The 42,686-nt window shown below is 46.9% G+C and carries 44 protein-coding genes; 21 read left to right on the forward strand and 23 right to left on the reverse strand.

The genetic code is table 11. The annotated features are described in order from the left end of the window. The first annotated feature begins 285 nt into the window (after positions 1-285). A complete protein-coding gene (locus ACR0QN_RS09135) occupies positions 286-1,176 on the forward strand; it encodes an AraC family transcriptional regulator (protein WP_432650903.1) in 891 nt (296 codons plus the stop codon). Positions 1,177-1,307: 131 nt separating this feature from the next. Beyond that, complete coding sequence (locus tag ACR0QN_RS09140) at positions 1,308-2,552, forward strand: HD-GYP domain-containing protein (protein ID WP_432650904.1); 1,245 nt, start codon at positions 1,308-1,310, stop codon at positions 2,550-2,552. 227 nt (positions 2,553-2,779) lie between these two features. Here the strand turns inward: ACR0QN_RS09140 and serS are convergent, their stop codons facing one another. The 3 genes from serS to ACR0QN_RS09155 all read right to left on the reverse strand — a co-directional run bounded on the left by serS (position 2,780) and on the right by ACR0QN_RS09155 (position 5,391). Then, entirely contained in the window at positions 2,780-4,069 is a 1,290-nt protein-coding gene (gene serS, locus ACR0QN_RS09145) for a serine--tRNA ligase (protein WP_432650905.1), read from the reverse strand. Positions 4,070-4,231: 162 nt separating this feature from the next. Next, positions 4,232-4,891, reverse strand: a complete 660-nt coding sequence (locus ACR0QN_RS09150) for a hypothetical protein (RefSeq protein WP_432650906.1) — start codon at positions 4,889-4,891, stop codon at positions 4,232-4,234. Then, positions 4,882-5,391 (reverse strand): hypothetical protein, encoded by a 510-nt coding sequence (locus tag ACR0QN_RS09155; RefSeq protein WP_432650907.1) that lies wholly within the window; start codon positions 5,389-5,391, stop codon positions 4,882-4,884. The genes ACR0QN_RS09150 and ACR0QN_RS09155 overlap by 10 nt, the downstream gene beginning before the upstream one ends. 196 nt (positions 5,392-5,587) lie before the next feature. Here ACR0QN_RS09155 and ACR0QN_RS09160 point away from each other — a divergent pair, with 196 nt between their 5' ends. The 4 genes from ACR0QN_RS09160 (at position 5,588) to ACR0QN_RS09175 (ending at position 9,626) form a co-directional block, all read left to right on the forward strand. Continuing rightward, entirely contained in the window at positions 5,588-6,295 is a 708-nt protein-coding gene (locus tag ACR0QN_RS09160) for a pseudouridine synthase (RefSeq protein ID WP_432650908.1), read from the forward strand. Positions 6,296-6,476: 181 nt separating this feature from the next. Further along, complete coding sequence (locus ACR0QN_RS09165; protein ID WP_432650909.1) at positions 6,477-7,619, forward strand: ABC transporter ATP-binding protein; 1,143 nt, start codon at positions 6,477-6,479, stop codon at positions 7,617-7,619. Positions 7,620-7,780: 161 nt separating this feature from the next. Further along, on the forward strand, positions 7,781-8,413 hold the full coding sequence (locus ACR0QN_RS09170) for a TetR/AcrR family transcriptional regulator (RefSeq protein ID WP_432650910.1): 633 nt from the start codon (positions 7,781-7,783) through the stop codon (positions 8,411-8,413). Further along, positions 8,400-9,626, forward strand: a complete 1,227-nt coding sequence (locus ACR0QN_RS09175; protein ID WP_432650911.1) for a cation:proton antiporter — start codon at positions 8,400-8,402, stop codon at positions 9,624-9,626. Before ACR0QN_RS09170 ends, ACR0QN_RS09175 begins: the two co-directional genes overlap by 14 nt. 83 nt (positions 9,627-9,709) lie before the next feature. Here ACR0QN_RS09175 and ACR0QN_RS09180 read toward each other — a convergent pair whose 3' ends face one another. Next, positions 9,710-10,339, reverse strand: a complete 630-nt coding sequence (locus tag ACR0QN_RS09180; RefSeq protein WP_432650912.1) for a hypothetical protein — start codon at positions 10,337-10,339, stop codon at positions 9,710-9,712. A 97-nt stretch (positions 10,340-10,436) separates the two neighbouring features. On the opposite strand from ACR0QN_RS09180, the gene ACR0QN_RS09185 reads away from it, so the two are divergent. Then, the gene (locus ACR0QN_RS09185; protein ID WP_432650913.1) at positions 10,437-11,993 is read left to right on the forward strand and encodes an NAD(P)H-hydrate dehydratase; all 1,557 of its coding nucleotides are present in this window, start codon (positions 10,437-10,439) and stop codon (positions 11,991-11,993) included. 51 nt (positions 11,994-12,044) lie between these two features. Beyond that, positions 12,045-12,824 (forward strand): hypothetical protein, encoded by a 780-nt coding sequence (locus tag ACR0QN_RS09190; protein ID WP_432650914.1) that lies wholly within the window; start codon positions 12,045-12,047, stop codon positions 12,822-12,824. Between the two features lie 66 nt (positions 12,825-12,890). Here the strand turns inward: ACR0QN_RS09190 and gpr are convergent, their stop codons facing one another. Further along, a complete protein-coding gene (gpr, locus tag ACR0QN_RS09195; RefSeq protein ID WP_432650915.1) occupies positions 12,891-13,760 on the reverse strand; it encodes a GPR endopeptidase in 870 nt (289 codons plus the stop codon). A gap of 308 nt (positions 13,761-14,068) precedes the next feature. Between gpr and rpsT the strand changes: the two genes are divergently transcribed. Both rpsT and ACR0QN_RS09205 read left to right on the forward strand, forming a co-directional pair. Continuing rightward, the gene (rpsT, locus tag ACR0QN_RS09200) at positions 14,069-14,311 is read left to right on the forward strand and encodes a 30S ribosomal protein S20 (protein WP_432650916.1); all 243 of its coding nucleotides are present in this window, start codon (positions 14,069-14,071) and stop codon (positions 14,309-14,311) included. Between the two features lie 115 nt (positions 14,312-14,426). Continuing rightward, positions 14,427-15,464, forward strand: a complete 1,038-nt coding sequence (locus ACR0QN_RS09205; protein WP_432650917.1) for a hypothetical protein — start codon at positions 14,427-14,429, stop codon at positions 15,462-15,464. A 59-nt stretch (positions 15,465-15,523) separates the two neighbouring features. Here the strand turns inward: ACR0QN_RS09205 and ACR0QN_RS09210 are convergent, their stop codons facing one another. Then, entirely contained in the window at positions 15,524-16,579 is a 1,056-nt protein-coding gene (locus tag ACR0QN_RS09210) for a hypothetical protein (RefSeq protein ID WP_432650918.1), read from the reverse strand. Position 16,580: 1 nt separating this feature from the next. After that, a complete protein-coding gene (locus ACR0QN_RS09215) occupies positions 16,581-17,057 on the reverse strand; it encodes an RNA polymerase sigma factor (RefSeq protein WP_432650919.1) in 477 nt (158 codons plus the stop codon). Positions 17,058-17,319: 262 nt separating this feature from the next. On the opposite strand from ACR0QN_RS09215, the gene ACR0QN_RS09220 reads away from it, so the two are divergent. The 5 genes from ACR0QN_RS09220 to ACR0QN_RS09240 all read left to right on the forward strand — a co-directional run bounded on the left by ACR0QN_RS09220 (position 17,320) and on the right by ACR0QN_RS09240 (position 19,769). Beyond that, the gene (locus ACR0QN_RS09220; RefSeq protein WP_432650920.1) at positions 17,320-18,093 is read left to right on the forward strand and encodes a winged helix-turn-helix domain-containing protein; all 774 of its coding nucleotides are present in this window, start codon (positions 17,320-17,322) and stop codon (positions 18,091-18,093) included. Between the two features lie 49 nt (positions 18,094-18,142). Next, positions 18,143-18,376, forward strand: coding sequence for a hypothetical protein (locus ACR0QN_RS09225; protein ID WP_432650921.1), 234 nt, complete (start codon positions 18,143-18,145; stop codon positions 18,374-18,376). Positions 18,377-18,412: 36 nt separating this feature from the next. Further along, positions 18,413-18,829, forward strand: coding sequence for an immunoglobulin-like domain-containing protein (locus ACR0QN_RS09230; protein WP_432650922.1), 417 nt, complete (start codon positions 18,413-18,415; stop codon positions 18,827-18,829). A gap of 339 nt (positions 18,830-19,168) precedes the next feature. Continuing rightward, entirely contained in the window at positions 19,169-19,510 is a 342-nt protein-coding gene (locus tag ACR0QN_RS09235) for a phenylpyruvate tautomerase MIF-related protein (RefSeq protein WP_432650923.1), read from the forward strand. Between the two features lie 28 nt (positions 19,511-19,538). After that, positions 19,539-19,769 carry a permease of phosphate ABC transporter gene (locus tag ACR0QN_RS09240; protein WP_432650924.1) on the forward strand — a complete coding sequence of 77 codons (231 nt, stop codon included), beginning with the start codon at positions 19,539-19,541 and terminating at the stop codon, positions 19,767-19,769. Positions 19,770-19,845: 76 nt separating this feature from the next. On the opposite strand, the gene ACR0QN_RS09245 is transcribed toward ACR0QN_RS09240, so the two are convergent. Next, on the reverse strand, positions 19,846-21,240 hold the full coding sequence (locus tag ACR0QN_RS09245) for an ABC transporter substrate-binding protein (protein WP_432650925.1): 1,395 nt from the start codon (positions 21,238-21,240) through the stop codon (positions 19,846-19,848). Positions 21,241-21,546: 306 nt separating this feature from the next. On the opposite strand from ACR0QN_RS09245, the gene ACR0QN_RS09250 reads away from it, so the two are divergent. After that, on the forward strand, positions 21,547-22,050 hold the full coding sequence (locus ACR0QN_RS09250; protein ID WP_432650926.1) for a hypothetical protein: 504 nt from the start codon (positions 21,547-21,549) through the stop codon (positions 22,048-22,050). Between the two features lie 499 nt (positions 22,051-22,549). On the opposite strand, the gene ACR0QN_RS09255 is transcribed toward ACR0QN_RS09250, so the two are convergent. From ACR0QN_RS09255 to ACR0QN_RS09295, 9 genes are all read right to left on the reverse strand, one after another. After that, the gene (locus ACR0QN_RS09255) at positions 22,550-23,701 is read right to left on the reverse strand and encodes an aminotransferase class V-fold PLP-dependent enzyme (protein WP_432650927.1); all 1,152 of its coding nucleotides are present in this window, start codon (positions 23,699-23,701) and stop codon (positions 22,550-22,552) included. A gap of 116 nt (positions 23,702-23,817) precedes the next feature. After that, positions 23,818-24,042: a DUF3343 domain-containing protein gene (locus ACR0QN_RS09260; RefSeq protein WP_432650928.1), complete on the reverse strand. Its 225-nt coding sequence runs from the start codon at positions 24,040-24,042 to the stop codon at positions 23,818-23,820. Positions 24,043-24,391: 349 nt separating this feature from the next. Beyond that, on the reverse strand, positions 24,392-24,562 hold the full coding sequence (locus tag ACR0QN_RS09265; RefSeq protein WP_432650929.1) for a DUF1540 domain-containing protein: 171 nt from the start codon (positions 24,560-24,562) through the stop codon (positions 24,392-24,394). A 132-nt stretch (positions 24,563-24,694) separates the two neighbouring features. Continuing rightward, entirely contained in the window at positions 24,695-25,933 is a 1,239-nt protein-coding gene (locus ACR0QN_RS09270) for a hypothetical protein (RefSeq protein WP_432650930.1), read from the reverse strand. A 24-nt stretch (positions 25,934-25,957) separates the two neighbouring features. Then, a complete protein-coding gene (locus ACR0QN_RS09275) occupies positions 25,958-27,208 on the reverse strand; it encodes a hypothetical protein (RefSeq protein WP_432650931.1) in 1,251 nt (416 codons plus the stop codon). Between the two features lie 182 nt (positions 27,209-27,390). After that, entirely contained in the window at positions 27,391-28,197 is an 807-nt protein-coding gene (locus ACR0QN_RS09280; protein WP_432650932.1) for an alpha/beta hydrolase, read from the reverse strand. 1 nt (position 28,198) lies between these two features. Continuing rightward, positions 28,199-29,356 carry a glycoside hydrolase family 5 protein gene (locus ACR0QN_RS09285; RefSeq protein ID WP_432650933.1) on the reverse strand — a complete coding sequence of 386 codons (1,158 nt, stop codon included), beginning with the start codon at positions 29,354-29,356 and terminating at the stop codon, positions 28,199-28,201. Between the two features lie 27 nt (positions 29,357-29,383). Further along, positions 29,384-30,652: a hypothetical protein gene (locus tag ACR0QN_RS09290; protein WP_432650934.1), complete on the reverse strand. Its 1,269-nt coding sequence runs from the start codon at positions 30,650-30,652 to the stop codon at positions 29,384-29,386. A 24-nt stretch (positions 30,653-30,676) separates the two neighbouring features. After that, positions 30,677-32,053 carry a D-alanyl-D-alanine carboxypeptidase family protein gene (locus tag ACR0QN_RS09295; RefSeq protein ID WP_432650935.1) on the reverse strand — a complete coding sequence of 459 codons (1,377 nt, stop codon included), beginning with the start codon at positions 32,051-32,053 and terminating at the stop codon, positions 30,677-30,679. Between the two features lie 192 nt (positions 32,054-32,245). Here ACR0QN_RS09295 and ACR0QN_RS09300 point away from each other — a divergent pair, with 192 nt between their 5' ends. Both ACR0QN_RS09300 and ACR0QN_RS09305 read left to right on the forward strand, forming a co-directional pair. Then, positions 32,246-32,824 (forward strand): TetR/AcrR family transcriptional regulator, encoded by a 579-nt coding sequence (locus ACR0QN_RS09300; RefSeq protein ID WP_432650936.1) that lies wholly within the window; start codon positions 32,246-32,248, stop codon positions 32,822-32,824. Positions 32,825-32,946: 122 nt separating this feature from the next. Next, a complete protein-coding gene (locus ACR0QN_RS09305) occupies positions 32,947-35,256 on the forward strand; it encodes a PEP/pyruvate-binding domain-containing protein (RefSeq protein WP_432650937.1) in 2,310 nt (769 codons plus the stop codon). Positions 35,257-35,417: 161 nt separating this feature from the next. On the opposite strand, the gene ACR0QN_RS09310 is transcribed toward ACR0QN_RS09305, so the two are convergent. The 4 genes from ACR0QN_RS09310 to rpiB are packed head-to-tail and all read right to left on the reverse strand — an operon-like array spanning position 35,418 to position 38,129. Continuing rightward, a complete protein-coding gene (locus tag ACR0QN_RS09310) occupies positions 35,418-36,005 on the reverse strand; it encodes an inorganic diphosphatase (protein ID WP_432650938.1) in 588 nt (195 codons plus the stop codon). Positions 36,006-36,009: 4 nt separating this feature from the next. Then, positions 36,010-36,996, reverse strand: a complete 987-nt coding sequence (locus ACR0QN_RS09315) for a glycosyltransferase family 2 protein (RefSeq protein WP_432650939.1) — start codon at positions 36,994-36,996, stop codon at positions 36,010-36,012. A gap of 39 nt (positions 36,997-37,035) precedes the next feature. Next, the gene (gene upp / locus ACR0QN_RS09320; RefSeq protein WP_432650940.1) at positions 37,036-37,671 is read right to left on the reverse strand and encodes a uracil phosphoribosyltransferase; all 636 of its coding nucleotides are present in this window, start codon (positions 37,669-37,671) and stop codon (positions 37,036-37,038) included. 20 nt (positions 37,672-37,691) lie between these two features. After that, positions 37,692-38,129, reverse strand: a complete 438-nt coding sequence (gene rpiB / locus ACR0QN_RS09325) for a ribose 5-phosphate isomerase B (protein ID WP_432650941.1) — start codon at positions 38,127-38,129, stop codon at positions 37,692-37,694. Between the two features lie 470 nt (positions 38,130-38,599). Here rpiB and thrB point away from each other — a divergent pair, with 470 nt between their 5' ends. Both thrB and ACR0QN_RS09335 read left to right on the forward strand, forming a co-directional pair. Then, the gene (gene thrB, locus ACR0QN_RS09330) at positions 38,600-39,523 is read left to right on the forward strand and encodes a homoserine kinase (RefSeq protein WP_432650942.1); all 924 of its coding nucleotides are present in this window, start codon (positions 38,600-38,602) and stop codon (positions 39,521-39,523) included. A 327-nt stretch (positions 39,524-39,850) separates the two neighbouring features. Continuing rightward, the gene (locus tag ACR0QN_RS09335; RefSeq protein WP_432650943.1) at positions 39,851-40,258 is read left to right on the forward strand and encodes a bis(5'-nucleosyl)-tetraphosphatase; all 408 of its coding nucleotides are present in this window, start codon (positions 39,851-39,853) and stop codon (positions 40,256-40,258) included. 68 nt (positions 40,259-40,326) lie between these two features. Here the strand turns inward: ACR0QN_RS09335 and ACR0QN_RS09340 are convergent, their stop codons facing one another. Next, positions 40,327-41,553: a homoserine dehydrogenase gene (locus ACR0QN_RS09340; protein WP_432650944.1), complete on the reverse strand. Its 1,227-nt coding sequence runs from the start codon at positions 41,551-41,553 to the stop codon at positions 40,327-40,329. Between the two features lie 111 nt (positions 41,554-41,664). Beyond that, complete coding sequence (locus ACR0QN_RS09345) at positions 41,665-42,138, reverse strand: ACT domain-containing protein (RefSeq protein ID WP_432650945.1); 474 nt, start codon at positions 42,136-42,138, stop codon at positions 41,665-41,667. 244 nt (positions 42,139-42,382) lie between these two features. Here ACR0QN_RS09345 and ACR0QN_RS09350 point away from each other — a divergent pair. After that, a partial coding sequence (locus ACR0QN_RS09350; protein WP_432650946.1) for a hypothetical protein occupies positions 42,383-42,686 on the forward strand: 304 nt, incomplete at its 3' end.

The following is a 42,686-nucleotide window of genomic DNA, read 5'->3' on the forward strand; positions in this document are numbered from 1 at the left end:
ATTCTTTTACCGCTTTCAGCTTTAGTTCTGTTGAATACTTCTTGTTCTTATGACTTCTTCTTGGCATAAAATTACCCCCTTAGTGTAGTCTCGAAATTTTTGTTTTTTCGAGTGTCTACTCTAAGGGGATTATATCATTATGAACACTAAGCGGCTTTTTTGATTGACACAAGAATAAATATAAGGTAAAATAAATTTACCGGATAATATATCGGACAAAACAAGGCAGAAACTGACAGGACAAAAACACTTACATATGTTATCATAACTGCAGGAGGCGAGGAAATGGACTGGACGGAAAGCCTGAGACGGGCAATTGATTTTATGGAGAATGGTCTTACAGAAGACATATCTCCCGAGGACGCAGCAAAATCGGTGAACATCTCACCCTTTTATCTTGAGCGTGGCTTCAAGCTTATGACAGGGTATTCAATGGGCGAATATATCCGCTGCCGCAGACTTTATCTTTCAGCGCTGGATATTCTCGGCGGCAGGGACGAAAAGGTCATTGATATTGCTCTGAAATACGGCTACGACACCCCCGAGAGTTTTACGAAGGCGTTCACACGGTTTCACGGCGTAACTCCGTCGGGTCTGCGGAAAGACCCACACAAGCTGAGAACATTTCTCCCTCTTAAAATTCAAGTGGTGATTCAAGGAGGAAACAGTATGGATATGATAGTTGAAAAAATTAGCGGATTTAAGGTCATCGGTTATGAGCGTTATTTTTCGGAGGATAATTCCTATGCAGAAATTCCAAAGTTCTGGGACGAGATAATGGCAGAAAAGATAGCGCCTCTTTTCAAAAAAGCCCCCGAAACTGCCGAGGAAAAGGCAATAGCAGATAACGGCATAGGCTTGTACGGCGTGTGCATAGACGACATTGGCGGCGGCAAATTCAGATACATCATTGCAGGTGAGTACAAGGGCGGAGATGTACCCGAGGGAATGACGGTGTATGAGTTTCCCGAGACGCAATGGGCAAAGTTTAAGTGTGTAGGTCCTATGCCCGGTGCGCTTCAGTCGGTGAATACAAGGATATTCCGTGAATGGCTCCCCGGAAATCCCGATTTTGACATTGCATTCGGAGCAAATATCGAGTGGTACTCGGAGGGCGACGGAAGTGTTGCTGATTATGAAAGTGCGATATGGGTGCCTGTTAAGAGGAAAAAGTAATATATGATATGATAAAACTCACGTGACAGTCTTGTTCACGTGAGTTTGTTTTATAGGAGCCGGGAAATTTGTTGACGAATATTGTAGAATATGGTATAATTATTCCAACATATTTTTTGGAGATGAGATAGATGAGCAATGCGACCCTGAGCAGAATAATAAAACGAAACGAAGAGGACGCAAACCGCACAGCCGCAAATGTTATGCTGTTGACCTTTGCCATTTTTACTGTTATCTACATTCTGAATGTGGCAGGGATATTTATAATCGACAGACCCGTAATGACTGCGGCTTACTTCATAAGCGCCGTACTCCTGCTGCTTCCGAAGCTTCTGAATAAGCTTTGCGGAACATCGGCAAAGTATCTCAAATATCTGTATGTGATGTTTGCCGACCTTTTCCTGCTTGTGATAACATCGACCCTCACATATCACGTTGTGGTGGTATATGCATTTCCCATAGCCATAGCGGGTCTTTATTTTTCACAGAAGCTTACAAAGCTGTCAACGGCAGGAACCCTAATAGTTACCGCCGCAGGGCAGTTTATCGCATTTTACATAGGTCGGAATAATGACCATAATTTTCAGACCTTAAATAGACTTGTGATATTCGGTGTTCTGCCCAGAATGTTAACGCTTTTAAGCTTTGCGGCACTGCTCCTTCTGCTCACAAAAAGGACATCAAAGCTGCTGAGCGAGGACGCCGATAATTACGAGCAGCTCCTTTCCCACAATCAGGAAATGATATGCGGCTTTGCAACTTTAGTTGAAAACCGTGACGAAAATACGGGCGGTCATATCAAAAGAACCAGCATCTATGCCGAGCTTCTCTCCCGTGAGCTGCAGCGGACGGGACAGTACAGCGATATCATCACCGATGAATTTATCGAGTGTCTTGCAATGGTGGCTCCGCTTCACGATATCGGAAAGATATCCATTCCCGACAGTATCCTCTGCAAGCCGGGAAAGCTCACCGATGAGGAATTTGATATAATGAAGTCACACTCCGCAAAGGGCAGTGAGATACTAAAGGAGATATTCTCGGGTTCAGCCGATGAAAATTATAAACAGATGGCATACGAGGTGGCACGCTATCATCACGAAAAATGGAACGGCAGGGGCTATCCCGAAGGACTATCGGGAACGGATATCCCCCTTTCCGCAAGGATAATGGCTGTGGCAGACGTATTTGACGCTGTATCTGAAAAGCGCTGCTATCGTGACGCAATGCCCCTTGAGGAGTGCTTTAATATCATTTCCGAAGGAAGCGGACGGGACTTTGACCCTGTTCTTGCGGAAACTTTTCTGAATATCCGTGAAACTATTGAGGATGTACGTAAGGCTACTCACAATAAGCCCGATGTATGCGCAAAATAAAATTTAATGTTCCACGTGGGCGGGGGACGCCCCGCAGCGAGGTCGCATCATTAAATCAATAAAGCTGTAAAATCATTCTGCGTCTGTGAGAAACATAGAAAATGTTCCACGTGGAACAATTGAAAAAAATAATCCCCCGAAAATTTCACTTTGGAATTTTCGGGGGTATTTTTATTGTTCCACGTGGAACATTTCATAGAATAAATAAAAAAAGTTGTATGATGTTCTTACTGCTTTACTTCAATAACGGTCTTTCCGCCCATATACGGCTGGAGAGACTTGGGAATTCTGATAGAACCGTCTTCGTTGAGATTATTCTCAAGAAGAGCAATGAGCATTCTTGGAGGAGCCGCAACGGTGTTGTTGAGAGTGTGAGCGAAATATTTCTTTCCGTCAGCGCCCTTGACTCTGATACCAAGACGTCTTGCCTGAGCGTCGCCTAAGTTGGAGCAGCTTCCTACCTCGAAATACTTCTGCTGACGGGGGCTCCACGCCTCAACATCGTAGGATTTGACCTTGAGGTCTGCCAGGTCACCTGAGCAGCACTCGATAGTTCTTACGGGAACGTCCATTGAGCGGAAAAGCTCAACAGTATAGTGCCACATCTTGTGGAACCATTCCATACTCTCCTCGGGCTTGGAGATAACGATCATTTCCTGCTTTTCAAACTGATGAATGCGGTAAACTCCTCTTTCCTCAATGCCGTGAGCGCCCTTTTCCTTTCTGAAGCAGGGGGAATAGCTTGTGAGGGTGTGGGGGAGAGTAGCCTCGTCAACGATGGTGTCGATGTACTTGCCTATCATAGAATGTTCGCTTGTGCCGATAAGATAAAGGTCCTCACCCTCGATCTTATACATCATAGCGTCCATTTCCGCAAAGCTCATAACGCCTGTAACAACGCCGCTTCTTATCATAAAGGGAGGAATGCAGTAGGTAAATCCTTTGTCTATCATAAAATCCCTTGCGTAAGATGTAACAGCGGAGTGGAGACGGGCAATATCGCCCATAAGATAATAGAAACCGTTTCCTGCAACCTTTCTTGCGGCGTCAAGGTCAATGCCCCCCAGCTTTTCCATAATATCGGTGTGGTAGGGAATTTCAAAATCGGGAGTAAAAGGCTCACCGAAACGCTCAAGCTCAACATTCTCGCTGTCGTCCTTGCCTATGGGAACGGAGGGGTCGATAATGTTGGGAATTGTCATCATTATCTTCTTTATCTTCTCGGCAAGCTCGGTCTCCTGAGCTTCAAGCTCGGAAAGACGGTTTCCGAAGGAGGTGACCTGTGCCTTTGCAGCCTCAGCTTCTTCCTTTTTGCCCTGAGCCATAAGAGCGCCTATCTGCTTGGAGATACGGTTCCTGTCGGCTCTCAGCTTGTCAGCCTCCTGCTGAGCGGCTCTTGACTGTGCGTCAAGCTCGATCACCTCGTCAACCAGAGGAAGCTTTGCGTCCTGAAACTTCTTCTTTATATTTTCCTTTACTGCGTCGGGATTTTCCCTGACAAATCTGATATCCAGCATTTCATTTCATTCCTTTGTATTATTTTGTCCCTTTTTTGGACTCGCATATTTATATTATAACATATAAGGGAAAAAAATCAAGGGTAATATTTTATGTGTCACGGTTTTTCAAGGGAAAATTCCGGAATTTTTTTGAAAATGAAATATTATTCCGTGCAGAATTTATCTGTCCCCATAAGGCTTTGCGTCAAGCTTGCCCCTGCACCCCAGCTTTTTTGCCATAAGTCCCATAAACAAGCGCTGAACGGTATGCCCGTACCTGTTGAACCTTTTTATTTCCTTTTCGGGCAGATATTCGGGAGCGGCAAATTCGTCCGAAACGCTTTTCTCAAAATGACCCTTTCCGGAAAAATACCGTCCTATTTTTATAAACGGCTCAAGAAGCTTTCGCCTGTTTTTTTCGTCAAGAAGCCCCAGTCCGAACATATCCCCCTTGATAAGCGTGCCCCCGTAGCGGCAGCCCAGCTTTTCGGGCAGCGTTTCAAGATATTTCTCGCAGCAGCGGCTTTGTGACCCTTCGGGAAAGCCGCCCTGAACAATAAAAGAAATTGTAGTTTTCCCGTCCGTTTTTGGTGGGACAGCCGACAAAAACTCAAGCAGTATCCCGGGAATGTTTTCCACGTAAAGGGGCAGGGCAATGAGGATATTTTCATTCTCCGAAAAAGCCTTTGCCGCACCTTCCCACTGCCTTCTGTCCGAAAGATACCACACTTCCGAGGTGTTCCCCTTTTCCTCAAAGCCCGTTTTAAAGGCATCGATAATTTTTGCGGTGTTGCTTTTTGGCTTTGCCCTTGTCGCTCCGCTTATAATAACTAAATGCATAAGCTCATCTCCTTTGCCTTGTGAGTGGGAAATACGCCTATATTCTCACCGCTGAAATTTAGTGTCACCCTGTCGAACCACAGCTTCAGATATTCTTCGTCCGCCTTTCCGCTGTACAGCAGTCCGAAGCGGAATTTCTTGTCATATCTGGGTACGTGTCTGCATTGTCCGTCAACAAAATGGGTGTACATTGTTGCAAGAGGAAGCAGCCTGTCAATTACATTTTTCATTCGGTGATCTGCAAAATCAAGTGCCGTTCCCGATATAAATACAGTCTCGTCATACCTGAGATAACCTTTTATAAGCTCCTCATAGCCGTCCTTTAATGAGCATATCCCGGGAGTTTTCAGCCAGCAGTTATTGCAGCCGATACAAGGCTTTATGTTCATTTCATATGCGTTAATAACCTTGCATTCTTCCGACTCTCTGCTGAGTATATCAATAGCTTTAATAGCTTCGGGGTCGTCACAGGGAAGCGTGTTTACAATAAGCAGACTCATAATTCCTTCCTCCGTTTCATTATGTAAATCGGTTTGCATTACTTTATCATAATCGGGAAAAATGCTTTTGTCAAGGAGGATAAGTCTTTTTTAATCCAAGTTTAATCTCAGAGTTTGACAAGCATACGTAAATATGCTAAAATATACATCATAAAACGGGTGAATATGCACATAAAAACGGTGAAAGGGCAGGCAGATGAGAATAGATAAATTTGCGGCGGAGCAGACGGGTATCTCCCGTGCGGACGCCAAGGCTATGATTAAAAAAAGACAGATAATCGTGAACGGAGAGCCTGTCAGGTCGGGCGAAGTCCACGTTGACCCGCAAAAAGATGATATTGTCATCGGCGGAAAGCACATAATTTACAGGGAGCATTTATATATTATGCTCAATAAGCCTGCGGGAACGGTATGCGCCGTAAAGGACGAGCTGAGCCCCACCGTCCTTGAGCTTATCCCTCCCGAGCTTCGCAGGAAGGGAATTTTCCCCGCAGGGAGGCTCGATAAGGACACCGAGGGCTTTGTGTTCATCACAGATGACGGCGCACTTGCTCACAGAATGTTATCCCCCAGAAGCCACGTTGAAAAGGAATACGAGGTAACTCTCGAAAAGCCTGCGGAGGAAAGCTACAAGGAGATATTTGCCTCGGGAATGACCATTGACGGGGGAGAAAAATGCCTGCCTGCGGAAATGATCTTTACCGAGGACAGAAAAAAAGTCCGCCTTATCATCTGCGAGGGAAAATATCATCAGGTAAAGCGTATGATGGAGGCGGTGGGCAACAGGGTCGTATTTCTCCGCAGGATACGCATAGGCGGCATACCTCTTGACCCGAATCTGCCCCTCGGAAAGTGCAGAGAAATTTTGCACAAAGAAGCGGCAAATCTTTATGCAAAACAGTAATAAATTACCAACAACAATTTTAAGGACGATTTATTTTCGTCAAACTTAATAAATAACTTTTTATAACTTTGGGTAATAAGAGACTTGAAATTTATGTGAGTAATTTGGTATTATATAGATATAGCCGATATTGTATTGCAAGAATGGTCGGCAGCATTTTGAATAGGGAGGTCCACATTAAATGGCAAGTTTATCACTCAGAGGCATCTATAAGAAATATCCCGGTGGCGTTGTTGCCGTATCAGACGTAAACCTTGAGATCAAAGACAAGGAGTTCATCATCCTCGTAGGTCCTTCAGGCTGCGGAAAATCTACAACACTTCGTATGATCGCAGGTCTTGAGGAAATTTCCGAGGGCGAGCTTTACATCGGCGACCGTCTTGTAAACGACGTTGCTCCTAAGGACAGAGATATTGCGATGGTTTTCCAGAACTACGCTCTGTATCCTCATATGACAGTATTCGAGAATATGGCATTCGGTCTGAAGCTCAGAAAGGTACCTAAGGACGAGATCGCCCGTAAGGTTGAAGAAGCAGCAAGAATTCTCGATATCTCTCACCTGCTCAGCAGAAAGCCCAAGGCTCTTTCCGGTGGTCAGAGACAGCGTGTTGCTCTCGGCCGTGCTATCGTTCGTGAGCCTCAGGTATTCCTTCTCGACGAGCCTCTTTCCAACCTGGACGCTAAGCTCCGTGCTCAGATGAGAACCGAGATCTCCAAGCTCCACCAGAAGCTCGGTACTACATTTATTTACGTAACACATGACCAGACAGAGGCTATGACAATGGGTGACCGTATCGTAGTTATGAAGGATGGTTTCGTTCAGCAGGTAGATTCTCCTCAGAACCTTTATACAAACCCTGTAAACCAGTTCGTTGCAGGATTTATGGGATCTCCTCAGATGAACTTTGTTGACGCTGTTCTCAGAAAGATCGAGGGCAAGTACACAGTAGAGTTCGGCTCCGAGGACACCAAGACCACAAGAGGCAAGAAGTACTACGTTGAAGTTCCCGAGGCTAAGGTTGACGACCTCGCACTTTCCGAGCTCGTTGACAAGGAGATCATTATGGGTATCCGTCCCGAGAACATCCACGACGAGGAAATGTTCCTCTCCGCAGCTAAGACAGGCGTTATCGAGGCTGACGTTGAGATCACCGAAATGATGGGTGCTGAGACATACCTTTACCTCAACTGTGAGGGTATTCCTCTTACCGCTCGTGTTGATCCCAGATCTACCGCTCGTCCTCAGGACACTATCAAGGTTGCTATCGATCCCAACAAGATCCACATCTTTGATAAGGAAACCGAGAAGACTGTTATCAACTGATTTAAAGTATAATAAGCTTTTCAAAACGGGTCTGCATTTTTATGCAGGCTCGTTTTTTATTTCCCGAATTTTCTCACAGCTATTGACATTTCCTGTTTAATTTAATATAATAGACTTGCAGGTCTATTTTTAAAATATTCTTTCGGAGGTATACTACACCTATGAAGCAGGAAGAAAAAACAAAGCTCACAAGAGAAAAAATAATCGCCGCCGGGATATGCGAATTTGGCTCAAAGGGATATAAGCAGGCGTCCATAAACAATATCAGCGGCGCAGGTATCCCTAAGGGGCTTATTTATCACAATTTCCACAGCAAGGACGATCTTTATATCGAATGTCTCAGGATATGCTTTGATGAAATGACCGAAAGGCTTTCCGCAGACGAGAGCGCAGGAGATTACAATGCATATTTCAAGGCAAGAGCGGAGTTTTTCGCCGAAAAGAAAAACGAGGCTGCAATGGTTCTTGAAGCCCTGACAGACCCTCCCGAAAAGCATAGGGATAAGATATGTGAGATACGGCAGGTCTATGATGAGATGAATACAGAGCGCATACGGGCTATTATTGACAAGGGGCAGCTGAGATCGGGCGTTGATACGGACAGCGCCGTCAGATATTTTGCTTTAATGCAGGATATGTATAATCTTTACTGCTGCAGAAAGTCGGCAGCCTGTTTCCGCTCGGATAATCAGTCCCCCGAAGATATGATATTCCTACACGAAAAAAATCTTCCGCAGCTTTTTGAATATATGCTGTACGGCGTTCTGAAAGGAGACGGCTATGATAATACTTAAATGGCTCGGCGCAATAGCAATTGCATTTATTGTGGGAAAGCTTGTCTCAAAGCTGAGACTTCCCTCCATACTTGGCTGGCTTATAACGGGAATTGTTTTAGGTCCTCACGCATTTTCGGTAATATCCGAAGAGCTTATGAATATGAGTGCATATCAGACCCTTATACACATTCTCGAATGTGCGGTGGGTCTTATGATCGGAACAGAACTTGTGTGGAAAAAAATAAAGCGCAGCGGCAGGGCACTTATCGTCACCACCCTTACCCAGTCTTTAGGCACATTTGCCCTTGTTACCCTTGTGTTTTACATCGTCTTTCTGATTATGGGCGTTCCGACTTATCTCGCCTTTATTTTCGGCGGAATTGCCCTTGCAACGGCGCCTGCTCCCGCACTTTCCATCGTAAATGAGTTCAAGACAAACGGACCCGTCACAAAAACTCTTATACCAATGGCAGCGCTTGATGATATCGTGGGAGTGGCGGTATTTTTCACCACCATTTCCATAATAGCCCGTCAGCTGTCGGGGGGAGCAATGCCGATGTATATGATACCCGTTATGATATTCCTGCCCCTCATAATAGGCGCTGCAGTGGGAATACCCACAGGCTTTCTTCTCAGAAAAACATCGGGAAAATTCTCCTCTCTCGCAGTCCTCATTTTAGGAATACTTGTGACCTCGGTCATAGGACTTCTCTGCAACAAATATTTAATGCCCTCACCCGTTCTTAATTTTATGCTTATGGGAATGGCATATTCCGCCGCATTTTCAAATATGATAACGGGCGAAAAACTTGAGGAAATAACAAAGGATTTTAACCCTATACTCGCCGTATCTATGATAATAGTAATACTGAACCTTGGCGCACCTCTTGACTGGCACGCTATATTTAACGCAGGGCTGTTTACATTTATCTACATCGCCGCAAGAGCCGCAGGAAAATATTTCGGAGCAAGTATCGGCGCAAAGATATCCGGCTCGGACGAAAATGTCCGGAAATATCTGGGCCTTACCCTGCTTCCCCATTCGGGAGTGTCCCTTGTATTTACGGGCATAGCCGTTTCGGTGCTGTCAGCCTCGGACGACGGGGGAGTGCAGATAATTCAGGGAACCATTGCCGCCGCCGCTGTTATCAACGAGATAATTGCGGTCATTGCCGCCAAAAAGGGCTTTGAGATGGCAGGGGAAATAAAAGGACACAGAGAAGAAACTTGATCTTCTTCGAAGCTTGATCTTCTTCGAAGCTCGTTCTTCTCTGCGCCTGTCAGCTGTGATAGTAAAGGCTTCACGGCTGATTTTTATTGTTCGCTTTCGGCATTGTCCTCTTTATGAGCAGGCATATCCGCCGCCTTTACCGAAGCGGCTGTTCCGTCCTCGTTAAGCTCTGCGGTTATCATATCTCCGACGGAAATGCTTTCCGTATCCATAACCGTGCTGTCGGTAATGGTAAATGTGACAGTCTCGCCCTCGGGACGCTCACCGTCAAAATTTTTATCTCCCTTTTCGGGCATAGCAGGGGGGTCGCCATCGGGCTTCTCGCCGCTTTCGGGCAAACTTCCGTCCTCGGGCACAGCAGGGGGGTCACCCTCGGGTCTGTCACCTTTTTCGGGCATTTCTCCTTCCGAGGAAGGAGCATTTCCATCGGGTCTGCCGCCGCCGAATCCTCTTCCGCCCGACATTTTCTCTCCCGTTATAACATCACCGTCCACAGCGGTCACACGGATAATATCTCCCTTGAACTCTCTTTTTTCTTCTGTCGGGGGAGCATTTTCCGTATCGTTATTATGTACCGTCTCCGCTTCTGTTTCGGAAGCAGTTTCTGTATTGGCTGATGTTTCCGTCACGGTCTCAGCCGCAGGGGTATTTTCCGCACTTCCGCAGGCGGTAAGCGCAAGCACGCAGGCAAGAGCGCATAAAATTTTTTTCATAAAAGTCACCTTTCTTTTCAGATTTTGTAATGAAATTATACTAAGCTTATCTTAAAGCAGTCTTAATTTTTTTGTTTCCAAAAAAGGAGAATTTTTTATGTATACAGCTACACCCGAACAGATGAAAACAGCGGAGGCAAACGCCGTTTCAAAGGGAACCACATATTTACAGCTTATGGAAAATGCAGGAGCCGCCGCTGCAGATGAAATATTAAAGCGCATACCTGATATTTCGGGCAAAAAGGCTCTCATACTCTGCGGAAAGGGAAACAACGGCGGAGACGGCTTTGTTATTGCAAGGATCTTAAACGAAAGAAGAGCCGTTGTCACCGTGTCCCTTGCCGCAGAGCTGCCCTGCAAGGGAATTGCTTTCGAGGAATATTCAAAAATAACGTCCGTTAATGATATTACAATTCTTCCTCTTTCCGAGACTGACCTGTCCGCAGAATATGATATCATAGCCGACTCAGTTTTCGGAACGGGCTTTCACGGTGAACTGCCCGAAAACATATCAAATACAATGAAGCGGTTATCCGTTTCAAATGCATTTAAAATAGCCGTTGATATCCCATCGGGAGCTGACAGCATAAGCGGAAAATGCTCCGAGGGTACCCTTTGCTGTGATGTGACCGTTACATTCGGCACAGTCAAAACGGGAATGTTACATTCTCCCGCAAAAAAGCTTTGCGGCGAGATAGTGACCGCCCCTATCGGCATTGACGGGGAATGCTTTGAGAGCATTGAGGGCATTTGCGAGCTTATGGATATGAGCCTTGCGGCAAAGGCAGTCCCCATAAGAGGTGAGCAGGATCACAAAGGCAATTTCGGAAAGCTCCTTATTATCGCAGGCAGCGAGGGAATGAGCGGAGCTGCAGCAATGAACGTCTCGGGAGCGCTCAGAAGCGGCGCAGGACTTGTTCGGCTTGCCTCCGTTCCCGATGTTATTGACCGTACAGCCTCGGGAATTTACGAGTGTACATTCTGTAAGCTTGCCCCCACTCCAGGCGGCTATATTTCGGCGGATAATATACCAAAGCTTCTTTCCGAGGCGGAAAAAATGACCTGCATATCCATAGGCAGCGGAATGGGAGCAACAAGTGACACCACACTCATACTTCAAAATATAGTAAAGCTGTGCGGCGAAAAAAATATTCCCCTTATCATTGACGCAGATGGTCTAAACTGTCTTGCAGGCTGCATAGATATTATCAGGAACGCAGAGAAGGCTGTCCTCACACCCCACCCTGCAGAGCTGGGGCGGCTGCTTGGCATATCTTCTGCCGAAGTCCTGGCGGACAGGCAGGGAGCCGCAATGCGCCTTGCAGAGCTTACGGGAGCGGTGGTATGCGCTAAGGGTTATCCCACCTATATCGTCTCACCCGAGGGAAAAGTCAGAGTTTCATATACGGGCAACGGCGGACTTTCACGGGGCGGCAGCGGAGATGTGCTCACCGGAATAATTTCGGGCCTTGTTACCGCAAACAGCAAGGGCATTTTCGAGGACAAAAACCTTCTTTTTGAAGCAGCCTGTGCAGGAGTTTACATTTTCGGACTGGCAGCAGACGCTGCAGCAGATAAGCTTTCTATGACGGGAATGCTCCCCACAGACGTCATAAAAATGCTGCCCGAAGTATACAAAAAGCTTGGCAGATAAACCGTAATGCGTTCCGAAAAATATCTGTTATCAGATGAAAGGAACGTATTTATGAAGCACAGCTTTCTTAAAATTTTCACACCAATTATAATTGCCGCAGGAATTTCCGCCTGCTCGGTCTCAGACCTTGCCCCCTCACCTCAGCCGAAGCTTGACGGGGGATTTACCTGTGAATGTACCGTTACAGCGGGCATAATTCCTCCGGGCAGCGACAGCAGCGAGGAGACGGAATTTGCATTTTCGGGCAATTTAAAACGGCTCGGGGCAGGCTTCTGGGAGCTTGAAATATCCTCGCCCGAAACCATATCGGGAATGAAGATGACCTCCTGCGACGGAGATCTTTCCTCATCTCTCGGAGAGTTATCCTTTGACCTTGCACCCGAAGATGTGCCGCAGAAATCGCCTGTTTACGCCCTTTTTACGGCTATTGACAATATGTCCGCAGCCTTTGAGAACGGAGCGGAGCTTACCTCGGGAAATGAGGGCGGCTGGGTGTACACCTCAGACGGCGTAAGCGCAGTATTTGACGGCAATGGCGTTATTACCTCCCTTGCGCTTGCCTCCCCGAAAATGACCGCACAGTTTACGAACTTTACCGAGACCGAAACGGCTATTGAAACGCCCTCCGAAAGCGAAACGACCTCCGCACCTCTTGCAACGATCCCCGAGACTGTTTCGGAATCCACCGTTACATCGGCAATATCCGAAACCTCTGCACCGCCCATCATCACAACAGTAAGCTCCGAAACATCATTATCCGAAACCACAGCATCGGAAACAACCGCACCTCAGACCGAGAATACAACAGTTCCCACAACAACAATGGAATAATAACAGCAATGCCCTTGAAGCTTTTGAGTATGGTTCAAGGGCATTAAAATGTTCCACGTGGAACAATCACATCAGCGACAAAATATCCTCGTCGGAAAGCTGAGGCTGAGCCGCACGGTTAATTGCAAAGGCAAGCAGATGAGCCGAGCGGTCTATCATCTTGTCAATGTCACGGGGAGTGACCATCATATTCGGCAGGTGCTTGTCGGGAGGCGCCCCTGTAATGCTGTGAACGATGCTGTGCATATCCACCACCGTAGGTACGCCCACCGCAATAACGGGAATGCCGAGAGTTTCGAGGGAAAGCTCCTTGCGGCGGTTCTGCACTCCCGCACCGGGGGAAATGCCGCTGTCCGAAAGCTGAATGGTGGTTCCGAGACGGGAGATGTCCATACAGGCAAGTGCGTCAATTGCAATAACGCAGGTGGGCTTTATCTTCTCGCACACCGCCCTCACAAGCTCCGAGGACTCAATTCCCGTCTGCCCCATAACGCCTGTTGACAGAACGGAGACCATATTCAGGTCAAGCTCTGCAAGCTCCGCCCCCACATTATCCCCTGCAATGTGACGGGTGGCGATGACCCTCTGAGCCGTTTTCGGACCAAGTGCGTCGGGGGTAATGCTCTCGTTTCCGATGCCTGCCACAAGGATATGCCGCTTGTCGGGAATAAGCTCATTGAGCTCATTGGCAATGTTCTGAGACTGCTCCGCAAAATCCTCGGGGTGAGCGGAAAGACGGTCGGTCTCGATTGTGATGTATCTGCCCTTTGGCTTGCCAATTTTCATTCCTGCGCTGTCATCGGTCACGATTATCTCGGTTATCTCGCAAACGCTGCTTTTTCTGATACGCCGCTTTATCCCTTTGGGGAGCTTGTCCGCATCGGGGTCGAACATCTCCACCGCAAGATCTGTCCTTGAATATTTTGAACTGCTCATTTCTTTTACCTGCTTTCCTTATATGTAGTGTTAATATGTGCATAATAACTAAAAATAATTCCGATAAATATAAGAAAATTTTACACATATGGATATTGAAAATATGTCATACCAATGGTATAATATTATTATGTCTGAAAATGCTCGGGCCGACAAGTGGGCGTTTTCCGCAGGATTTGAAAGCGTGATCTCAAGGGAACGAAGTCATTACGCTCCTCAAAAGCCAACACCGTGTCTATGGCTTTTATTCACACACGATCCGATATAATAAATAAACTAACACGAACAATTTTTTGGAGGTAATGATTATGCCTAATATTAAGTCCGCTAAGAAGAGAGTAAAGGTTATCGCAGCAAAGACCCTCAGAAACAAGATGATCAAGTCCAACCTCAAGACTGTTATCAAGTCTGCTGACGCTGAGAAGTCCCCCGAGGCTATCAAGCTCGCTATCAAGAAGGTTGACCAGGCTTGCGCAAAGGGCATTATGCACAAGAACAAGGCTGCAAGAAAGAAGAGCCAGCTCGCTAAGAAGCTCAACGCTGCTCAGTAATTATCGCAAATACTTCAAGCCGCTCTGTGAAAGCAGGGCGGCTTTTCCGTTAATATAAATTTAACACATTCTCGGAGTAACTGCGATATAATAAAGATGACGGGGAGTGATCGAAATGCCGACAGAAAACACCTTTGCATCAGAAGCCGTAGCCATAGGGGGATATAACAACGCCTGCGACCGTGCCTGCAAAAAGGTGCTTGCGCTTAAGGAAATTGCTTCACGCATATTAAAAGGCGTAGCATACGAGTATCGTGACTGTACCATTGATGAAGTTATCAGGTACATAAGCGATATCGAGATAAGCGATACTCCCGTAGACGTTGATGTCCTGCCGCCGGTGGTGCATACGGATAACAGCAAGGACACCACCGCATCTGAGGGCGCACGCTTTTTCGATATCCGTTTCACCGCTAAAGCCCCGGGAAGAAACGGGCAGACAATTGAGCTTATCATAAACATCGAAGCCCAGAAAAACTATGACCCGGGATATTCGCTTCTTAAAAGGGGCATCTACTACTGCAGCAGGCTTATTTCCTCACAGTATGGGCAGGTGTTCTCAGGCTCGGATTACGACAGGCTGAGAAAGGTCTACTCGGTGTGGATATGCACCGATCCCGATGAGGCTCACAGAAACACCATTACCGAATATTCTCTTTCTCCAAAGCAGCATTACGGCGATATCCGCTTCAAGTCGGAGGAGGACAGGGAATGTGAGAGACAGAATTATGATATGATATCCCTTGTAATGATCTGTCTCGATAATTTCAGAAACGGAGTAAGCTCGGAAAACAGTCTTATAAAGCTTCTTTCTGTGCTTCTTTCACCGAAAATTGAAATCGGCGCAAAAAAGATGATCTTACAAAGCGATTACGATATTAAGATGACCCGAGAGGTCAATGAGGAGGTTCAGGGTATGTGCAATATCAGTCAGGGATTTATTGAGATGGGCATTGAAGAGGGCAGAGAGTTGGGCAGAGAGTTGGGCAGAGTAGAAGGCATTGAGCAGGGCATTGAAATTGGCGGTGAACGCAATATGATAAATATCATTTCCACAATGTCCAATGACGGCAGAACCGACAAAGAGATCTCCGAGATACTTCACATTCCCGAGGAACAGGTTAAAAAGCTCAAAGAAAAGATAAACAAATAAAAAAAGCGGCAGAGAATTTCGCACCGATACGAGATCCTCTGCCGTTTATTTTTATGCTGTTATTCCTCGGGATACATCGTACAGCCGCCTATAGTCAGAGAAGCTATTTTCTCCGGGTCGGCAGGGAATGAAAGATATCCCCTGTAATTTAAGTAATCGTAAACAGGCGGTCCCGCAGATGTGCTGTTATAGTTTACTGTGGTCTTATTGCAGTTAAGACTGTAGCTCATAGAAATTCCCGTTACATCTATCTTCTCGCCGTTTTTAAGGGTAACATACGCTTCGTTGTAAGGACGTAAATATCCCGTTCTGTAGACCTCGTTCACCCGGGCTGAGTCATAGGTGTCAATAACGATGCTGCAGGGGTAGACCTTAGCATTAAAGCCCTCCATATTCGTTCCCTTTGTTACAAGCTGAGCTCCTTCAACCTCGGGAATATTTACGGTAAAGCTTGCGGAAAACAGGGGATCTTTATAAATAATGCTGTCCTTAATAAGCCCCTTGCTGTCGTCTGTCAGGTTCAGGCAGGTCATATCGAGGGTAATGTCGCCGCTCATTTTGTCTCCGCAGCTTACCGTATAAACGTAATACAGCGTGTCCTCGTCACCCTTTACATATTTTCCCATACAGCCGCCGGAGGGCTGACCGTTTTCCGAAAATTTCTTGAATAATTCAATAAGCTTTATATCGCAATGACCATATCCATCCTCGATATTTTCAAAATATTCCCCGCTCTCGGGCAAAGCCTCGGGAAAATCAAGTCTGAAAACCGAATAAACCGTATAGCTGTCGGTGGCACAGCCAACGGGAGTGACCTTCAGCCCGTCAATGTAGGTTTCCAGAGAATGTACCTCAAGCTCTCCCGTAAGATTTTCAAAAGGCGAGAAGTCCTTTTCCCCGCCGAATATTATGGAGAATATACCGCTGTTTGCGGCGTATACCGTAAAGCCCGTAAGCAGTAAAACAGCAGCGGCAATTACGGGCAATGTGCGGCGGAGCTTGCCCCTTGGGCGAACTTTTTTCGTCTGATTTTTTGCGGCATACATAATGTCATTTATGCACTCTTCATCAGCCTGAACCTTGTTCACAGCCCTTTTGTAGCTTTCTATATCCATATTATCCTTCCTTTCCCGTGACGGATAAGCGAAGAAGCTCCCGTCCTCTTTGTAGTCGTGTGCGAATGGTGGACTCCTTTATCCCCGTGATCCCGGAAATTTCTCTCACCGAATATCCCTCACAGTAAAAAAGATGAACCGGCGTCCGGTATTTCTCGGGCAGCTTCATAACTTCTGCAAGGGCGGACCTTTCCTCCTCGGGCAAATCAGCTGCCATATCCTCGGGAATTTCCATATCCGACCGCCTTGAAAACCAAAGGGAGCGGAGGCGGTTTCTGCAGATATTCGCCGTTACCGTAAGGAGCCACGCCCGCTCCTCCTTCTCGGAACCGAAGGAAATATCCGTGCAGTACAGCTTTAAGAAAACCTCCTGAGTACAGTCCTCAGCTTCCGCACGGCATTTCAGATACGAGCAGGCAAGCCTCAGAACGGAATTTATCTGCCGCCGCATTATAATTTCAAATTCCCCATCGGTCATCTTGTTTTCTCCTTATCAGTTTGATTTGAATGCATTCTGTATATATAACAGATTAAAAACGGAAAAAGTCTCAAAATCTGCATTGGCATATTCCATAAATCTCTTAAATGGTTTTACAGCAAAATGACGGTAAATGTTAATAAAATGTAAATTCGACAGAATGAGTGAAATTTTTTGCCCTTTTAAATCGTTTATATATCAGAAGCAAAAAACGGGCGGATAATAAAAAAGACAGCCCGAAAAAAGAACAGGAGGAAAGCTTATGTCATTAAGTTCGATATACGCTGCAAAAAGAGAGATAACGGGCATACAAAGCCGCCCGAATGTTATTATAGCATATGGTGAGGATAAAAGGGAAGAGGCAATGAGTCTTTCGGATATGCTTTCGAGAGAGGAGATAAACGTTATCTCCCATAGATCGGGTGACATTTTCGACAGCACAGGTATTTCGGGAGATGTGCATATGATGGTCATACGTGACGGGGGACTTGTGTCACCACAGTTCGGGCTTATCGAGGAACTGCGCAGAACATCGGATATCCCCGTTCTCACCGTTTCAGACGGCTGTGACGAGATATACCGCACAATGGCGCTTGCCAAGGGAGCGGACATTTGTATGAATGCAGACGAGTTCGGAAAATTCGAGTTTAAAGCAAGAGTGGTCTCTCTTCTCAGAAGATATATCGGCGCTCAGAACAGAGTGAGCGGCATAATCTCCGCCGACGGCGAGACTCTTATAAACGGCAGCATCAGTATAGACCGCCGCCGCAGAGAGGTTTTCAGAGAGGGAGATCTTATCCGAATGACCGCCATTGAATACGGCATAGTGGAGTATCTTATGGAAAACTGCGGAGCAGTCTGCACCGTTGACGATATTTACCGCAGGGTGTGGAACGAAACTCCCTACTGCGTAAGAAAGACCGTAGTTGAGCATATCCGCCGCATAAGAAGCAAGATAGAGCCCGATCCTCACAATCCCAGCTACATAAAAGTAGTTTTCGGCGTTGGCTACAAGATGGAAAGAGCGGTAAGCTAATAGAGGCAAGATTTTTCAGAAGCAAGAGGCAAGAATTTGGAGGACTGCAATGAAAAGTATCATTGGGAGAACAGCTGCATTGATCTCTGCCGCTGCAGTTATTGCAATGTGTCCGTTATCAGCCGAAGCGGCTACATTAGAAACCGAGAACGGTATCAGGTACATTCGGTATGATAGCGGCGAAACAAAAGCATATACAGGCTGGACAACAAGATCGGGAAAACGTTATTACTACAAAAACGGCGTTATGAAGAAAAACTGTTGGCTTACAGAAAACGGCTAGAAAAAGTATTTTCTGAGTGCAGACGGGGCAGCAGCTGTGGGAAAGGTAACTGTTTCGGGTGTTGAATACGAGTTTGATGAAAAAGGCAGGCTTATCCCCGATGAATGGGGTATCACACTCACTGCAAAAGACGTTACACCTACGGGAATGACATTGGAGCTGCTTTGGGACGGTACCGAGACAACGGGAAGCCTTGAATTCGGCGCAGCATATACGCTTGAACAGTATCGGAACGGCAAATGGGAAACGCTCCCGTATCTCCGTGATGATATAGCGTTTATAGCCATATCCTATGAATTAACGGAAAATGAGTCCTTTGCTCTGACCCAAAACTGGGAGGAGCTTTACGGCGTGCTTGAAGTCGGAAAATACAGATTATGTACCTCTGTTAGGGACTTCCGAAAGCCTGCCGATTATGATGAAAAGCTGTATTATGCATACTTTACAATTTAAATCAATAAAATACGGGACAGACAAACAACGGTCTGTCCCGTATTTCAATATGGGTGACAAAACCTTGCCTGATAAGCGTGTGTAAAGGCACTATACTTTACAAACCTGACATAAAATAGTATACACAGCGGTTTTTTTCATTTTTGATTTGAAATATGATAAAATGTGTTTTCAAAAAACAAAAATGTAATGTGAACTCAAATGTAAATTACCGTAAAATAAAAGAAAATGTCAAATGTAAAATAAATATTAAGAACATTGAAAATGATATCATTCTGTGGTATAATCAATATAAAAAATCAAAACATCGGTTAAAAAAATCATAGGGAGGAATAATTTATGCCATTTATAAACATCAAAACAAACGTTGAAGTCACCGCAGAAAAAGCCGACAGCATCAAATCCGCTCTGGGACTTGCCATAACCGCTATTCCGGGAAAATCAGAGGGCTGGCTTATGGTGGGCATAGAGGACAAATATAAGCTATATTTCAAAGGCACCGAAGAACCTGCCGCAATGGTGGAAGTGAGCATATACGGCAATGCCTCCTCAAACGCTCTGGGCGTGCTTACAAGCAATATCACAGGCATACTTCTCGACAATCTGGGCATATCCACCGACAGAGTATATGTAAGCTATATGTCAACTCCCGACTGGGGCTGGAACGGCAGCAATTTCTGAGACGACGCTGTGACAGGGAGGCAGTACTATGTGCAGATTGTTTGAATATGCCGACAGGTATGTAAAAGAAAGCGACTGGAAAGACCTTGCCCTGCTGAAATTATGTCTCTGTGCAATAGGCGTTCTTATCGGGATAAGCGTTGCTCCGAAGCATAAGAAAAAGGTAATGGCGGCGGCAGCCGTTGTGTTTGGCTTTACATACGTGCCGCAGATGACAAAATTTGTTAAGATCATTATTGATGAAAACAAAAAGAACTAAGCAATAAACAAACAGCGCCGCCGGAATGAAAACCCGGCGGCGCTGTGAATTTGCGTGTAAATAACACTACCTGAAATTACTCGGCGTTGTTATAAACGTTTATTTCCTCGTCAACGATAGGATAATACTCCTCACGAGCCTGTACCCAGCTCTCGAACTGCTCGTTGGCAATGCCCTCGTAAAGAACGCTCATTACCTCGTCGGACATAAGAGTGCTGAGACCGTAGCCGTAATCGTATGCCTGGGTGAACTTATCGGAATCGTAGAAATCCATAGCGATATCATACATTTCGGAAGTCCAGCCGGGGTTGTTAGCAAGGTACTTTTCCTTGGTGGCTTCAACATACTTCTCGTCATAGTTAACAGTCCTGTTGCAGTCGAGCCAAGCCTTAACGCAGTCGCCGTTCTCGGAGCCCTTGACCCACATATATGCGAATACCTTGTTTGAAACGTAATATTTATCGGAATCGGGATCCTTGGGGAAAGGAACTATCTGTACCTCATCGTCGGGAACGGAGAGGGCAGCTGCATTGTATGCCCAGGTACCCATTGAGTAGAACAGCAGGCTGTCGTCCACAAATGCAGACTCGCCGCCTATCCAGCCACGCTTGATAAGGTTGTTTTTAAAGATGTCCTCAAGAACGCCCTGAGCCTTTTCTATCTTGCCGCTTCTCAGATTGTTTCCGAACTTTGTGCCGTCATATGTGACCATAGTTTCGCCTGCGGTGTAAACGAATGCGTTTGCCCACCAGCCGCCGATACCAAATCTTTCGGTGCCGTCGCTGCTGCCGTTTTCAACAAAGGTCTTCATCATATCGGTGAATGCGTTCCAGTCCCATTCGCCGTTTAAGTACATCTCATAGGGATCCTCAAAGCCCTCGTTCTGAATGGTGGATTTTTTGTACATAAGCACCTGTGTATCGTTGAAGCTGTAGCCCAGAGGAGCTATGTAATGCTCGCCCTTCCAGATAAAGCTGTCGGCGGTGTCCTTCACATCTGCCCACTTGGGATCCTCCCAGTTAACGAGAGAGTCGATTGGCTGATACTGACCCTTTGCGATATCGCAGGGGAAGGATCTCCACTCGTATGCGAAAATGTCGGGAGATGTGCCGCCCATAATGTTGGTGGCAAGATCCTCAAAGCGCTTGTCGCTGGTGGTGGGTATATATTCTATCTTTGCGCCGTAGGTGTCCTCAAAAAGGGCAAGCTCGGGGCTTCTTTCGGGGGAGTCGTTGGTGGGGTTAAGGTCATATATTCCAAGCCACTTGAGAGACTTTCCGTTTATGTCCACATCGAGAGTCTCGTCAAGAGCCTCAACCTCAACGTTGTCGCCTGTCCACTCGGTAGCTGCGGTGGTGGTCACATCGGCTGTGGTGGTCTCTGTCGTACCCTCAGAGCCGCCTCCGCAAGCGGTGAGAGAAGCTGTAAGAGCAAGCGCCATTGTTCCTGCTATAATTTTCTTGTAATTCATACTAATTTCCTCCTTATTTTTACAAGTGTATGTAATCGTTTGCACTCAAAGCAGTTTATCTGCTGTTTAATTTACTTTATAATAGCATAGTATTCAAAAAAAGTCAACAGCCAAGAGAATTTTTTGGAGATTTGCACAATTATTATGTTCGAGTTTGCATATATAGGAAAATGCCTGTATCCCGATTTTCATTGTGCCGATCGTAGGCCGCTCAAAGACTAACTATGAATAAATGAACATTGCTTGACAATATAAAAAATTATGTTAATATATATGTAACAATTATATGAGACAGGGGGAACGGGTATGGGGAAATACACAAATGAAGAGGACAGATGTCAGATAACAGGTCTTATTGTCAGGACAGTTCTTGGGATAGCCGTCACATTCGGGCTTCTCTGCTGGTATTCGGGGGGACTGCCTCTGGGTGTGGAGAAATTTTTCGCACCCGAAAATCTTTTGAAAAATATATTACCTGCCGTTATCTTCGTGGCGGTGATATTTGTCATTACCCGAAAATACTTTTCCTCTGTTGATATGTGGAAGATACTCCTGCTGAATTTCTGCCTCGGGAACGGTCTGCCCTGGCTTGATCCTTTGCTTGTTTTTCTGTTTTCCATAATGAGCGGCGGTTTTCTGACGCTTTTATCCCTGGACCTTCTTATTGTAACAGCCGCCAATCTGACACTTTATCTGCAATGCGGCAGGACGGACAATGCAGAGCGCTCACTTCCTGCATCCATAGGTGTGTATCTTCTTTCATATCTATGCTTATTTGTTCCGATAGGTTTTTATGGGGCATTTTTTTGATGTGAGAATGTTTTTGTAACCGAATTGTAATTTGACAATCGCAGGCGGAAAATGTATAATTAAATCGGTACATAGTACCAAAACTGAAGCAGCCATAAGAGTTAAAAACTCTGACGGTAGGCGGTGATGTCTCCTCTTTCCCTCGCAAAATCCTCTCGGGAGGGAGGTGTAAAATTCGTATGACGATAATCGAAGTATGTGCGTTGTCAGCGCTTGCCGTTGACATAATTCGCCTTATCATAGATATTCTGAAATATCGAAATGACAAAAAAGACTGACCGCCCAAGTTGCACCTTGAACGGTCAGTTACTAACATCTTGTTAGTGACATAAGCCAATTGGGGAGCACACCGTCTACACGGTTGCTTCTTTATTTTTAGTATATCATAGTTTTTTATTATTGTCAAGAAAAAATTTGAGTAAAACGACCGCCGCCACATTTAAAATAATGAGGCGGCGTTGTTTTTTATATTGCCTTGCTTATCCATATATGCCGCCCATCATAAGGAATGAGCCAGCTTTTTTACAGCGTCTGCAAGCATATCGGTCTGGGCTGCGGTGTTGAAAACAGAGGGGGAAAATCTTACGCCGCCCTCGGGAAGCGTTCCTGCGCTGCGGTGGGCGAGACCCGAGCAGTGAAGTCCGCCTCTGAGGGCAAAGCCGCTGTCGCTGAGAAATGCCGCAGTTTCCTCGGGTGAGGAGCCTTCCACGTTGAAAAGAACTATGGGCAGATAGCTGCACCGCTCCCGCCTGTATATCCTGACACGGCTCTCGTTCTCGATCGCACCTATAAAGCGGCTGCAAAGCTCGGTCTCACGGGAATGTATCCTTTCCGCTCCCACTCGTTTTATAAAGTCTATCCCTGCGCCTACAGTCACGATGCCTACGGTGTTTACGGTTCCGCTTTCGAGTCCCTCGGGAAGAAACGGGGTCTGTTCTGCTTCGAGAGATGTGCTGCCCGTTCCGCCTTCCAAGATGTGGTAAATGGGATATTTTCCGTCGGTGATGAGCAGTCCTGTTCCCGTAATGCCGTACAGACCCTTGTGCCCCGGCATACAGAGAATGTTTATATTATCCCGTTTGATATCAACGGGGATAACTCCGCAAACCTGCGCTCCGTCTCCCACAAAGCAGATGTGTTTTCTGCGGCACATTGCGCCTATCCGCTCATAGGGGAGAAGCTGCCCGGTCACATTGCTGCCTAAGGTGCAGATGACCGCTTTGGTGGCGGGAGTTACAAGGCTCTCGAAATTATGCACCGTTACGGAATCGTCCGCCGCCGCTTCGGCAATGCTGTAGGTAAGACCTCGTTTTGTAAGCTCGTGAACAGGGCGGAAAACAGAGTTGTGCTCTAAGGAGGAGATTATTACGTGAAACGGTCTGCCCTCACGCAGGTCACGCTCTGCCAGCCCCTTTATCGCCATATTCAGGCTTTCGGTGCAGTTTGCGGTGAATATCACGTTCTCGGGAGGGGCGCCGAACATTTCCCCTGCCTTTTCACGGACAGAATAAACAGCCTGCGCTGCGTCCATTGACATTTTGTGTCCGCTTCGTCCGGGGTTGCCGCCGTACCTTACGATCGCCTCCGCAGCCGCTCTTCGTACGCTTTCGGGCTTCGGATATGTGGTGGCTGCGTTGTCAAAATATATCACATAAGATCATTCCTTCCGGTTTTTAGTTCGATACTAAACACCATTAGAATTATGGAGAAGAAATCTCCGCAAGATTTTGCGGCGAGAGCATCTCATAATTCAATGGGTTTTTAGTATCAGTTGTCCTGCACGCTGCTAATGGATCTATATGAAATGCCGTTGTCCTCCATTATCTTGACGAGTCTGTCGGAACGGCCCGTGACGGTAACGCTGTAGCCGCAGCCCCGGAACAGACTGCCCGGTGTGCGCTTTACCTCTGCGGAAATGCCGTATTTTTCAAATACAGACTTCGCCTTGTTTGCATAGGTCACGGAAGCAAAAGCAATGATGTGCTTATTCACGCATATCACCCTTTCAGTTGACGGTTATTTATGCTCCGTCTTGTTTATTATATTCAAGTGGGACGATTTGTGTTCAAGAGAGAGCTTTATTCTTTTTTCTTTATTCTTTATTATTTATTCTTTAAATAGTTCCCGATTTTAAAAATAAAGAATAAATAATAATGTTTAGCGTGACACAAAAATACCCCGGGAGAAAAATCTCGGGGTATGATTTTCACTCCACTTCAAACTTCGCTCTGAAAGTGCAATCGGTAAGAAGCAATGCTCCGAAATGATTATGTATTAACTAAATATCAAAAAATATCTCTCCCTGTCACCGGGCAGGGAGAGATGAGACTCTTTTATCCGCTTACTGGCTGCCGCCCTTGCATACAAAGGACATACAGTCGGTGCATTCGGGAACGGTGGGGTTAGCCTCGTGTGTGCCTACCTTAATGGTCTCGAGAGAGCAGTAATGCTCGTTTGCAAGATTGTACTTGCAGCTTGATACATCGCACTTGATAGAAGAATTCTTTGTCATTTCCTTTTCCTCCGAAAATATATATTATCGTCAGATGTGCAGTGAGCCTTGCAAACAAAGCTTACTGCACATCGGCGTAATACTATTATTTTCGGAAAAAGGTTTTATGATACTCGGAAAAATTTTGAAAAATCAGTATTTGTCTGTCAGAAGAGAAGAGTAGCCGTTGCTGCTGCGAATGTAGGCAACATAATAGAGCTCCCCGTCTGCTTCATATAATCCTTCAGTCCCCAGCTTACCGCTTTCCTCGTCACCGAAGTCAGAGATAAGGTGCTGTTCAAGGCTTTCATTGGTCTGCGAAGCAGGAATACCTACAAGGGAGACATCACAGGGAAGAGACTCTCTGTCAAGTAACCTCCATAGACAGATGGGAGCATTTTCCGCACTCTCCTCCTCCTGTCTGACGGTCTGACATACCCCCACATACCGCCCCTTGTATAAAACCAGATAGCCGTCGTGAACAAGGATGTCAGCGTTATGCACATTCACTCCCTCATAAGGCCTGGTCTCGCAGTATACAAGGGATATGTCAGTGTCTTCAAAAAAGCTGATGGGTGTGTTTGCAGGAAAGGAAAGATCTCCTATGACCACAGCATTGTCCGAAAAGGCAGCCGCCTCGTCAAATTCCACCTTTTCACCCGAAAGGTGCGGCAGGTCGGTCATTCCCGCAAAATCGTCATAGGGAACATATTCGCATAGGGCTTTGTTTTCCTCAAGTTCTGTGCAGTTTAACGCAAATATAACTGCGTTGTTTATTATCGGAATGAACATTGCCACCTCTCCGCTGTCGGTAACGTAGGAATATGATAAGCCGTATCCGGAGACATCGGCTTCCGTTATGGAAGGCTTGCCGAAGGCGTTTTCCAGCATTTTTATATCGCTGCTTTGGGCTTCTCCCAGACTCCATTTACAGCTGCCTGAGCTTATCATCATACCAACGATAACGCCCTCTTCCTCGGAAACGCCCCTTCGGCGGGCAATGTACACATCTCCAAGCTCGCTTTCACCGAAGGCAAGCACTCCCGTAAACATAGAAAAATCATAGCCGTCAAGCTTGTATTCATCGCCGTAAATTACCGAGAAGCCCTCGGGCAGGTCGCATATCATAAGGGGCAGGGCAATGCGGCTGTTGTTTATGCGAATATCGTGAATGGCACTTCTGAGCTTTTCGCTGTTTTCGGCGTTCATTGTTTCCGAGGAGACCCCAAACTTTTTTCCAAGAATTTTTTCAACTGTATCCGAGCCGAAATTGTCCGATACATAAGCATATTTTTCATACACCGAGGAAGGCGGTGCTTTAAACGGCAGAGGGATAAAGAACAGGGCAAACAATATGAGGGCAATAATTTGCAGTACTTTTTTCTTATTCATTTTTGTTCCTTCCTATGAATAGTATCAGTTGCTTACGGGTTCGGTGATAAGGGCGGATACGCCGCTGCTTCGTGAATAGAAAACGCAGAATTCCTGACCATCAACCTCGCAGATATCGTACATCACAAGGCTGCCGTCCTCTTTAAGCTCGCTGTTTTCAAAATATGCGGCAAGGCTTTCGGTGTCCTGGGAGACAGGAATTCCCCCAAGAGAAGCGTCGCAGGGGAGATTTTCCCCGGCTGTAAGATACCAGGCATATATCACGCCGTCCTCCGCAGGAAGGTCGGGATCCCTCATTGCCCTCACCTCACCGAAATATCTGCCCTTATAAAGCAGGATATATTGGTCGTAGATATTATCCGTGCCGTCAATGGGAGCGGTCTCCCGTAAGATAAGCCCCATATCCCCGTCAAGACTATTTACGGGAATTAACGGCTGACAGGAAATATCGCCTATTGTAACTGCGGGAGCACTTAGTACGGATGAGCCTTCAAATTTTTTCTTTTCACCCGTCAGGGGCGGAAGGTCGGTCATATTGTCAAAATCATTGTACGGAACATATTCACAGAGGGCTTTGTTTTCCTCAAGGCGGGTGCAGTCCGGGGAGGTTATCATCACGGCGGAGATATAGGGCATAAACCGTGCAAATTCGCCGCTGTCCGATACATAGAAAAGGTCGGGGATATTTTCGTCCGATAGGTTTTCGGCGGCAGAGGGAGTGCCGAATATACGTTCAAGCTCTGTGGGACTGCATATATCCGCTTCGCCGACGCTCCATTTGCAGGTGTCCGAGGAGATGGTCATTGAGAAGATAACTCCCTCAGTCTCGCTCATTCCGCTGCCTTTGAGAATTGTAAGGTCGGCAAGCTTTTCACCGCCCTTAATAATTGCGCCGCCGTCACCCGTTTCAAGCCGTTCGCCGCCGAAGATAAGCTCGCCCTCAAAATACATATAGTCGTTATCAAACCTTTCGCCCTTTCCGTACTGCACCAAAAAGCCTTCGGGCAGGTCGCAGACCAGAACAGGCAGGGCAATGCGGCTGTTGTTTATGCGGATATCACTTACGGCGGCTCGGAACTTTTCGCTGTTTTCCGCCGACATTACATTTGTACTGCCGAAGTTTTCCGCAAAGGTACTCATAACTATTTCCGAGCCGAAATTATCGGCGGTATGGGAATACTGCTCATAGGGGGAAAGGGAGGCTTTTTCGGCTTTGCAGGCGGTGAGAAGCAAGGCGGCGGAGAATATAAGGGCTGTGAGATTATTATGTTTCATTGGTTTTGTCCTTTCAGAAGCACATCTCGCTCATATGTGCTGAGACTTTATTATATTATAGCACAAATGTTTACAAATGTCAATATGCAAATAGCACAAAATTTCCGGATACTATTCTGCAATATACGATAATTGCGGGGAACTGTAATTTAAATAATAAAGAATAAATAATAAAGAATTGATTATTGCTCAAGCCCTTGCGCCCAGCGGAGAGCAAGGTCAAACCATTCTGCGGCAACCGGATTTATATATCGGGGGTCGTTATTTTTTATGGTGGTTGTGTCGCACATTGCAATTCCGTGACCGCCTTTGGGGAAAATGTGAAGCTCATAGGGGACCTTTTTCTCCGACAGGGCAGCGGCGAACATCAGGCTGTTTTGTACAGGGACAACATTATCATCGGCGCAGTGCCATATGAATGCGGGTGGAGTGTTTTCCGAGACGTGGTTCTCGAGAGAAGCAAGGGCTTTGAGCTCCTCGGTGGGGGCTATATTTTTGGCGGACAGGGGGTGGGTGTATTTTCCTGCTGTGATAACGGGGTAGCAGAGTATCATTTTATCGGGGCGGATATTTTCCGTAAAAAGCTCTGCATAACGCTCTGAGTGCACGCCGAGGCTGGCGCAGAGATGTCCGCCTGCGGAAAAGCCGCAGAGTATTATCCTGCCGTCGCAGGAAAGCTCGTCGGCATTTTTTCGTATATATGACACAGCCGCCGCAAGTTCTAAAAGGGCGGTGGGAAAGGGTTTATCCACGCAGCTGTACTCAAGTACAAAGCCGTTATAGCCGTGGGAATACCACCTTGCGGCGCAGGGTTCCCCTTCCCTTTTTGAACAATGCTCATAGCTTCCCCCGGGGACGGCTATGAGGGCGGGGAATTTTCTGTCCGGGTCTGTATCGTGGATAATGCAGGTGAGCGAGGGGGAAAGTCCCTCACCCGAAAGTCCTGCTTTTTTATAGGGGGGGTCAAGGTTTACTATGAAAGTTTTCATATCATTCCACGCTTTCTCTGAGAGCTTCGCCTAAGCCCTCAACTCTCCATTTGTGATTTTCACGGTCGAACACCTCGCCGTTGTCCCAGAGGAAGGTTCGTATTCCCATATCATAACAGGTCTCGGAAACCGTTTTGGCAAATTTCAGGCAGCTCTCCTCTGAGTTTTGTATGCAGAAGCCGTATTCTCCGATTATAACGGGAACGCCTTTGTCAACGAAATTCTTCTTGAGCAGGTACATTTTATCCTTGAGCAGCTTTATATCGCTGTCGGTGCCCCAGGTCTTCTGCTTGTTGGTGATGCAGAACTCCCAGGGGGTGTAGTAATGGACGGAGAGGATAATGTTATCGTCCTCGGGGAGAGTGAAGCGTGGGTCGCAGGTCTTGGCGATATCTGTCCAGTAGCCTGCGATAAGGAGGGCACGGCTGCCGTTGTTTTTGCCGCTTGCACGGACGGTCTCGGTAAAGAGGCTGTTTATTTTTCCCAGAAGCTCGTATGCTTTGTCCGAGGGAAGGCTATCAAAGCCTATTTCATTGGCGCTCTCGAAAATAAGGCGGTCGGGATAGTCCCCGAAGCGGTCGCATATCTGCTTCCAGAGGGCGGTGTATTTTTGTGCAAATCCGTCGTAATCTTCGGCGGCGGTCCTTACCCAGGCGCCGAATTTGGCGTCGTCGCCACCGTCGTGGTGAATGTTGATTATGACGTACATATCAAGGTCTATGGCGTAGTCCACTACCTCCTGCACTCTGTCAAGCCACTCTTCGTCTATTTTGTAGTCGGGGGCTTCTCCCAGATGGTCACGCCAGGTAACGGGTATTCTTACGGCGTTTATCCCCTCTGCTTTCAGGGCTTCAAAGAGGGCTTTGTCCGTCATGGGGTTGCCCCAGAGAGTTTCGTCAACTTTTCCGTTTTCGGGAACTTCGTTTACTATCCCGTCACCGTCTCTGTCGGCGGCGCATACGTCAAGAGTATTGCCTAAATTCCAGCCTATTTTCATATCCGAAACTATTTCCGAAGCGGTGCGGAATTCTGCTGAAACTGCTTGGCTATCCGAATAGGTCTGTTCATCTGACGGCTGTACTGCTCCTGTGCAGGCGGACATTATTGCTGCTGACAGCAGACAGGCGATAAGCTTTGAAAGTTCGGATACTGCGTTCATTCCCTGATCGTCCTTTCCTGTTTATGATCATTTTTCCTTCTGCTGTTTTTTTACAGAGCAAAGGGCAGTAAAGCCCTGCTTAAAGCCAAGTATTCCCTTAGCTGTCTCGGGGCGCATAGCCTCCTCTCCGCATATCATAACTATGCCTGTGCAGCTTTTTGTCACAAGCTCCCATTCGGGGCAGTCCCAGGCTTTAGGGGCGCAGAGAAGTATCACATCATACTGGGCGGAAAGGTATTCAATAAGCTGTTCATATGCGGGTGAGGAGAAAACCGCAACGGGTGAGGAAATGCTTTTGCTGTCGGCAATGATGTCTACGCCCTTTCTTGCGTTTATGGTGAGAGCGTCCCATATGGTACAGTTTCCCGAGATGATATCCGCAAGTCTGCCCTTGGGAGTTATCTTGAAAAATCTTGCTGTTTCGGGCTTTTGGAGGCGACAGTCAATTACCGCTGTGCGGTGTCCGTTTTCCGCTAAAGCGCAGGCAAGGTAGGCGGTTATTTTTGTAACGGGAGATATTTCCGCTCCCGGGGAGCGGAAGTCGGGGGCTATGGCTATGACTCTCGGGGGAGTGCTGCCGCTTGCGGAAATAAGCTGGCCGGCGGCTTCCTTATATCCGCTTTTTTCCAGACCCTCGGGAGCGGAAAGGGGCAGTTCGCCCAAATTTACAGATGAACGGCAGGCGTCCTCGATATACTCCTGCATTGAGAGGGCATACTGATAATCATTTTCAGTATCCGCTTTTTCGGGGCGGTATCGCTCGTGTTTTTCATTGCCTGAACCCGACATAAACAGGAAGCAGACAAGTCCTGCCGCAAGTCCTGCGGAAAGGACTATGGGGATATAAGGGATTTGGGGAGTATGGGGCATATCGTAGTAGGATATGACCTCAAAAGGGGGGATATCTTCGCATTGCTCCGCAAAGCATATGATATTTATAAGTATTATGGGGGCTTCGGAGGGGGAGGAAAGGTCCCTTAAAATTATTTCCGCTCCCGAGCTGCTGTCAAGTCTTTCCACCGACAGGGAGGCTTTAAGCTCCTCGGCGGAAAGTCCCGATGCTGCTCCTGCACGTTTGAGAAAATCTTCTTCTGTGACGGCTTTCCGGAAGGCTGAAACGCTTCTTGTGACCTCGGTATTTACAACGCCCTCTGTGGGATTTGTTTCCGTAAAATATATGAGCGCACGCCCGTTTTCGGCAGGGTCTGCCGAAAAAAGGCAGAAAGCCCCTGCGGCGGCAGCTGTCATAACTGCCGCAAGCAGGGGATATAGAGCCTTTTTTATTCTTCGGGACATTGCCTGACTCTCCTTAGCTTTTCATCAGAATTTTCTCTTTCTCTTGACCCGTCTGTGCTTCTTTTTCTTCTTCGACACCGCAAAGATTATTGCATAGATGACTATAAGGGCGGCGGCTATGGCAGCGGCGGCTACGAACCAGCCCGAGGATATGAACTGCTTTGCCTTATCCCAGCTGTAGGCAAGCTGTGAAAGCGTTACATCGTCCTGCGCCGCAAGGGGAATGGAGCAGACCTCTTCTCCCGACATTGAGAGGGAATATGTACCGAAGACCTGTCCCTTGGATATGGGAGCGGTGACGGTGCCGTCTTCGTTCAGGAGACTTTCGTCTATGGTTATTTTTTCCGTAAGACGGGAGGTGTCTATGGTTTTCAGCCACATACAGCTGTAGCTTTCGGAGGTGACGAGACGGACAAAATCGCTGCTTTCGCCGAATTTTACCTGAAGCTCGGTTATCTCCTGATTGGACTGGACTATCTGCTTGTATTCAAAATTCTCGAATGCCCATTCGTAGAGCATTTTATGGTCATCGTAATGGTGATATACCGACTCGCCGTTTTCATCGTACATCGGTGAGCCCATTGTGACGAGAAGATAATTGTTTCCGTCTCTTGAACCGAGGGTCACAAGGTTTCTGCCCGATTCGTCAAGTGTTCCCGTTTTAAAGCCCTTGGCGTACTGATAATAATAGCTGCTGGAGCGGTTTAACATACTGTTTGTGTGGTAAATATGCGCCCAGCCTTCGCTGTGGACGTTGGTGGCGTGCATTTCATATTCGGGGGTGGTGGCTATTTCCACAAGCTTGGGGTAATTCTCAACTGCGTATTTTGCTATGAGAGCCATATCGTTTGCGTTGGTGTACTGCTTATCGTCGTAAAGTCCGTGGGGGTTTACGAAATTGGTGCCTGTGCAGCCTATTTCCTTTGCCTTGGCGTTCATCATATCCACGAAATTGGCGGTGCTTTCGCCGCCTACGTGATAGGCAAGCACTCCTGCAGATTCGCAGGCAGATTTCAGCATAAGGGAATAGAGCAGGTCGGTGACGGACACTACCTCTCCACGTTCAAGTCCCACCGCAGAGGCATTCTGTCCGTAAAGCTCGTCGAATACAGCAAGGGGGGCTTCAAAATATGTATTGTCAAGATCGCTCACGTTGTCGAGGACGATCATTGCGGTCATTATTTTGGTGAGGGAGGCGGGGTACATTTTCTTATCCGCATTTTTGGTATATACAACAGCGTCCTTGTCAAGATTTATCATTACCGCCGCTTCGCTGGAGATGGTGAAATTCGGCGTGAAGGTTATTGCCGAGGAAGATACCGAAAACAGCGTACACAGCATACTCATAAGCAATATGGCGGCTATAAGCAGCGGAGCGGTGCGTTTTTTGCAGAATGTCATTTTTTTATCTGTTCCTTTCGTTCATATTTTTTGGCTGTAAAAGTCTACACTCTTATATTATACCAAATCCCTGCGGAAAATGGAAGTGCTTTTTTGATTTTTTTACAGGAAAAATTAAACGGGTATTGACAGGCAGGTTTGTATATGTTATACTGATAAAAATTGAACGTGTTCAATAATTGGAGGCGCATTATGAAAAAGGAAGAAAAACTTGGTATCACCAAGGAAAAGCTTATAAATGCGGCGGCGGAGCTTATGGACGAATGTAATGACGGTTCGGAGGTCACATCAAGGGCTATTGCGGAGCGGGCAGGGGTAAGGCTGTCTATGATAAACTACTGCTTTGGCTCGAGGGAGGCTTTGCTTTTTGAAGCGTTTTCCCGAAACGAAAGGGACTACAAAGATGACCCGAGGATAAAAAGCATTATCGGCTCGGAGCTTTTCCCGAAAGAAAAGCTTCGGAGAATGCATTATGAGGTGGCGGAGTTTCTCATAAAGGAGTACAAATTCACAAAGGCGGTGACGGGATATGTGCTGCTGCACAGAGACCTTTCAAAAGAGCCGTCAAGCCTGCCTTTTATACGGGCGCATTTCGGCGGGCGGAGAACCGAGGAGGAATGCAGGGTCATTGCATATGAGCTTTCAAGTATGATGCAGCTGGTTATTTACAGGCTTGATGATTTTTCCGGGTTTTCGGGGTTTGACCTTCGGGACAGGGAGCAGCTTCACAGGTTTATTGATATGCGGATAGATATGCTTTTGGGGGAGTGAAGTTTGAAAATCAAAGATTTTCAAACCGAGTTTTGTTTCTTTGGCTGACGCCAAAGATTTGCTGACGGCAATTTTTAATTGCCATAACCACCAAAACTCTCAGGAAAGGAAAGGTCATAAATATGAGATACATATTTTCGTTTAAGGATATTCCGGAAGAGGTGGCCGCTGTATGCGGCGGAAAGGGTGCTTCTCTGGCGAGGCTCACAAAAATGGGTATGCCCGTTCCCGAGGGGTATGTTATCACAGCGAATGCATTTGAAGGGGAGATAATTCCCGGGGCTATGGGGGAACTTGAAGCGCTTATCTCAAAACTTTCGGGCAAGCACACATATGCGGTGCGCTCCTCGGCATTATGCGAGGACGGGGACAATGCTTCTTTTGCGGGGGCTTACGAGACGGTAACAGATGTAAGGTGTGAGGACATTATTTCTGCGGTGAAACGGGTCACAGCTTCGGCTGACAGTCTGCGTGTGAAGAAATATGCGGAAATCTCGGGAGCGGAAAGCGGCGGCATTGCGGTGGTGATACAGCGGTTTGTGAGACCCGAATTTGCGGGGGTGGTATTTACTTCCGACCCCATCAGCGGCAGCGCTGCGGTTATGCAGGGAAATTACGTAAGGGGTGAGGGTGAGGCTCTTGTTTCGGGTGAGAAAAATGCCGAGGAGTTTTCCTTTGACGCTATGAAATTTTCCTACAAGGGAAATAAGGAATTTGAACGGTATGCAAAGGGGCTTTTTAAATACTGCGAACGAATAAGAGACGGGTACGGAAAACCTATGGACATTGAATGGGCGGTATCGGGAGGAAAGGTGTATATTTTGCAGGCTCGTCCCATTACGTCCCTTAAACGTATGGACAGGGACAGCTTTAAGGTAAACGGAAGTCTTTCGGGGGAATATCTGCTGTCGAAAACCAATGTGGGCGAGATATTTATGCGGCCTGTTTCTCCTGTTACGTTCAGCGTGCTGGAGATAATATGCGGCGCACTTGGTATGCCCTGCTTTATCGACAATGTATGCGGTCAGCCTTATGCAAATCTCAGCGTTATATGCTCGCTTATAGTGGCTATGGGTGCAAAGGAAGAGTCGGCTTTCAGAATGATAAGGGAAATTGCCGGGGAATTGCCCGAGGGTGTGAGCGTTCCCGTATTTCCCTTTGACAGGAAAAATTTCAAGAGGAAAATGAGGAAGCTTTTCCTTTCGGGGGGCAAAAATAAGACGAGCCGCAAGGATAAGCGTGAATTTAAGGAGCGAATGATCGAAATTGCCGACGAGCTGATAAATGAGATACGCCGTCTCCCCGACAACAAGGCTTTGTTCGATTTCTGGGTCACAAAGGGCAATGAATTTATGTCAAATGCTCTGGGGGCGATAATGAGGGGAGTGAATATTTTTCCTCTTTTCGGCACGAAAAAGCGTTTATCGGACATCTGCGGAGAGGAGCTGGCAAATGAGCTTTGCTCGGGCGGCGCAGGAACTCTTGACAGTATGAAGCCCCTATTGCTGCTTGAGGACGTTATAAGAGGGGATATGTCACGGGAGGAATACGTGAGACTTTGCGGTCACAGGCACGTGAATGAGATGGAGCTTTCCGCTCCTTATCCCTATGAGGACAGGAAATTCCCCGACAATATCATAGAGGAGCATTTGCGGTCGGGGATAGATGTACATAAAATGCGGGCGGAGCAGGAGCGGCATTATAATGAGGCGGTCTGCAAATTCAAGGAGCAGTTCCCCCGAAAGGCAAAGTGGCTTGACAAAATGCTCCGAAGCTTTAAGGAGGCTAACCGTTCCCGTGAAGAGGTGCGGAACAAGGGCGTGAAGCTTTTCTGCATAATGAGGGAATTTCTGCTCAGGGTCGGTGAGATAAACGGCATAGGCGAGGATATTTTTATGCTGTATTTTACCGAGGTAATGGGGCTTCTGAAGGGTGACAGGAGCGCTTTGGCACATATTCCCGAAAGACGGGAAAATTATGAAAAATATCTTTCCTATCCACCATTCCCGAACCTTATTTATGGCAGATTTGAGCCGGAAAAATGGCTTTCGGACGAGAACAGGCGGCGTGATCTCTATTCGGAGAAAAATTCGGGCTGCGTTCTTTCGGCAGATATCAAGGGCTTTCCGGGAGCGGCAGGAGTTGTTACGGGTCGGGTAAGGGTCATTTTCAACTCGGACTGCGCCGAAGAGCTTCTTCCCGGAGAAATCCTTGCGGCTCCTGCTACGAACATCGGCTGGACGGTGGTTTTTCCAAGAGCGGCGGCTATTATTACCGATATCGGCGCTCCTCTTTCCCACGCTGCTATTGTGGCGAGGGAATTCGGCATACCTGCGGTGGTGGGCTGCGGAAATGCGACTACTGTTTTAAAGACGGGTGATATGGTTACGGTGGACGGTGCGAGGGGGACTGTGACGGTCATAAATGAGTGACCGTATCAAAAATTAAATATTTCTATCGTTACCGAGCCGTCAGCTTGCCGCTCAAATAAATTATAGAACGAGAGGCTGCAGGCTCAGCCTGCATTAAAGAATAAATAATAAAGTAAGGCACCCCCGAACAAAATTCGGAAGTGCCTTAGTTCTTGATGTTATTATGCTTCTGCAGAAATAGTTTCCTTTTTCTTTTCGGGAGCAGCGATCTTTGTCTTTCCCTTGCAGAAATAATCAATGTAGCGGTCGATGCAGTGATCTACTATCTCAATAGCAGCCTCTCTGTCCTTTATCTCGTCAATGGCTGTTTCCTTGCCCTCAAGCTGCTTGTAGACCTTGAAGAAGTGGGACATTTCCTCGAAAATGTGACGGGGCAGCTCGCTGATATCACGATAGCTGTTGTATGTGGGGTCATTGAAGGGAATTGCGATTATCTTGTCGTCAATAGCGCCGTTATCGAGCATTGAAATAACGCCGATGGGATAGCACCTTACGATAGACATTGAAAGAATGGACTCGGAGCAGAGAACGAGAACATCTAAGGGGTCTCCGTCCTCGGCGTATGTACGGGGGATAAAGCCGTAGTTTGCAGGGTAGTGAGTTGATGTGTAAAGCACTCTGTCAAGCTTCAGCATACCCGTTTTCTTGTCCAGCTCGTATTTCATCTTGCTGCCCTTGGGAATTTCGATAACAGAGTAAAAATTGTCCTTAACAATTCTGTCGGGTTCGATATCGTGCCAGATGTTCATAAGATCATTTCAGTCCTTTCGGATTATTTTTACGCACGGGGCGCTTGGTTTCTTCGGTTTCCTTTATAATATAGCTGGGTCTGCCCTTTATTTCGGTGTACATTTTGGAGATGTACTGCCCGGTCACGCCCATACAGAAAAGCTGTATCCCGCCAATAAGGCAAACAAGGGCAACTATAACGGGATACCCCTCCATAGGCTCGCCGCAGATAAGGGTCTTGACTACCATAGCCACAGCCAGCAGGCAGAAAACTATTCCCATAATAAGGGATATCCACAGGGGTGCGGTGCTGAAAGCAAAAATGCCCTCAAGGGAATAAAGGAAAAGCTTTTTAAAATTCCAGGTGGTCTTGCCTGCGGCTCTCTCGGTGTTTTCCACCTCGATATACTTGGTATCAAAGCCCACCCAGCTGAAAATGCCTTTGGAGAAGCGGTTTTTCTCGGGCATATCGAGAATGGCGTTAACCATCTGACGGGTCATAAATCTGAAATCCTGAGCGCCGTCCACGATATGGGTCTGAGAAATGCTGTTTATTATCTTGTAAAAGGAACGGGCAAAAAAGGAAAGAGCTTTTGACTCACCCTTTCGGGAGATACGTCTTGTGGCGGCGCAGTCATATTCGCCGCTTCTGACGTAATCATACATCTGAGGGATAAGCTTCGGCGGGTGCTGCAGGTCGGCATCAAGGATAACGCAGTAATCACCCCGTGACTTCTCAAGTCCTGCCAGCATTGCGGCTTCCTTGCCGAAATTACGGGAAAAGGAAACATAGCGCACACGCTTATCGGTATCCGACAGCTCTCTGAGTATTTTCAGAGTGTCGTCCTTTGAGCCGTCGTTTATGAAAATAAACTCAAAGGCAAGGTCGGAGATATTCTCATTATAGTATTTTTCCTTCATACCGTCCGTAACGGCGGTTATCTCCCTGTAAAAAAGCGGGAGAGACTCCTGCTCATTGTAGCAGGGAACGATCACCGAAATAAGCTCCATTTTTACGAGTCCTTTTTTCTGCGGAATATGCGTGGGATATTACTTTGTGCCGTACATTCTGTCGCCTGCGTCGCCGAGACCGGGAACGATGTAAAGCTGCTCATTAAGCTCGGGGTCAACAGCCGCACAGTATATCTGAACGTCGGGGTGAGTTTCGTTTACCTTCTTGATACCTCTCTCGTTGGCAATGATGCACATAAACTTAACGTTCTTTGCTCCTGCCTTCTTAACGAGATTTACGGCTTCACAGGCAGCTCCGCCCGTTGCAAGCATAATATCTGCGATGATAACGTCTCTGTTTGCGATATCTTTGGGGAGCTTGCAGTAATATTCAACGGTATCGGTGGTCTCGGGGTCTCTGAAAGTGCCGATATGACCGACTTTGGCGGCAGGGATAAGGTTCATAACTCCGTCAACCATTCCGAGACCTGCTCTGAGAATGGGAACATAAGCAAGCTTTCTGCCCGAAATGACCTTGGACTTTGCAATGCCCAGAGGAGTCTGAACGTCAACTTCCTTGACGGGAAGATCTCTCATAGCCTCGTAGCACATAAGCATAGAAGTTTCCGAAACCAGCTCTCTGAACTCCTTTGAGCCTGTGGTAACATCTCTCATAAGAGAGAGCTTGTGCTGAACTAAGGGATGGTCGATAAGTGTGTATTTTAAGCTGTCCATAGTAAGAACCTCCAAATAAATTATTCGTTCTCGATAGCGGTTATCTGGTCTACTCTGCGCTGATGTCTGCCGCCCTCAAAGGAATTTCCGAGAAATGCGTCAACTATCTCGCAGGCAAGACCGGGACCTATAACTCTGCCGCCCATACAAAGGACGTTTGCGTCATTGTGGAGACGGGTGTATTTAGCCATATAGCAGTCTGTGCAGACAGCGGCTCTTATGCCCCTGCACTTGTTTGCGGCAATGGAAATGCCGAGACCTGTGCCGCAGATAAGTATGGCAAGCTCTGCTCTGCCTTCCGTTACCTCTGCACATACTTCCTTTGCAACTAAGGGATAGTCGCAGCTTGTGCCGTCCATACAGCCCATTTCCTTGATATCCAAGCCCTTTTCCTTGAGGTATTTAACGACCTCCTGTTTTAATCCGAAACCTGCGTGGTCGCTTCCGATAGCTATCATTACGATCATTCCTCCGAGATAAAAATCATTTATACATATTATATCACACCTGAAAAATATAATCAATAGTTTTTAAGTTAAACTTTTTGCGGGTGACGACCCGCAGCGAGGTCGCACTGTTTGTTTATACGAAATTGTTGCTTTGTCTCTGCGCCGATAGATATAATATCAGCCATATATGTAAATATTTGTCAAAAAATTTGCTTAAGTTCTCAATAAATCTGTAAAAATATTTGTATCGTTACCGAGCCGAATGTTTGCCGTCCGAAAGAATTATAGAACGAGCGGGTATGGGCTGAGCTTGACTCAGCCCTGCTCAGCCTGCTGTTACCGAGCCGACAATCTGATGCCCGAATAAATTTCAGAACGTCTCGCTGCGGGTCGTCACCCGCAAAAAATATCATTGACAAGCAATGCGGAAAAATGTATAATAATATCAAAACTAACTCCCGAAAGGAAAGCAGAAAACAATGATAAATCTCCGGATACCCGCCACCAGCGCAAATCTGGGCGCAGGCTTTGACGCTCTTGGACTGGCACTAAGCTATTATAACTACGTAAATATGGAGGAAAGCGACGGCTGCCATATCCGTTCCCTGGACGGTACGGAAATACCCTCAGACGAAAGCAATCTTATCTACCATACCGCCAAAACCGTATATGATATCTGCGGAAAGCCCTTCAAGGGACTTACCATCGAGCAGACAAACAATATCCCTATGGCAAGAGGTCTGGGCAGCTCCAGCGCCTGCATAATCGCAGGACTTGTGGGCGCAAACAAGCTTATGGGCGAGCCTCTTTCACTTGACGAGACCGTTGACCTCTCCGCTCAGATAGAGGGTCACCCCGATAATACCGCTCCTGCGCTTCTGGGCGGCATAGTCACCGCCGTATTTGACGGAAAGAGCGTTCATTGGGTAAAGCAGGAGGTTTTTACTACCCTGAAATTCATTGCGGTCATACCCGATTTCGAGCTAAAGACCGAAAAGGCAAGAGCCTGCCTGCCCAAGGAAATAGCCCATTCCGACGCTGTATATAACCTGTCAAGAGCGGCGCTTTTCTCTGCATCTCTTCTGACGGGAAAATACGAAAATCTCCGCACCGCCGTTCACGACAGGCTCCACCAGCCCTACAGAATGGAGCTTATCCCCCACGCAAGGGATATTTTCGACATTGCCTACACAAACGGCGCATACGGCGCATACATAAGCGGCGCAGGTCCTACTCTTATGACAATCGTTGACTCGGAAAACAAATTCTTCGGCGGGAAAATGCGCTTTGCTCTTGACAATATGGGTCTCACAGGCTGGGAAGTCAAAGAGCTTCATATCGACAATCAGGGCACTTGTGAGTGCCACGGCACATGTGAGTGTCACGGCACATGCGAGTGCTGAAAATAAAAAAACAATTCGGTCTGCTGCAGGCTTTTGCGGCAGACTTTTTTTGCAGGCTGAGCAGGGATGAGTCAAGCTCAGCCCATAGCCGCCCGTTCTGCAGTTTGATCTGGACGATAAACATTCGGCTCGGTAACGATACAAATAAGCTGACCAATTTTTATTTTTAGTATAATATTTAAAATATAATTACCTAATTTTTATGCAAAAGCAACCTCTAAACAAATTTTTTGTGTTTTTTTATAAAAACTAAAGACAAATCCATTTTTTTATGTTATAATTATACTAATCCAAGATTTTATATCCGAAAGGGAGTGTGCAGAGTATATGACCTTTGAAAAATCCTGTGGAGCTATCGTTTACCGCAAGCACCACGGGAATACCGAAATACTGCTGATAAAGCATATTAACAGCGGTCATTGGTCATTTCCCAAGGGGCATATGGAGCAGGGAGAAAGCGAGACCGAGACCGCTCTTCGGGAAATAAAGGAGGAAACGGGGCTGGATGTTCTTCTTGACCCCACGTTCCGTGAAAGCGTTACCTACTTTCCCCGAAAGGACACCCAGAAGGTGGTAGTCTATTTCATCGCCAAGGCAAAGACCTACGACTACACGCCGCAGGAGGACGAGATCGCTGAAATTCGCTGGGTGGATATCGGCCACGCTGTAACAATGCTTACCTATGAAAACGACAAGACTATAGTTAATAAGGCAAGAACGGCGATATGTCTGTAAAAAAAGCTGCACCCCCGAACCTTTCGGGGGTGCAGCTTTTTTAGAGATCGGCTTTTCGGTCAGAAAAATTACATATCAAGAACTCTTATCTTTCCAAGAACGCTGCCGCTCATCGAAGCAAGCTTCTCGTCAATATCCTTTTCTTTAAGAGTAGGAGTGATGAAAGCAAGTTCATCGGCAGGCTGACCTTCACGAGTGATGTATTCAGCATCACCGAAGAGATTTTCAATTTCAGTCTTATCGGCACCCTGTACACGGATATACATTGAAACGCTGTCCTCTTTGTAATCGGCAATAAAGCTGTTGTCTGTGCTGTCCTCCCACATCTGGGAAAGGATAGTTGTCTTGTGCTTTGCACAGTCGATGACATCGCCTAAAACTGCGCTGGCGGTGGGAAGCTTTCCTGCGCCTCTGCCGTAGAACATTACCTCGTCAAAGCCGTCGCCGTATACCATAATGCCGTTGAAAACATCGTCAATATGGGAAAGCTGACAGCCGCTGCATACAAATCTGGGAGCCACCATAGGAAGTATCTTGCCATCTTCGGTGCGCTTTACGGAGCCGATAAGCTTAACTGCTCCGCCCCAGCTCTCCGCATATGCAACGTCCTCGAGAGTGAGTTTTGTGATGCCCTCGCAGTGTACCCAGTCGGGGTAAACGTGCTTGCCGAAGATGAGTGAGGAGAGTATGCATATCTTGCGGCAGGCATCGTCACCCTCTACATCTGCGGCAGGATTTTTTTCGGCATAGCCCAGCTCCTGAGCCATTGCAAGAGCGTCCTCGAAGGACATTTTCTCGGTTATCATCTTGGTGAGGATAAAGTTTGTGGTTCCGTTTAAGATACCTGCGCAGGCGGTGATGTCGTTTGCGGCAAGGCAGCGGTGAATGGGTCTTATTATGGGGATTGCGCCGCCTGTGGAAGCCTCGAACATAAAGTTGCAGTTATGATCCTTTGCAGCTTTAAGAAGCTCTGCGCCCTTCTTTGCAACAAGCTCCTTGTTTGATGTGCAGACGCTCTTGCCCCTGCCCAGGCAGGCAAGCACGAAATCGTATGCAGGGTGAACGCCGCCCATTACCTCGGCAACAACGGTAACATCATCGTCATTCAAGATATCGTTTATATCCTTAGTGAATTTGTCCGAATAGGGGAGACCGGGGAAGTCTCTGATATCGAGAACATAGCCAAGCTCAAGGTCAAGGCCGCCTCTTTTGTTTATTTTGTCCTTGTTTTTAAGGAACAGTTCCACCGTTCCCGAGCCTACAACTCCGTGTCCCAGTACTGCTAATTTTGCCATAATGTTTATCTCCAATCTGTAAATATATAGGTTTCTCTTTATTTTTAAATCAACCGACAAATCGTCCGAATTATAAAAAACAAAGATAAAAAATATAAGCAATGCCGCAGGTCATTCTTCAGAAATGAGCCTTACTTCAACAACGCCCTCCACGCCGCAGACCTCTTTGCGCAGGGAAGCGCCGTCCATAGGTCTGCCCGAAAGCTTCACCGTTACCGTCACCGCTGCCGCACCGTCAATGGGAACGCTCTGGTTCAGGGTCAGCACATTTGCGCTGCACCTGTGCAGGCAGGCAAGCACCGAGGAAAGCACTCCGGGAGTATCTCTCAGTATCGCATAAAGGGAGACCGTCCGTCCCTTGAGCTTTTCCTCATAGGTGAAAACGCTGTCCCGATATTTATAGAACGCCGAGCGTGATATATCCGCCCGTTTGCAGGCGGAAGCGGAGCTTTTCTCGTCTCCGCAGGCAAGGAGCCTTTTTACCTCCATCACCTTTATGAAAACTTCGGGAAGTACATCGCAGCTCACAACTGCGTATCTGGTTTCCGAAGCATCGGTATCGCTTGTAATACCCGGTTCTGACATTTCTAAAGATCACTTCTTTCGGAAAGCACAAAACTTTTCTTCAAGTCCTTGTGTGAAATACAAATGTATTCGACACAATTACAATTGTACCATCTTTTCCCGACTTTGTCAAGGGCTTATTTTGTGAAATGATACGGGTATTTTGGATAAATTTACAGGGTTTGCGAGCGGATTTTTCTATCAAACGGGAAAAAGGCTTTCGGGACATGCTCCGAAAGCCTCAGCTTGTCGATAAAGTGGAGAAATGAAAAAAGTTGCACAAATAAACATAACACTAAAAGTTTCGCTCAAGCCTTTTCCAAAGGCTTGCAGGTTTCCAAGTAGGGCGATTGGTCTTGTAAACAAGCCCCGCCCTTTGGTCGCCCTCCGCAGAGGGCGAAATCTCCGTTTATCCTTCAAAACGGAGAAAGGGGTGAGAAATGCGACAGCATTTCGAGGGGAGGCGAACACGACCGCCTCCCCTTGTAGAGCGGTTGAGATAACTTACCCTCAAAAACGTTCCGGTGGAACGTTTTTGACGAAGCAATTTCTGCATTGGTTTGTGCATA

This window comes from Huintestinicola sp. (assembly GCF_050874005.1).
Classification (GTDB): domain Bacteria; phylum Bacillota; class Clostridia; order Oscillospirales; family Ruminococcaceae; genus Huintestinicola.

Excerpts from the sequence above, each read along its gene's own strand:
- ACR0QN_RS09245 (WP_432650925.1), bottom strand. The coding sequence starts at position 21,240 with ATGAATTACAAGAAAATTATAGCAGGAACAATGGCGCTTGCTCTTACA.
- ACR0QN_RS09160 (WP_432650908.1), top strand. The coding sequence starts at position 5,588 with ATGAGAATAGATAAATTTGCGGCGGAGCAGACGGGTATCTCCCGTGCG.
- thrB (WP_432650942.1), top strand. The coding sequence starts at position 38,600 with ATGATAAATCTCCGGATACCCGCCACCAGCGCAAATCTGGGCGCAGGC.
- gpr (WP_432650915.1), bottom strand. The coding sequence starts at position 13,760 with ATGAGCAGTTCAAAATATTCAAGGACAGATCTTGCGGTGGAGATGTTC.
- ACR0QN_RS09180 (WP_432650912.1), bottom strand. The coding sequence starts at position 10,339 with ATGAAAAAAATTTTATGCGCTCTTGCCTGCGTGCTTGCGCTTACCGCC.
- ACR0QN_RS09280 (WP_432650932.1), bottom strand. The coding sequence starts at position 28,197 with ATGAAAACTTTCATAGTAAACCTTGACCCCCCCTATAAAAAAGCAGGA.
- ACR0QN_RS09170 (WP_432650910.1), top strand. The coding sequence starts at position 7,781 with ATGAAGCAGGAAGAAAAAACAAAGCTCACAAGAGAAAAAATAATCGCC.
- rpiB (WP_432650941.1), bottom strand. The coding sequence starts at position 38,129 with ATGATAGCTATCGGAAGCGACCACGCAGGTTTCGGATTAAAACAGGAG.
- ACR0QN_RS09205 (WP_432650917.1), top strand. The coding sequence starts at position 14,427 with ATGCCGACAGAAAACACCTTTGCATCAGAAGCCGTAGCCATAGGGGGA.
- ACR0QN_RS09140 (WP_432650904.1), top strand. The coding sequence starts at position 1,308 with ATGAGCAATGCGACCCTGAGCAGAATAATAAAACGAAACGAAGAGGAC.
- ACR0QN_RS09150 (WP_432650906.1), bottom strand. The coding sequence starts at position 4,891 with ATGCATTTAGTTATTATAAGCGGAGCGACAAGGGCAAAGCCAAAAAGC.
- ACR0QN_RS09155 (WP_432650907.1), bottom strand. The coding sequence starts at position 5,391 with ATGAGTCTGCTTATTGTAAACACGCTTCCCTGTGACGACCCCGAAGCT.
- upp (WP_432650940.1), bottom strand. The coding sequence starts at position 37,671 with ATGGACAGCTTAAAATACACACTTATCGACCATCCCTTAGTTCAGCAC.
- ACR0QN_RS09310 (WP_432650938.1), bottom strand. The coding sequence starts at position 36,005 with ATGAACATCTGGCACGATATCGAACCCGACAGAATTGTTAAGGACAAT.
- ACR0QN_RS09220 (WP_432650920.1), top strand. The coding sequence starts at position 17,320 with ATGTCATTAAGTTCGATATACGCTGCAAAAAGAGAGATAACGGGCATA.
- rpsT (WP_432650916.1), top strand. The coding sequence starts at position 14,069 with ATGCCTAATATTAAGTCCGCTAAGAAGAGAGTAAAGGTTATCGCAGCA.
- ACR0QN_RS09285 (WP_432650933.1), bottom strand. The coding sequence starts at position 29,356 with ATGAACGCAGTATCCGAACTTTCAAAGCTTATCGCCTGTCTGCTGTCA.
- ACR0QN_RS09270 (WP_432650930.1), bottom strand. The coding sequence starts at position 25,933 with ATGAATAAGAAAAAAGTACTGCAAATTATTGCCCTCATATTGTTTGCC.
- serS (WP_432650905.1), bottom strand. The coding sequence starts at position 4,069 with ATGCTGGATATCAGATTTGTCAGGGAAAATCCCGACGCAGTAAAGGAA.
- ACR0QN_RS09175 (WP_432650911.1), top strand. The coding sequence starts at position 8,400 with ATGATAATACTTAAATGGCTCGGCGCAATAGCAATTGCATTTATTGTG.
- ACR0QN_RS09225 (WP_432650921.1), top strand. The coding sequence starts at position 18,143 with ATGAAAAGTATCATTGGGAGAACAGCTGCATTGATCTCTGCCGCTGCA.
- ACR0QN_RS09315 (WP_432650939.1), bottom strand. The coding sequence starts at position 36,996 with ATGGAGCTTATTTCGGTGATCGTTCCCTGCTACAATGAGCAGGAGTCT.
- ACR0QN_RS09275 (WP_432650931.1), bottom strand. The coding sequence starts at position 27,208 with ATGAAACATAATAATCTCACAGCCCTTATATTCTCCGCCGCCTTGCTT.
- ACR0QN_RS09235 (WP_432650923.1), top strand. The coding sequence starts at position 19,169 with ATGCCATTTATAAACATCAAAACAAACGTTGAAGTCACCGCAGAAAAA.
- ACR0QN_RS09345 (WP_432650945.1), bottom strand. The coding sequence starts at position 42,138 with ATGTCAGAACCGGGTATTACAAGCGATACCGATGCTTCGGAAACCAGA.
- ACR0QN_RS09300 (WP_432650936.1), top strand. The coding sequence starts at position 32,246 with ATGAAAAAGGAAGAAAAACTTGGTATCACCAAGGAAAAGCTTATAAAT.
- ACR0QN_RS09165 (WP_432650909.1), top strand. The coding sequence starts at position 6,477 with ATGGCAAGTTTATCACTCAGAGGCATCTATAAGAAATATCCCGGTGGC.
- ACR0QN_RS09305 (WP_432650937.1), top strand. The coding sequence starts at position 32,947 with ATGAGATACATATTTTCGTTTAAGGATATTCCGGAAGAGGTGGCCGCT.
- ACR0QN_RS09240 (WP_432650924.1), top strand. The coding sequence starts at position 19,539 with ATGTGCAGATTGTTTGAATATGCCGACAGGTATGTAAAAGAAAGCGAC.
- ACR0QN_RS09340 (WP_432650944.1), bottom strand. The coding sequence starts at position 41,553 with ATGGCAAAATTAGCAGTACTGGGACACGGAGTTGTAGGCTCGGGAACG.
- ACR0QN_RS09210 (WP_432650918.1), bottom strand. The coding sequence starts at position 16,579 with ATGGATATAGAAAGCTACAAAAGGGCTGTGAACAAGGTTCAGGCTGAT.
- ACR0QN_RS09295 (WP_432650935.1), bottom strand. The coding sequence starts at position 32,053 with ATGACATTCTGCAAAAAACGCACCGCTCCGCTGCTTATAGCCGCCATA.
- ACR0QN_RS09290 (WP_432650934.1), bottom strand. The coding sequence starts at position 30,652 with ATGTCCCGAAGAATAAAAAAGGCTCTATATCCCCTGCTTGCGGCAGTT.
- ACR0QN_RS09185 (WP_432650913.1), top strand. The coding sequence starts at position 10,437 with ATGTATACAGCTACACCCGAACAGATGAAAACAGCGGAGGCAAACGCC.
- ACR0QN_RS09335 (WP_432650943.1), top strand. The coding sequence starts at position 39,851 with ATGACCTTTGAAAAATCCTGTGGAGCTATCGTTTACCGCAAGCACCAC.
- ACR0QN_RS09250 (WP_432650926.1), top strand. The coding sequence starts at position 21,547 with ATGGGGAAATACACAAATGAAGAGGACAGATGTCAGATAACAGGTCTT.
- ACR0QN_RS09265 (WP_432650929.1), bottom strand. The coding sequence starts at position 24,562 with ATGACAAAGAATTCTTCTATCAAGTGCGATGTATCAAGCTGCAAGTAC.
- ACR0QN_RS09135 (WP_432650903.1), top strand. The coding sequence starts at position 286 with ATGGACTGGACGGAAAGCCTGAGACGGGCAATTGATTTTATGGAGAAT.
- ACR0QN_RS09215 (WP_432650919.1), bottom strand. The coding sequence starts at position 17,057 with ATGACCGATGGGGAATTTGAAATTATAATGCGGCGGCAGATAAATTCC.
- ACR0QN_RS09190 (WP_432650914.1), top strand. The coding sequence starts at position 12,045 with ATGAAGCACAGCTTTCTTAAAATTTTCACACCAATTATAATTGCCGCA.